The following is a 50,114-nucleotide window of genomic DNA, read 5'->3' as shown; positions in this document are numbered from 1 at the left end:
GAGCCGGGGATGACATCGGTGTGCCGGGCAGACGCCTGCCTGACTCGCGACCTTCGACTTGACGCACGGCCTCTCCCCTCGTCTTCGCCGGGCCCAGTAATAGGAAATGATCCGGCGATCCATGGGCGGTGGCGGCAAGATCAGGCGCTGCCTGGATACGCGGGTCAGGCCCGCGCATGACGAATCGAGGGGGTGGCAGAGAAGCGGCCACTCACTCTGTCATGCCCACGCAGGTGGGCATCCAGTAACCGCCGGGGTTTGAGATTCAGCTACTGAGTCCGGCGGCTACTGGATCCCCGGTCGAGCCGGGGATGACATCCGAGTGCTGGGCAACGCCCGCACCGCCCCTCCGGAAGCGGGAAACAGGCTGAATCGGCTACTTCGGGTCGCAGCGATTCTCCTGTGTGATTCCCTTTGAAGACGCTGCGGAATGCCGATCTGTGACACTCTTTCAACAGCCCGGTTCAGTCGAAAAAGTGCCCGTTTCTGAACGATATCTTAAATTCCGCCCCCCGTTTCGTGGCTTTCGTGCAACACGCAGATTTGAAACGGCCGCCATAAGGCCGAAGCGGGCTATTCGCGGTTGAACCGCAAGTCCGGTTGCGTATGGTCAGTCTTGCGAGCGGCGGAAACGTCGCACCTGAATTGCCCGCCACGGACATCCAACCTCCGAACGGTGGCAATCAGACTTCATTCGCGGGGAAACGGAGACTGGCACTTCAAGGTGCCCCTGCACTGGCCAGGCTCCTCGATTGACTGATTTGGAGGTCAGGAAATGAACATCAAGAGCATTCTGCTCGGCGCTGCGGCTGCTGCCGCTGCTGCTACCGGCGCCCAGGCGGCCGATCTCCCGGTTGCTCCGGAGCCGGTAGACTACGTCCGTATCTGCGACGCTTTCGGTACGGGCTTCTTCTACATTCCGGGCACCGAGACCTGCCTGCGCGTTGGCGGCCGTATCCGTACGGAATTCCGTTTCAACGACTTCGGTGATTCCGACAACTCCTGGGACGAAGACAGCGACATCTCCACGGCCTTCCGTGCTCGTGGCTATATCCGTCTCGACTCCCGCACCAACACCGAGTTCGGCCTGCTGCGCACCTACCTGGACCTGTTCGTGACCAACACGACCGGCTCCTCGTCGAATGACAGCGTCAACCTCGACAAGGCCTTCATCCAGTTCGGCGGCCTGACCGCCGGCCGTACGACGTCGTTCTACGACTTCTACACCGGCAACAACTGGGGTGCGGTGTTCAACCAGGGCTTCTCCGATAACGGCGACCAGAACCTGTTCGGTTACACCTACGCCTTCGGCAACGGTTTCTCGGTTTCGGTCTCGGCCGAAGACGGCACCGACCGTCGTCGTTCGATCCTCGGTGTTGCTGCGATTACTGGGACGACGACGATCGTCACCGGTACTGCTCCGACCGCGCTCCTCACGACCGGTTCTGGATTTGGCACTGCTGCTGCAGCCGATCTCTATGGCGGCCACAAGATCCCCGACTTCGTCGCGAATCTTCGCGTCGACCAGGGCTGGGGTTCGGCCCAGATCATGGGCGCCCTGCACCATGTCTACTATGACAAGACCACCTACGGCCCGCTCGCTACCGCTGCTGGTGGCCTCGGCTACGCTCCGGACTCCGAGCTCGGCTGGGCGATCGGCGCCGGCGTGACCTTCAACGTACCGATGCTTGCTCCGGGCGACTATGTCGGCCTGCAGGCTTCGTACTCGCAGGGTGCCGTCAACTATGCTGGCAACGTCAACGGCTCGGCTGCGGACGGTGTTGTCGACTTCTCGAACGGCGACCTCGACCTGACCGACGCATGGCAGATCGGCGCGGGCTTCACCCACTTCTGGACCCCGACCCTGAACTCGTCCATCACGGCGAGCTACATCAGCATCGACCATCCGAATGGCGTGCAGGACCTCGACGAGTGGAACGTCCAGGGCAACATCGTGTGGAACCCGGTTTCCGGCCTCGATATCGGTGCTGAAGTCGAGTACTACAACGACGACTACAGCTCGGGCATCGGCGGTCTGTCCGACAAGGACGCTGTCAACGTCGTGCTGCGCGTCCAGCGCACCTTCTAATCCAGTCCTCCCGGACTGCGATAGCTGGCCCGGCGGGAAACCGCCGGGCTTTGCTTTTTTGATTTTCGTTTGATTATTCGTGTCGCAAACCGTCGTTTCAGGTCGCGATCTTCCTGTTCAGGAAGGAGGCGACTGCATCCTGCTCCGTCGCGGTCCACAGCAACGGCGCATGGCCTTGCCCCTCGACGGTCAGTACCTCCAGCTCCGGCTTCAGGCTCCGCGCCTGTTCCAGCGTTGCATTGCTCAGGATGTCGGAGTTCTCGGCCCTGATCAGCATCTGAGGAATGTTCTTCAAGCTACTGAAAAGAGGCCATAAATCCGGAACGCTATCCGGTGCGAGATCCGCCAGCCCGTTGCCGAGCGCCGGGTCATAGTCCAGCACGACGCCTTGGTCCGTCTCTACATAGAGCTGGCGGGCGAAGCGGTGCCAGTCGCCCTCCGAAAGCCCGGTGAAGCTATCCGCGTAAAGCGAGCGCAGCCTTGCCGCCGCCGCCTCCCAGGACGGGGCGGTCATTTCCCTGCCGATGATTTCCGATAGCCGTTTCAGGCCCTCGAACTCGATCTTGGGGCCGATATCGTTCAGCACGATCGCCCTGACCAGATCCGGTTTCTGCGCGGCCAGCGCCATGGCGTGAATGCCGCCGCGCGATGTGCCGACGACCGCGCAGGCGGCGATGCCGAAAGCTTCCAGGCCGAGCTGGATATCGTCGCCTTCCGTCGGGATCGAATAGTTCTGCCAGTCCGGATCGCGGTCGGAGGCGCCCCGGCCGCGATAGTCCATGGCGATCACCCGGTATCCTTCTCCTGCCAGCCTGGCGGCGAGGGGGGCGAAGTCGCGGGCGTTCCTGGAGAGCCCGGCGAGACAGAGCACGGGCACCGGTTTCGCTGACGCGCCCTGTGCCGGGAACCACTCGCGAGCGCTCAATCGTAAACCGTTTCGCGACCGCCATTGGCGCGCTGTCCAGGCCGGCTCCTCGCCCTCGCATGCAGTGTCGGTCAAGGTCATCGGGTGTTCCTCTTGTTCCCAATCCGCAAATGCAGGGGCCTCACTGTACTGTCATTCCCGCGCAGGCGGGTACCACGCATTCTGTCATCTCCGCGCAGGCGGAGATCCAGTACACGGCTGATTCAGTGATAAAATCGCGGATATCGGCGGCTACTGGATGCCCACCTGCGTGGGCATGACAGAGCTTGTAGCGGCCTCTTTGCCCAAACCTCTCGGGTCGTCCTTGCCGGGCTTGACCCGCGTATCCAAATGACACCCGCAGCCTTCGCCGCCGCTTCATGGATCGCCGGGTCAGGCCCGGCGAAGACGCGGGGAGAGGCAGAGCCCCATCCGACGGCAGAGTTGGCATGACGGCCGAGGAAGGGCTGCGGTTGCCCTGCAATAGCACCCGAAAAACTCCCGTTCCTTGTTGCCCGGCACTTGTTCGCCGACTATTGTGCCGGTCCCGGTAATATCGGGCCAGTTTAACCACCAAATGCCAAAAGGAATGTCCCAATGTTCAAGGGATCGATGCCCGCTCTCGTCACTCCTTTCAGGAACGGCGCGGTCGACGAGAAAGCTTTCCAGGACCTGGTGGACTGGCAGATAAAAGAGGGCTCGCACGGGCTGGTGCCGGTGGGAACGACCGGCGAAAGCCCGACGTTGACCCATGATGAGCACAAGCGTGTCATCGAGCTCTGCATCGAGGCGGCGGGCGGCCGCGTGCCGGTGATGGCGGGCGCCGGCTCCAACAACACGCTCGAAGCGATCGATTTCGCCCGCCACGCGGAAAAGGCCGGCGCCAACGGGTTGCTGGTCGTAACACCCTATTACAACAAGCCGAACCAGGCGGGCCTTATCGCCCACTACAAGGCGATCGACGCCGAGGTCGGCATTCCGATCTACATCTACAACATTCCCGGCCGCTCGGTGATCGACATGACCCCGGCGACCATGGCGGAACTGTTCCGGACCTGCCGCAACATCAAGGGCGTCAAGGACGCGACCGCCAATATGGCCCGCGTCAGCCTGCAGCGGGAGGCCTGCGGGCCGGACTTCGTCCAGCTTTCGGGCGAGGACATCACCGCGCTCGGCTTCAACGCCCATGGCGGCAAGGGCTGCATCTCGGTGACGGCGAATATCGCACCGAGGCTGTGCGCGCAGTTCCAGACTGCCTGCCTCGCCGGCGACTATGCCACCGCGCTGGAGATCCAGGACCGGCTGGCGCCGCTGCACGAGGCGCTGTTCATCGAGCCGAACCCGACGGGTGCGAAATATGCCCTGTCGCTGCTTGGCAAGATGGAGAACGAACTGCGCCTGCCGCTGGTGCCGGTTTCCGCGCCGACGCAGGAGCGCATCAAGGCGGCCATGACCCATGCCGGCCTGCTGAACTGAGCGGTCCGGAGATACGCATGAAGGCAGCCAGCCGATGAGCGCCAAAAAGGGAGGCGACGACCGCAAGGTCGTCGCCGACAATCGCAAGGCCCGGTTCAACTATGAAATCGAGCAGGTGTTCGAGGCGGGGATCGAACTCAAGGGCACCGAGGTGAAGTCGCTGCGCGAAGGGCGCTCGAACATCGCCGAATCCTATGCCGCCGAAAGGGGCGGCCAGCTCTGGCTCTACAACGCCTATATCCCGGAATACCTGCAGGCCAACCGCTTCAATCACGAGACGCGCCGCCCGCGCCGCCTGCTGATGCACCGCCGCGAGATCGGCAAGCTTGCCAGCGCCGTGCAGAAGGATGGCAAGACGCTCATTCCGCTGCGCCTTTATTTCAACGAGCAGGGGCGGGCGAAGCTGGAACTGGCGCTGGCGCGCGGCAAGAAGCTGCACGACAAGCGCGAGACGGAAAAGAAGCGCGACTGGGACCGCGAGAAGGGCCGGCTGTTGAAAACGGCCGGATAAACCGGTTCAAAACCTGTTTCCAACCTGTGGATAACCTTGGGGAAGGTGGTGGGCTCTTGTCGCCCCAACCTCTGTCATGCCCACGCAGGTGGGCATCCAGTAACCACAGGCACCCGAGATTTGATCACTGGTTCAGTCGGTTACTGGATCCCCGGTCGAGCCGGGGATGACACCGCGGTGCGAGGCGGGTGCTTGCGCTACTCCCGGCCACCGGATGGGCGCACTGCCTCTCCCCGCGTCTTCGCCGGGCTCGACCCGGCGATCCATGGTAAAGCAGCGGCGGGCGGCAATGCGGCATAGATGCCCGGGTCGAGCCCGGGCATGACGCAGGAGAAGCTGCGGCAAGGGGCGCCCGCCTCACGCCGTGACCAGAATGCTCTCCAGCAGCGTCCGCCTTGCGCCTTCGATCGCGGCGGGGCGGCGGCTGTCGCGCTCCACCAGCACATGCACGAAGCGGCCCTGGGCGGCGGCCTGCGGATCGTCATTACGAAACAGAGCTATATCATAGGTGACCGACGAACGGCCGAGCCGCGCCACCCGTACGCCGGCGTGGATCAGGTCGGGAAACGTCACCTCGCTGAAATAGCTGCAGGTGGTTTCCACCACCAGGAAGACCTCTTCGGAGGCGGTCAGCGACAGCACGCCGTTCTCGATCAGCCAGCCGTTCACCGCCGTGTCGAAATAGCTGAGATAGGTGACGTTGTTGACGTGGCCGTAGGTGTCGTTGTCCATCCAGCGCGTCGGGATCGGCCGGAACAGACGAAAGGCGTCCCGGCTGAACGGCTCGGCTCGTTCGCTCATGACCGACCGTCCCGTCAATAGGCCGCGCGGTAGATGGCGAAGGCGTCTTCCTCGCTCACCTCGCGCGGGTTATTGACGAGAAGGCGCGTCTGCTTCATCGCATCATGCGCCATCATGGCAAGGTCGTTCTCGCTGATGCCGACCTGGCGCAAGCGCGTCTCAAGCCCGAGCCTAGCGGTGAGGGCGGCAAGTTCCTCGATGAATCGCGCCGCGACGTCCTGCGTGCCGCCGCCCGTGCCAAGCGCCGGGAAGGCATGCGGGGCAAGCTCCGCATAGGCGGAAGCAGCCTCCGGCGCGTTGAAGCGCAGCACATGCGGCAGCACCAGCGCGTTCGAAAGCCCGTGCGGCACGTGGAAGCGGCCGCCGATCGGATAGGCAAGCGCGTGAACGGCCGCGACCGGAGAATTGGCGAAAGCCTGTCCGGCAAGCATCGAACCGAGCAGCATGGCCGAGCGGGCTTCCATGTCGCCGCCATCCGAAACGGCGCGCTCGATATGGCCGCCCAGCAGCCGCAGCGCTTCCGTCGCGAGGTTGCGCGACAGCGGATTGTTGTTGGCCGATTTCGACGTATAGGCCTCGATGGCGTGCACCATGGCGTCGACGCCGGTCGCCGCCGTCACATGCGCGGGCAGGCCGACCGTCAGGCGCGGGTCGAGCACGGCGAGATCGGGCAGGATGACGGGCGAGACGACGCCGCGCTTTTCGTCGTCCTCCACGGTGACGATGGAGATGGGCGTTACTTCCGAGCCTGTGCCGGCGGTGGTCGGCACCAGGGCGAGCGGCAGGCGCGGGCCTTTCGCATTTCCGACACCGAAGGCGGCGTCGAGGCTCTCGGTGCCGGGAGCGAGCAGGGCGGCGAGCTTGGCAACGTCGAGCGACGAGCCGCCGCCAAGACCGAGCACGCCGGTTGCATCCATGTGGCGGGCCTGGGCCGCCGCCGCCATGACGATCGCCCGTGGCGGGTCGGCCAGCACGTCGTCGAAGATCTCGACCGTCCGGCCGGCCTTGCGCAGCGCGTCGGCTATAGGTGCGACGAGTCCGGTGCCGATCATGCCCTTGTCGGTGACCAGCAGCACGCGGTTGCCGAGAAATGCGGCGTGTTCGTCAAGCTTCTCGGCCGCGCCCTCGGCAAAGACGATCCGCGCCGTGGTGTTGAACGTGAAGGGCATGATCATCGCCCGGACCTCCCGATCTCGAACCCGTCATTGCGGGACCATGTTCTCTGTTGCGGGAAGACTTGCATGATCGAAAGCGGCAAGTCGAGGCCGGTCTTGCCGGGAAAGCGGCGGCGCCGGCCAGGGGTCAGCGTTGCGGCGGGAATTCCGCCTCGCAGAAGGCGACGGCGCGTGCGCGGAACGTGTCGTATTGCGCCGGCGTGACGATGCCTTCCTCGCGCATCTTGTCGACCGCGCCGACGCGTTCCGACAGGCAGGCGTCAAGCCGGGGATTGGCAGGCGCGCTGTCGACCGCGGAACCGGCAACGGGCGTTCCTCCGCCGCTGAAGGCGAGTGTGCCGCGACTCAACTCGTCGCGCCCGAGCCAGCCCATCAGCGCAAGGCCCGCAACCGCGATCAGAACGGCTGCGATCCTTGCCGGCCAGCGATCGAGCGGCGAGGCGGGCGCCATGGTTCAGCCGCCCGTAACGCTCATATGGCGGGAAACGGCCGGCCGCTTGGTGCGCCGGTCGATGATGAAATCGTGCCCCTTCGGCTTGCGGCCGATCGCCTCGTCGATGGCGGCAAACAGCAGCTCGTCGCCTTCGGAAGCGCGCAGCGGCGCGCGCAGGTCGGCGCTGTCGTCCTGGCCGAGGCACATGTAGAGCATGCCGGTGCAGGTGATGCGCACGCGGTTACAGCTCTCGCAGAAATTATGGGTCATCGGCGTGATGAAGCCGAGCCGCCCGCCGGTTTCCTCAACCTCGACATAGCGCGCCGGGCCGCCGGTCTTGTAGGGGATGTCGGTAAGCGTAAATTCCTCCGCGATGCGGGCGCGCACCAGCGACAGCGGCAGATACTGGTCGGTGCGGTCGCCGTCGATCTCGCCGAGCGGCATCGTCTCGATCAGCGTCAGGTCGTAGCCGTGCTCGTGGCACCAGCGGGTCATCGGCAGGATTTCATGCTCGTTGACGCCCTTCAGCGCCACCATGTTGATCTTCACCTTGAGGCCGGCGTCGGTGGCCGCGCGGATGCCGTCCATCACCTTGCCGAGGTCGCCCCAGCGGGTAATGGCGCGGAAACGATCCTTTTCCAGCGTGTCCAGCGACACGTTGATCCGGCGCACGCCGCAGTCGTAGAGCTCGCCCGAGAAGCGATGCAGCTGTGAGCCGTTGGTGGTCAGCGTCAGTTCTTCCAGCGCGCCGCTTTCAAGATGGCGCGACAGGCCGCGGATCATGCTCATGATGTTCCGCCGCACCAGCGGCTCGCCGCCGGTCAGCCGAAGCTTGCGCACGCCCTTGGCGATGAAGGCGGAGCAGAGCCGGTCAAGTTCCTCAAGCGTCAGCACCTCGCGCTTCGGCAGGAAGGTCATGTCCTCGGCCATGCAATAGACGCAGCGAAAGTCGCAGCGGTCCGTGACCGACACCCGTAAATAGGTGACGGCGCGGCCGAACGTGTCGATCATCGGCTGACCCGTTACGGGAGAAGTTGCCGCCGAACCGGCCCGAACGCTACCGTTTTCCGTATCCGCTACCAAAACCCGCTCCCCGGCCCGGCGCCTCGCGCGCAACGGCAAGATACCTTACCGTCCCGTCGCGCCTGCCTTTTCAATCGCTTCAGGTCTTCGAAGGTAGCGTTTTGCACCGGCGCGTCAATTGATCTTCGGCAAAAGCGTGACACTCCGGCTCAGGATTTCGGAGGATTTATCGGATGTCTGCACGGCGCGGGCTTGCCAGATCGCCGCGAAGGACTATCGTCTCGGCCAATCAGGAAAGGACACCCGCTCGTGAGCGAAGAGAAGAAAGCCTGGCCGACCGAGATCCGCCTGAGCAAGGATCGCCGCATCCTCACCGTCAGCTTTGACAATGGCGAGGCGCATGAGCTTTCCGCCGAATACCTGCGCGTCTGTTCGCCCTCGGCCGAGGTGCAGGGCCATTCGCCCTCCCAGCGCAAGACGGTGACCGGCAAGCGCGGCGTGACGATCATCGAGATTGAGCCGGTCGGCAACTACGCGGTGAAGCTCCATTTCGACGACCTGCACAATTCCGGCATCTACTCCTGGGACTATTTCCTGAAGCTCGGCCACGAGCGCGAGGTGCTGTGGGGTGGCTATCTCAAGGAGCTTGAGGAAAAGGGATTGAGCCGGGATCGCTGATCCGGCCAGCAGGGTCCGCCTAGTGGCCGTCCTCGGCTGCCAGCTTCTCCGCATAGGCGACGATCGCGTCGATGTCCTCGACCTTGAGAATGACTTCTTTCGTGGTCGCGGGGAGATCCTCGGGACGCGGGGCATCGTCCTCGAAGCGCACATGCGCGGGATGAGGCAGGCGAGCGTAAAAGCTCGCGAAACGCTCGTGCCAGTCGGGCAGGGCTGAAATCAGGATCATGAAGGAGGGGGTCGAGGAAATGCCCGTCATGCGGTTTTCAGGGCTGACCACATGGCAGCGCGAGCAATGCAACTCGGCGATCTCTTCGCCGCGCGCCGCTAGATCGTCCGCCGCCAGGACGGGATGGGCCGAAAGCGCCGCCAGCATCGCCAGCAAGCTCCTTCTCCTTTCCGCCGGATTGCACCGCATGAGGCAATGGCCCTCCGCATGACCGAAGGGCCAGTTTAGGCGGGATCGGTTCGACCGCAACCCTTGACGGAGAAGGCCAGCCGGAGGCGAGGCCCGCCTCCGGCCTGCAGGGTCAGCGGCGGACAACCACCCTCGTTCCCACATCGACCAGGTTGTAGAGGTGGATCACGTCCTCATTGGCCATACGAATGCAGCCGGACGAGACGGCGGTGCCGATCGTCCATGGCTCGTTGGAGCCGTGGATGCGGTAGTAGGAACTGCCGAGATAGAGGGCGCGCGCGCCAAGCGGATTGTTGGGGCCGCCCGGCATGTAGGCCGGCAGCTTGCGGCCCTTGCGCGCCTCGCGAACGCGCATTTGCGGCGGCGGCGTCCAGCCCGGCCACTCCGCCTTGCGCGAGATGCGCTGCGTGCCGGCCCACTGGAAGCCCTCGCGGCCGACGCCGATGCCGTATTTCATCGCCTTGCCGCCCGGCATTACGTAATAGAGGCGCCGCTCGTCGGTCTCGATGATGATCGTACCGGGGCTATAGGCGCCGGCGTATTTCACCACCTCGCGCTTGATCGGCGACTTGCCGCCGTAACGGGCGGTCGGACCGTAGGTAATCCATTTCTTGGTGTTGGGATCGAAGAACTGATTGCCGCTTTGTGCAAAGGCCGATGTAGCGCCCAGGGCGGCGGCGAGTAATGCTACGCATGCGAGAAGCTTACGCATCTCATACCCCACTCTTTACTCAACTATACCTGGCCCAGATGCAGCATCAGGAAATCCGGCAGCCGGTTGCCCGCCCCGATCCCGTCCTGGAAAGCACTTTACGACTGCCTATGCAGGTGTTCGAACAAGAACATCCGCATTGCTGCCGCGGTATATCAATAGCTTCTGCCGCTTGCGATCTCGTTAACGTAGAGATGTTCCGGCTACCTTGGTAAGAAACGGTTGAATTGCGCGTATTCCCTGGCGGCGAAGCGGACTGCAATCCCACGTTTCATTTTATGCCCAAAAAGGGTACCTGAAAGAGACGCGTTCAACAATTCAATATGCGAAATAAAAGCGCCGGAACCTTGGGTTCCGGCGCAATTTTGTGTCCAGATTACCTTGGGCTGATTGGGTCTGATCAGCCGAGGTTGAGTTCCTGGAAGAAATCGTTGCCCTTGTCGTCGACAACGATGAAGGCGGGGAAGTCCTCAACCTCGATGCGCCAGACCGCTTCCATGCCGAGTTCCTCGAATTCGACCACCTCGACCTTCTTGATGCAGTCCTGCGCTAGACGGGCGGCGGGCCCACCGATCGAGCCGAGATAGAAGCCGCCATGGGCCTGGCAGGCGCGGCGCACCTGCGGCGAGCGGTTGCCCTTGGCCAGCATCACCATCGAGCCGCCGGCGGCCTGGAACTGGTCCACATAGGCATCCATGCGGCCCGCCGTGGTCGGGCCGAAGGCGCCCGAGGCATAGCCCTCCGGCGTCTTGGCCGGGCCGGCGTAATAGACCGGGTGGTTCTTGATGTAGTCGGGCAGCGGTTCGCCGCGCTCCAGCCGCTCGCGCAGCTTGGCGTGGGCGAGGTCGCGCGCGACGATCAGCGGTCCGGTGAGCGAGAGCCGGGTCTTGATCGGATGGCGGGTCAGTTCGCCCAGGATCTCGGGCATCGGGCGGGTAAGATCGATCTTCACGACCTTGTCCGACAGGTGACCTTCCTCGACCTCGGGGAGATACTTGTGCGGGTCGCGCTCAAGCTCCTCCAGAAAGATGCCGTCCTTCGTGATCTTGGCGGTCGCCTGGCGGTCGGCCGAGCAGGAAACGCCGATGCCGATCGGCAGCGAGGCGCCGTGTCGCGGCAGGCGGATGACGCGCACGTCATGGCAGAAATACTTGCCGCCGAACTGCGCGCCGACGCCGGTCGCCTGCGTCAGCTTGTGGATCGCCGCCTCCATCTCGACATCGCGGAAGGCGTTGCCGGCCTCCGAACCCTCGGTCGGCAGGGCGTCGAGGTAGCGCGCGGAGGCAAGCTTGACCGTCTTCAGGTTCATTTCGGCGCTGGTGCCGCCGATGACGATCGCCAGGTGATAGGGCGGGCAGGCGGCGGTGCCGAGCGTCAGGATCTTCTCCTTGATGAAGTCCATCAGCCGCTCCGGCGTCAGCAGCGACGGCGTGCCCTGGTAGAGGAAGGTCTTGTTGGCCGAGCCGCCGCCCTTGGCGATGAAGAGGAACTTGTAGGCGTCCTCGCCCTCGGAATAGATCTCCACCTGCGCCGGCATGTTGTTGGCGGTGTTCTTTTCCTCGAACATCGACAGCGGCGCGAGCTGGGAATAGCGCAGGTTCTTCTTGAAATAGGCGTCGCGCGAGCCTTCCGCCAATGCGGCCTCGTCGCCGCCCTTCGTCCAGACGCGGCGGCCCTTCTTGCCCATGATGATCGCCGTGCCGGTGTCCTGGCACATGGGCAGGACGCCGTGCGAGGAGATATTGGCGTTCTTCAGGAGGTCGAAGGCGACGAACTTGTCGTTTTCCGTCGCCTCCGGATCGTCAAGGATCGCGCGAAGCTGGGCCAGGTGGCCGGGACGCAGGAAATGGTTGATGTCGGCGAAGGCTTCCTCGGCCAGAAGGCGCAGACCCTCCGGCTCCACGACGAGCACTTCCTCGCCGTTGAAGGTCGAGGTCGATACGTGGTCCGACGTGATCTTGCGATAGGGCGTTTCGTCCTTGCCCAGCGGAAAGAGCGGCGTGTGCTGGTAGGGCGGCGGCTTGAGCTCGGACATATTCCTTCCTCTCCCTCAGGCGCACGGAGCGGCAGGCCTCTCGGCCCGGCTCGCATGCGGGCGGTCCATGTGTCGTTGGCCGCCTTTTACGCCATTCGGGAGACGCTCGCCAAGCGCGGTCTGGTTATCTTTTCGGACGAAACCGGGCGCTATCTCGTCGCGGTGATCCGGAACGATACGCTGACGGCGGTTGCCACCGTGCCTTCGGGAATGCCGGCGCCGATCTTCCAGGCATCGCGCGAAAGCTCCAGTTTGCCGGCGGCGGTGGCCGTGTCGCCGTCGATCTCCAGGGCAAAAGGCAGGGAAACGGGAACCGATACGCCCTTGATCGTCAGAGTTCCGGCAGCCTCATAGCTGCCTTCGCCGGTGACCGTCGCACCCCTTGCCTCGAAAACGGCTTCGGGAAACGCCGGTGCGTCGAACCAGGTGTCGGACGGCAGCGTACCGTCGATCTGTGCCTGGCCGGTGCGGGCGGAGGCGACATTGACCGTCGTGCGGATCCGGGCGGTTTCCGGCGCGGCCGGGTCGAACGAGATTTCCGCCGTCCAGTCTTCGAAGCGGCCCTCGACAGGCGCGCCCGCCTGTACCGCCGTGAAGGCGAGCTCGCTGCTTGCCCTGTCGACCTTCCAGACAGGCGCGCCGGCCATTGCCGGGAACGCGGCGAGGACGAATGCCAGGGGAGCGGCAAGGCGAAGTACGGCGAAGGACATTTGTGAAGGCCTCTTGTCGAAGATCGATCGGGCGGGATCGCCTGTCGCGTCAGGTGGTTTGACGGGCGGGCTTCAGCGATGTCATGCGGGTCAGCACAGCGTCCCGCGTGATGAAGTGATGCTTGAGGGCGGCGGCGACATGCAATGCGACGAGGGCAAGCATGAACCAGCCAAGCAGTTCGTGAACCGTCTTCAGCGTCGCTTCGGCTTCCGCCTTGCCGCCGAGCACCTCCGGCACAGGCAGATGCGGCACCGGCAGCACATTGAAGACGATGGTCGGAATGCCCCACGGCGAAGCGGACACCATCAGCCAGCCGGACAGGGGGATGGCGAGCATCAGGGCGTAAAGGCCGGCATGGCCGAGATGGGCGGCCAGACGCTCGAGACGCGGCATCGTGGCGGGAAGGCGCGGCGATGGATTGACGGCGCGCCAGGCCAGCCGGCCAACGGCAAGCGCCAGGAAGGTCATGCCGAGCGACTTGTGCAACTGGTAGAGGGCGAAGGTGAATGGATCGGTCTGCGGCAGCCCGGTCATGACGAGGCCGAGCGCGAACAGCACGAAGACCAGCGCGGCCATCGTCCAGTGAAAGGCAATGGCGATCGCCCCGTATCCTGTCCTTGTATTGCGCAGCATGGCCGGGCTCCTGCTTGCGGGAGAAGAGGCGCGCGCGGGGCTCGCGCGCGCCCGGGTCGTTCGGGTCAGTCCTGCGCCTTGAGCGCTTCGGCGCTGAAGGTGACGGTCACTTCGTCGCCGACGTAGGGGACGTAGAGGTCCATGCCGAAGTCCGACCGCTTGATCACGGTGGATGCGTTGAGGCCGACGGCGGGAACCTTGGCCAACGGATGCTCGCCGATCGTGTTGACCACCACGTCAAGGGTCACCGGCTTGGTGATACCCTTGATCGTCAGGTCGCCCGATACGGCAAGCTGCTTCTCGCCCACCTTTTCCACCTTGGTGGAGACGAAGCTGGCAGTCGGGTTCTTGCCGACGTCGAAGAAGTCGCCGCTCTTGAAATGGGTGTCGCGCTCGCCCCAGAAAGTATCCAGGCTGGCGACGTCGATCGTCATCTTCACCGTGGAATTGGCCGGGTTCTCTTCGTCGATCAGCAGTTCGGCGTTCCAGTCCGCAAAACGGCCGCTCGTCGTCGAATAGCCGAGGTGGTTGTAGGAGAAGGCGAGATTGGAATGCGACTTGTCGAGCGTGTAGGCGATGGGTTCGGCGAGAACTGGGGAAACGGCCAGGGCGCTCAGGAGGGCGGCGGTGGCGAAGCGGATCATGGATGCGGACTCCGGCTTGATGTTGGGCATGCGGCCGCTGGTTCGATGCTGCGGTGCGATGATGCCGATGTTGTGCGTTTTTGCGGATGGTTCAATTTGACTGACTGTTTCCGCAGACCGAACAGTGACTTCAGCCGGAGCGGGTAGCCTGCGGGAGATATTGTGCGCGTCCCGGGCTTCGGGCAATGTGACGAAGCCGGATCACGCGGCCGGTTTGCGGCTTTCGTGTGAGAATTGGGCCGGGTTTCAGGGATTTGGATGAAGCGCGATGATCGATCTTTACACGTGGAGCACGCCGAACGGGCGCAAGGTTTCCATCATGCTCCACGAATGCGAGCTGGAATATACGGTCTACCCGATCGATATCGGCAAGGACGAGCAGTTCCGTCCCGCGTTCCTGAAGATTTCGCCGAACAACAAGATCCCCGCCATCGTCGACCGCGAAGCCGGCGTCAGCCTGATGGAATCCGGCGCGATCCTGCTTTACCTCGCAGAGAAGACCGGCAAGTTCCTGCCATCGCCCCTGCCGGAGCGGCTGCGCGTGATCGAATGGCTGATGTGGCAGATGGGCGGCTTCGGCCCGATGCTCGGTCAAGCGCACCACTTCCTGAAATACAATTCCGGCAAGGCGCCCTATGCCGAGGAGCGCTATTTCAATGAGACGCAGCGGCTCTATTCCGTGCTCGACCGGCAACTGGCCAGCCATGAATACGTGGCCGGCGACTATTCGATTGCCGATATCGCGATCTTCCCCTGGGCGGCACGCTTCGAATGGCAGCAGATCGACCTGACCGCCTATCCGAACGTGCTGCGCTGGTACAGGACGGTTGCCGCGCGCCCCGCGGTGATTGCCGGCTATGGCGTGCCTGTCGATGTCGGCCCCATCCCCATGCCTCACTAGGCAAGCTATCCGGTAAAGCGCCCGACGAGGGCCTGGCGAAGACGGCGGTCCTCGCCATTGACGTCATGGCCGAAGCGGATATCGCCCCGCTCGTCGATCCAGGCGGACTGGAACAGGGCAATCGCCATCGCGTTCTGGCGGGCGGGAAAGGTCACCGCGCTACCGCGTGCGATCAACTCCTTCAGGCCTGTCACCGGCAGCAGCCTTGGATCGATCAGCTCCGCAACAAAATCGAGACCGCCGACGATGCCGAATGCGGTCGAGGGCAGCGCCATGTCGCAGCGGCTGCCGTCTTGCGGGGCTTCGGCGAGCGCGTGGATGAACATGTCGGACGTACCCTCGAAACGAATGAGGAAGGTGCCGAGCGGATTGGCGGGTCCGGGGGCCAGGGACAGACGGATATCGTCTTGCCGGATGGAAATCTCCCGCTCCGAAATGTCCTTCCAGGGCAGAGAGGCGAGCGGCACTTCGGCGCCCTTCCATGAGAGCCTGAAGCCCTGTTTAGCCAATGCGGCAGGGTCTTTCTTGAGCAATGGCAGCAAGGTTTCGCCAAGGTAGCCGGCGGGCACGTTCCATGCCGGATTGAGCGCGATTTCCTTCAGCGCCGCAGCGCGAATGACGCCAAGGCGATCCGGGCAGTTCGGGAAAACCTCCAACGTCTTGCGCAGGCGGCCATTCTCGATGAGCTGCAGCTTGCCCTGTTCCTTATCGATCAGCAGCGTGATGCCCTGGATCAGCTCCGGCAGCCAGCGCTGACGCTCCATGGCGAGTTCTATCTGTTCGATCCGCCGCTCGATCGGGATGTTGAGCGCTATGACCGTCGCTGCATCGAGCTTGCCCGTTTCGGCCAGGCCGTAGCGGTGCTGGGCCTTGCGCAACGCCGTGACAAGGCCGTCGTCGAGCACCGCGTCGCCCGTCGTCGATCCGATCAGGCCTTCCGCGGCAAGACGCCGGCGCAACAGCGGAATTCGACTGTCGGTCTCGCCGGTTTCGACATCTCTGCCCGGCGGCAGCTGAACGAAACCTCCCGTGACGGCCATGTCCTGAAACGCTGCGAGGTGTTCGCGAAGCCTTCGATAGGTCGGATTGTAGGGCTCCCACGCATTGAAGAAGACCGAGACATCGCCCAGCTGCTGCAGAGCGGTCAGGACATTGACGCCGATGATGGCCTTGCGGGGCATATAGGCATCCGGGTGCACCATGCGCGGTACGACGCGGCCGGTCTTCAGGTCCTCCGCGTAGCGCAGGAAATGCGCGGTGTACCAGAGTTCGATCTCCGCCAGCCGGGGAGCGGGCGCGGTCCGGGCTTCGTCCGACAGATCTTCGAGGAATTCGAGCGGATAGCTTTCCGGGTTCAATCCATCCAGCGACGCGCGTCCGAGACGGTCCAGCAATTTCGCCATATTGCCGGTGCCGATCCACAGCGGCATCGAACTGTCGTCGCCGTAATAGGCGAGCAGGTCATCGCGGCGGGCCTGAACGGGCAGGGGGAGCTTGGGTTCCTCGGCCAGGACTTCGCGCACCTGCAGGATCAAGGGCTCCTGCGGGCGTTCCGCAAGGGTGGACGAAACCGGCATCAGTCCGACCAGGGCGCATAGTGAATAAAGCGCCGGATAAGCGATATATTGCCTGATAAAATACAAAGCGTCCGTGCTCCCTCGCGGACTAATGCCATGAGCCATTATTCTCTAAAAAGGGCGAGAATATAAAGTCAAACTTAGATAATATATCCATATTTGATGCATATATACCTAAGGGGTGTTGTTATGATTGGTATAATTATCAGGGTTTGTGGATTTGAGATGCGGAATATTTATATGCCCCTTCTCTTCAGTAGCGGTAGTTTGATGGGCATTCCCCACGCCTTTCTGTCGATGCCCCTCCGCCGGCTGCGGTTGGATATGTGAACGTCACCATCCGGTACGGCGTCACCATACCGGATCGGTGGGCGGTTGATTTTGATCGGAGAATTTCAGGTCGCGCGATTTCTCGCTGTCGCGGCATTCGCGCAGCTACCCGTATTTCTTCCTCCCAAGACACGGGTCCACGCCCGCCTTTTTTTAATCATAAGGTGCGGCTCGGTGCGGATACAACCAATTTCAACGGCGCCGAATGCAATTATTTCGTTACGGAACCTGAAAGGCCCATCTCGCATGGCAGCACCGGCGCGCTCTGACCGAAACGTGTTCCTCCAGGCCAATTTGGCTGGTTTGCATGCGAGCGAGCCGGCCTTATGTTCTGCGCATCATCAAGGTTCGGCGGCGGGGACTGCCGGGCCGGACCGCGGAGTTTTAGCCCATGCTCAGGAAATTGATGGCGGCCGCCGTCGCATTCGTTCTTTCCGCCCCAGCCTTTGCGCAGGAAGTGCAGATCCGGGAGATCGTCATCGGCACCGGCGAGGAGGCGGTCGTCGGCGCGGAAGTGACGGTGCATTACACGGGCTGGCTGGAAGACGGCACGAAATTCGATTCCAGCCTCGACCGTCAGCAGCCGTTTTCATTCACGCCCGGCGTCGGGCGCGTCATTCGCGGCTGGGAGCAGGGCGTGATCGGCATGAAGGTGGGCGGCAAGCGGGAACTCATCATTCCGCCGGAACTGGCCTATGGCAGCCGGGGCGCCGGCGGCGTCATTCCGCCCGACGCAACGCTCCGCTTCGAGATCGAGTTGCTGAAGGTGACGGGCTCCAAGTTCTCCAACCTCGACAATGACGGCCTGAAGGAGAAGCTATCGCAAGGCGCAACGGTGGTCGACATCCGCCGGCCCGACGAATGGAAGGCAACCGGCGTGATCGAAGGCAGCAAGCTGCTCACCTTTTTCGACGCGCAGGGTCAGGTAAACCCGACCTTCTTCGACGACCTTTCAGCTCTTGCCGGCAAGGACGACGAGATCGTGCTGATCTGCCAGCAGGGAGCCCGCTCGCTCGTCGTCTCGCGTTTCCTGTCGGAAAGGGCGGGTTACAGCAAGATCCGCAACGTCTCGGCCGGCATCGGCAAGTGGATCGCGGACGGCAATCCGGTGACGCAGGCGCAAGCGCCCGACGGATGCTGGCTCTGCTGAGGCCGATAAACGCGGGGCCGGCATTGGCCGGGCGGTCAGTATTCCCGCTCGAAGAAGATGCCGGTCTTCGATTCTCCGTCGGCACCGATTTCGCCGCGTAGTTTCAGGTTTTTAGAGACATCGATATCGACGGTAACCCGGCTCGAGGCACCCGACGTGCCCTGAGTGAAGCCGAGATAGATATTGTCGTTGATATATTTTCCGACCGCGACAGACGGACCGTCCTTGCCGCCGTCGGTGACGTCGATGGTGTCGAGTCCCAGGCTCTCCCGCAGCTTGCCGAGCGGACCGCCGCCCCGACCGCCAGTGAGCGTGGCGACCGAGGCGGCCAGCTGCGCGATCTGCCCCGGCGACAGATTAGAGATGCTCTGGTCGAACAGCAGGTTCGCCAGGATTTCGTCCTGCGGCAGGGAGGGGGAGGAGGACAGCGTCACTTCCGGCGCCTCGGCCTCGCCCCGGACGGCGATGACGACGCTTGCCTGCGACGTGGTCGTCGTCGCCTCGAAATCGATGCGCGGCATCAGCGAACCGGTAAAGGTGACGACGCCCTTCGAGAAGTCCAGCGTGCGGCTCAATATCCGCATCCGGCCGCGGATCAGGTTGAAGCCGCCGATCGCCTGGGGGTCGTTCGTCGTGCCGACGAGACGCAGCGTGCCGCCAAGTTCCGCATCGAGACCGCGGCCGCGCACGAAGATCTTGCCGGGAGCACTGACGGTCACGTCGAGTGCGATCGGCGCGGTGCCGCCGCCGCCCGCGCCGTCGCCCTCGTCGCGGCGCAGTGCTGCGACCTGCCGGGCGACCCTGGGCGGTGCATTGACGTGGCGAACCGCAACGGGGCTGATCGCGCCCGGCAGCCTTTCGGGAATGTTGATATCTGCCCGTTCGATCGATACGGAGCCCGCGAGCCTTGCGCCGCGCGCGGGATCGGCCAGCGGGCCGGTAAGATCGAGCGCCGCGTTCAGCACGGCCGATATCGTGCTCCCGTCCATGTAGTGGCCGTCGTCCAGGGTGACGCTGATCGCGGCCGGCATGCCGCCGGTCAGGCCGACTGTGCCGCTGGCGGCGAGCGTCCCGCCGCCGGCGAGGCGGGCGCGGATCTGTCGAAGCTCGATGCCGTCGTTGGTGATGGCGATGTTGCCGGTGAAATCGGTGACCGTCAGGCCGGACGACAGGACCGTGACCTGCAGGCCTTCGGGTGTAACGGTGCCGGAGAACCTGAGCCCGGTGAGCGGGCCGTTGACCCTGGCGTCCACGATTGCCGCGCCGCTGCCCGACAGCCCCGACAGGGTGAGCTTCTCGCGCGCGATCTCGGCCGGAACGCGGCCCTTGACGGTCATGTCCACGCTGATGGGAGAGCCGAGGTTCGCCGTGCCGGCGGCGGTGAGCTGCATTCCGCCGGGACCGCTGACGACAGTCGTCTGATCGACCGTCTTGCCTTTCAACGTTCCCTTCGAACTGACGGAAAGCGGCGGAATGCCGTTGGATCGCAGGGGCGCTGCCGATACGCTTGCAAGCTCGATCTGCCAGTCGGCGGCGGGGTTTGAGGCGGCGCCGGTTGCCCGCGCCCGGCCCGATGCCGTGCCGGAAAGATCGAGATTGCCGGCAAAGGGATTGGCGATCGCCAGCGGTACGGCATTGACGGTGGCGTTGAGGTCCAGCGTCTCGCCGGCAGTGCCGGAGACTGCGACCGTGCCGCTGCCAAGCTGCAGAGAAAAGGCCTCGAAGGTTGCGCTGCCCCCGCTGACGCGTATGCGGGCCGGCTCGGCGAGGCCGGTCTTCAGCCCCTGCCAGGTGCCGTCCAGCGCATCGAGGGAAATGTCGATCCGGTCCGCGCCCGAGACGATCGCGCCGGCGGCCGAAATGCCGTCCTTGCCGGCCGATCCGGCAAGCCGTGCGTCGAGCGTGATATCCGTACGCGGCCCTTGGTTCTTCGCGGTCAGGGCAAGGGTCTCGACCGTGGTCCCGCCGCTCGCGATGTCTTTCGCCGAAACCGCCCCCTCGGCGCGAAGCTCGCCCAGCGGATCGAAAACCGTTGCCTGCACCCTGGCCGATCCGATCGTGACGCCCTTGGCGGCTATCGCCTCGCCGTCGACGTCGCTGCGGATGACGGGAATGCCGTTTTCCGGCGCGATCGATACCGTGCCCTTCAGCGAGCCGGAAATCTCCGTCAGGAGAAGAGGGCCGATATCGGCAAGGTCCGGAGCATCGATCTTCAGGTTGCCGGTCAGCCCCGCGGGCAACGCGGTGATGTCCTGCGCCAGCAGGTTGCCGTCGATGCGATTGGCACCGACGGCAAGCGACAGGGCATCGGCGGTGAACCCGTCGCCTTCCGACTTGAGCTTCACGCTGCCAACAAGCGGCTTGCCGTCCATCGTGCCCGCAAGTTCGACATCGGCGGAAGGGGCGGAACGGTCCGCCACGAGATCGGCACTGACCTCCAGGTCCTTCAGCGCCTTCCCCTCAAGTTCCAGTTCGTCGGATGTGATATCGGCCTTGATGGCAAGTGCGTTGATGGCGCCGGAAAGCGAGGCGGTGGCGGAAATGCTCCCTTTCACCCGTGGATCGAGGCGCGACAGCGCGCCAAGGGTGAGGTCGGCCATGCCGTCCAGAGTCTCGAAATCCGTGTTGCCGTTTGCGGTAAGCGACAGGTCTGTTCCGGTCACCCCGAGCCGCTCGATCGCGACGCCGCTCGCGGGTGCGTAGGAGCCGGCGGCGCTGAGCCGGGTCGTGCCCGCCAGCAGCCGGTCCGCCTGTGCGACGCCGGTCTTCAGGGCGGAAGCGGAGAGATCGGCCGAGCCGGACACGGACAACGCTTTCGGGTCGCCTGAGAGCGAGAACGTGCCTTCGACGGCGCCGCCGAGCGGCTGCCGCGCGATTTGCGCAAAGCGGGATAGATCGGGCAGGCTGACGGCGCCGTTCGCGGTCACTGCATCGGGCGTCAGCCTGGCCTGCGAAAGTGTGAGCCGTTCGCGCGCCAGCGAGAGGGTTGTCTGCCCAAGTTCGACAAGCATTTCCGAACTGTCGAGCCTGCCCGTCGTCGTCAGGTCGAGATTGCCGTCGAGCGGCTGCAGCGGCTCGAGCCGCGTGGCGATGTCGGTGGCCCTCAACGCCAGGTCGAAGGGGCTTTTCACGTCGGCCCCGTCAAGGCTTGCGCCCTTGCCCGAGGCCTGCAGCGTCAGGGCTGCGAGCGAGGCTTCCGCGGTGCCCGGGTTTCGCGCATCGAGGTCGAGCGTCCAGTCGGCCGCTTCCAGGGTGCCGGAAAGCGTAGCCTTCAGCGTGGTGTCGCCGATGGTGACGCGGCGGTCGGCAAGGTCGAGCGCGATCAGCGCATTGTCGCCGGCCGACAATTTCAGATCGACATCTGCCGATACGCGGCCGCTCGGCAGATCGCCTTCGCCTTCGGCATCAAGGTCGAGTGTGGCGGTCGACAGGGAAAGCTTCCCCGATTTCGGCGCGAAGGCCTGATCGAGATCGGCAAGCAAGGACAGGGAGGTGCGGCCTGCAAGGAACGCCTCCATCAGCGGAGGGGCGAGCGGGCTCAATTCGCCGTCGAGGCTGGCGGCCAGACGATAACCATCCGCCTCGCTGGCAAGCCTTGCATCGCCCGACACCGTCTGGCGGCCGTCAAGCGACAGTGCGAGCTGCGCGGCCCAGTTGTCGAGCGGGCCGTCTCCGGTGAGCTTGAAATCGATTGCCGGCAGGTCCTCGATCTCAAGAAGCCTCGCCGCGAGGCCGCCGCGCGGCTCTTCGAGGGCAAGGTCGAATGCGAGCCGTCCCTCCTGAGGCAGGAAGCGCCCCTCCGCGGAGAGACTTCCAGCCTCGCCGTCGGTGCGAGTGACGGCAAGGGAGCCATCGATGGCCGCAGGCTTCTTCGTCATCGCAAACGAACCGGATGCAGTGAGCTGCAAGGGCGCACCGACGACTGGCGTTTGCAGGATGATGTCGCGAATGGCGAGTTCGCCAACCTCCAGTGGAATCAGCGTGATGCCGCCGCTTTCTGAAGCTTCGCTTTCGACCTCGTTCGGGGCAGGTTGCGGGCGACGCTTGACGTCGAGTGTTTCGAGCCGGACAGCCTTGATCCTGACCATGCGGTTGAGGAGGGCTGCCGGCTCCCAGTCCACGGACAGGTTGTCAGCTTCCAGCCAGACGCCGCCGGCGTCGCTGAGCGCCAGGGCTCCAACCGACGCATTGAGATCCCAGCCGATCCGCACATCCCGAACCGTGATGCCCGCCGATGGCGTGGAGCCGAAATGATTGATTGCTGCGGCAAGAAGGTTGCGGCCCGGGTCGGTCTGCAGGGAGGCGAACAGGGCCAGCGCAAGCGTGGCGATGCCGAGCAGCGCAATGCTTGTTCCCTTCAGGAGGCGACGCAGGATTCGCATAGATGCCGTTCGTGTTTCTGGAACGAGGGTTGGCGATCAGAAGGCCTGGCTCAGGCCGATATAGACCGCAAAGCTGGGATCATCCTTGTCGGGCGAAAGCGGTACGGCGACATCGACGCGCAAGGGTCCGACGGGGGTAAAATAGCGCACGCCGGCGCCAAGGCCCACCTTCAGGGGCTCGGAAAAGTCCGGATACATGGCGTCGAAAGCGTTGCCGGCATCGGCAAAGGCGGCGAGGCCAATGGTTTCGGTAACCCTTACCCGCACCTCGCCGGAGACCAGGACGAAGCTGCGGCCGCCCGTGACTTCGCCGTTCAGCCGCGGCCCCACGTTTCGATAGGCATAGCCGCGTATGGTGCCGCCACCGCCGAGAAAATAGCGGCGCGAAGCCGGTATGTCTTCCAGCGAAGGGCCGAGGATGCTGCCGGTGGCGGCTCTGCCCGCCAGCACGAAGCGACTGGCGTCGTCCAGCGCGGCATAGGTGGAAACGTCGCCCTGCAGGAAGACCATCGCCTGCGAATTGCGGATGTCGTAGGCCGGCTCGCCGAAGAGGATCGCATTGACGCCCCTGGTCGGGTTCAGCTTGTCGTCGCGATTGTCAAAATGCAGGTCCGCCGGGATTCCGACCAGGAAATAGTCGTGGTCGCCGAAGACGTCCTGCTCGTCGGCGAAGAAGGCCTCCGCGCCGACACGGCCGGTCAGCGTCTCGCTGAATTCGTGCACGAGGAAAGCGTCCGCCGTGATGCTGCGGCTGCGGTAGGCGTCGGGATGTTCCTGCTTGGCGCCGAGGCTGGTGGTGAATTTCGTCATCGGGCCGAAAGCGCCGGGCTTCTCGAAGGCGATACGGGCGGCGTATTCGAGCTCGGTCAGGGATTCCTCGCCGAGGCGACCGACGGACCCTTCGATGCTCAGCGTTTCTCCCTTGCCGAAGAGGTTGCGCCGCCGCCAGTAGCTCTCGACGCCAAAGCCTTCGGAGCTTGACCAGTTTGCGCCCACTCCAATGACATTTCGCTTCCGTTCAAGCACCTGAATGGTGATCGGCAGCATCCCGTCCGGCGTCAGCGTGTCGCCTTCCACCAGGCGTACGCTGGAGAAGATGCCCAGATCGTTCAGCCGCTTTTCCGCCGTGCGGAGGGCTTCCGGGTCGTAGCGCCGGCCGGTCGGGATGATGGAATAGGTGCGCACGAATTCCGGATCCGTGCGTTCCGTGCCCTCGACGGAAACCGTGCCGAAGGCCGCTTCCCTGCCGGGGTCGGCCCTCAGCGTCACGTCGATCTTGCGCGTCTTGTGATCCGCAACAATTTCGCGCTCGTCGATACGCGCAAGCGGATAACCGAGCGCCCGAAGCGCGCTCACGACCTCTTTCTCGGCGGCGAGGATCTTGCCGGAGCCCGCGGTCTCCCCCGGTTTCAGGTTATATCGCGAAGCATCCGACACATTGCCTGGCAAGGGCTTCCCGTCAGACGAGACGATGCGGATGTCACCGAAAGAAAAGACCGGCCCGGCCGCGACGGCAATCGTCACGGGGACGGGGCGGGTGTCTGGAATGTCACCGCTTTCCAGTGCCTGCTGCAATGGTACGCCGCCCAGACGAATGTCCACGGTACCGCCGTAGTAGCCATCCAGATAGAGCCTCCCGACAAGGCGCTCGAAGTCGGTGATGGCACGGGCGATCAGGCCGGCCTCGCCCGATGGCGGCTGATCCTGATTCGACACAAGCTCGGAAGCCGACTGCAATCCTTCCTCAAGTTCGCTGCCGTCGCCGGTTACCGTCATCGTCGCGGTATAGGGCAGGGGGTCCGGAACCGAGACGGACGGCTCCTCTTTCTTTTCGCCAAATAGCGTGAAGCCGAAAATCTCGAACGAATACGCCTTCTCGACCTGGAAAACCGAGGTGCCGAGAAGGGCGCATACAAAAGCAACCGCAGGGGGCGGCACGATCCAGCCTTTGCTCTTGGCGACTCGGTTACTCGGCACTATCGGTTTCGCGTCTTTCAAGTCTCGTTCACGGGCAAGGCGCGATGCCCGGGAGCCAAGGTTTACCGGTCTTTGGCGCAAGGCCGCAAGGCGTGGAACTTCCCGTGCCTGACCACGCCCGGCGCATGCGCCAAGTTCCCAACAAATCCTATCATGTTTTCAGCATCCTATGAGCATGGAAACGCGGCGTTAATTCCGCCCGGCAGAATCGGTGTGGCCCGATTGTCGATATTACGTATCGTAAGTTGACGCCGGCGCCGAGAAATGCGGGTGAAGTTCCCTTCTACGCAGTCGATTCCATGACGTCACGTTTGCGCGGGTTTGGGTGAGCCATCGATGATGGAAGACGCGCAATGCGCTGTTTTCACTAAATTTTTATGTTGATCGTATTTCGTCGGGTCGCGCAGGCGATGCGTGTGACCCGCGGGTCACGCCGACAGATGAACATTCGCAACGAAGCCATAGCAGCTTTGACAATGCAATCTATGGTGATAACAGAAGCGTCCGGGTTGGAGACTGTTTGAATTGCCGAACCGAACGATATTTGCTCCGTTATTGGCACTATTGCTGGCTGGTTGCGCCGCCCTGCCCGGGCAGGGGCCGTCCGCCATATCCATTACTGCCGACGAGATTGAGTCGGGCACCACGGAGGCGAACTATGCCACCGTGACGCTGGACAGGAATTCTGCGCGTTCCATCCAAAGCTACCGGCCGGTCACGTTCGCACAGAGATTCGGCGAGATCGGCAGTCGGGGCAGGAACAGCGTGCTGGGCGTCGGCGACGGCCTGGTCATCGGCATCTGGGAAGCGGCGCCGGACGGGTTGTTCTCGACGGCAACCGGCAAATCGGTGCAGGTGCCGACGGTCATCGATCAGAGCGGGTTCATATTCATCCCCTATGCGGGCCGGATACACGCGGACGGCCTGACCGTCGAAGGCCTAAGGACCGCCATCGAGGACAAGCTCAAGGGCAAGGCGATCGAACCTCAGGTCTCCGTTACCGTCCAGAACAATGCCAGCAACAGTGTTGTCGTGGTCGGCGATGTGGCGAAGCCCGGGCAGTACCCGCTGTCGATTCGCGGCTCGCGACTCCTGGAGCTCGTTGCGCAGGCGGGCGGCGCGCGGGAAGCGGTCTATGAAACGGTGGTTACGCTGAAGCGCGGCCATCGTTCGGGTACGGCCCGGTTCGAGGATCTCATCGATTATCCCGAAAACAATATTCCGCTGGTTTCCGGCGACAACATTCTCCTGTCGCACAAGCCGCGCACCTATTCCGCCTTCGGTGCCGTTGGGCAAACGACTCTGGTGCCCTTCAAGACGCAGACGGTGACGCTGGCCGAAGCGCTTGCCCAGGTCGGCGGGCTCAAGGATTTCTTCGCCGATGCCGGCGGCGTCTTCCTATTCCGCTACGAAGATGCGGCGCTCGTGCGGCTGCTGCGACCGGATCTGGCGAGCAGTGTCTCGGGCGAAACCTTTCCGGTGGTCTACAGGCTGAATTTCCGCGAGCCGCAAGCCTTCTTCACCGCGCGGGCGATGGAGATGCGGGACAAGGACGTCATCTACGTGGCGAACCACCCGACGGCCGAATTCGGCAAGTTCCTGCAGCTGATCGGGCCATTGCTGTCGAATGTGAACACGGTCAACGCAATTTCAAACTAGGACGGTTCTTCGGATTCGGCAATTCCGCCGACCTGACGAGGGACCAGGCGAAGAAAGACAAGCAGCGGTGTCGGATTTCCGGACTGTCCTCTTCCTGCAGGGACCACCCGGCTACTTCTTTCGCACGGTCGCCGACGAAGTCGAAGCGCAGGGGCATCGCGCCCTGCGCATCAATTTCGGCCCGGCCGACTGGTTCTTCTGGCACGACGCACGGTGCACGCAATATCGCGGCCGCCTGAAGGACTGGCCCGTATTCCTGGAGCGCTTCGTTCGGGAAAATGCGGTTACGGATATACTCTATTATCAGGATCGCCTGCCGTACCACGCGGCTGCGAGGGACCTGTCGCAGCGGATGAATGTGCAGGCCATCGCCTGCGAGTTCGGGTATCTCAGACCCGACTGGATCACCCTGGAACGGGGTGGAATGTCCGCGCTCTCCCACTTTCCGGAAGATCCGGCTTCCATTATCGAGGCGGCGCGGAACCTCCCGCCGATCGACCGCAGACCTCTCTACAACCACCCCTTCCATCTCGAAGCGTTTTACGAAGTCGTCTTCAATCTTATCAATGTGTTTTTCTGGTTCCTGTTTCCGTTTTTCTCGCAGGACAAATACTACCACCCGATCCCCGAATACCTCTGGATGATCCCGCGGCTTTTCCTGTCGCGACATCGAAACAGGCACGCGAACTATCTGATCGACGATGTGGTGGATGCGGGCTTGCCCTATTTCGTCTTCCCGCTTCAGCTGCAGAGCGACTACCAGCTGCGTTACAACGCGCCATTCGATCATCTGCTGGAAGCGGCGGAAGTGGCGATGACCTCATTTGCCCGCCACGCGCCCCGCCAGGCGCGGCTGGTCTTCAAGGTCCATCCGCTCGATCAGGGGATCGAGCCCTGGCGCAGCCGGCTCAGGGCACTTGCCCGCAAATACGGTCTGAAGCGCCGGGTCTATGTGATCGACGGCGGAAATCTCGACACACTGCTGAGAAACGCCGCCGGCATGCTGACGGTCAACAGCACGACGGCGCTGCATGCGGCGCGGGTGGGATGCCCGACAAAGGTCCTGGGAATCGCGGTCTACGATATCGAGGGCATCGCCTCGCAGCGTCCGCTGGACGAATTCTGGCGCGCGCCTCCCAAGCCCGATCCGGATCTGGTAATCGCACTGGAGCGGCTCATGGCGACCGGGATCCAGGTCAAGGGCAACTTCTACGTTCGCGAAGGGCAGCGGGTCGCAGCCCGTGAAATCGTGTCCCGGATCATCGGCGATCGGGTCAATTGCCCACAGGTCCTCAGAGGCTTGCAGCCGCGCGTCGCCAAGGCCAGGGCGCATGGCCTGCCGGTGGACTTCGACGAGATCCTTGCAAGCGGCCAGCGCACGAATCGCTGGTATCATGCCGCCGGCGACCGGTTTTCCCGATAGCTGGCGGGAGAGAGCCGTGCCCCCCGAAACCTCGCGCCGCTTTCTGTTTCTGCAGGGGCCGCTGTCGCCGCTCTACCGGAGGCTGGGCCGGCGCCTTGCCGAAGAAGGGCACGAGGTCGCGCGCGTCAATTTCTGCCTGGGCGATTGGATCCATTGGCATGGGCGCGGCACAAGATCCTATCGCGGTCGCCCTGAGGACTGGGCGCGCAACGTCGGCGACCTCCTCGATCGCCTCCGGATTACGGATCTCGTCGTTCATGGCGACCGCCGGTTCTATCACCGCGTCGCCATCGAAGCGGCGGCCATGCGCGGCGTGCGTGTCATTGCGACCGAACTCGGATACCTGCGTCCCGGCTGGATGACGATCGAACGGGGCGGTTACTCGGTCCTCAGCCATTTTCCCGACGATCCGGCAGCCATCCGGCGCATTGCGTCCGACGTCGGCGAAATCGACCTTTCCCCGCGCTACCCCGGAAGTTTCGTGCTGGAAGCGTGGCAAGACGTTTCCTATCATCTGGCGAGCCTGCTTGGCCGGCCGGCCTATCCGTTCTACAGGCGCCATACGCCGCTGCATCCTCTCCTCGACTATGGCGCATGGGCGCTGCGGCTTGCGACGAGATCCGCCCGCGCAAGGGGTGCCGCTAAGGCCCAGCAGCGTTTGCTCTCCGCCGACGCGCCGTTTTTTCTGGTGCCGTTGCAGATTGAAGGCGATTACCAGCTGACTGCGCATTCGCCTTTCAACACGATGGCGGCCGCGCTCGAGGTGGTGCTGCGTTCCTTCGCTGCCCACGCGCCGAACGAGGCGCTTCTGGTCGTGAAGTCGCATCCCAACGACAACGGTCTCGGCCGTTGGCGGCGGCGGTTGGACGAGATGGCGCTGAAGCAAAGGATAGCCGGACGGGTCGTGTTTGTGGATGGAGGCTCGCTGAAAGACCTGGCGCGGACAGCGAAGGGGCTGGTCACCGTCAACTCCACTGCAGGCCTGGATGCGCTGATGGAGGATTGTCCGGTCAAGACGCTTTCTCCGGCGCTCTACGACATGCCGGGACTGACCCATCAAGGTAGCCTCGACGACTTCTGGAAGGCATCAAAGAAACCGGATGCCGCTCTGCTTCTCGATTTCCGCAAGGCGGTGGCCGCAACCTTGCTGGCGCGGGGCTCCATCCATAACGCCGATGGTCTGGAGGCCGCGGTCGAGGCCATGAGTTCCCGTATGCTTCGCGGGGATCTCAACGAGCCGGGCGGCTATGTGGACCCGCCGCCGCGGCTGGCTCGGGCACGTGCGATCGGAGTGCCGCTATGACCCTTCGGGTAAGGATCGCCGATCCGGCGCTCAAGCCTTATCGCCGACTGATCAAAAGGTTGGCCGCCAGTACTCGTTGCTCCGGCTTGAAGGGAATGTCGCAACGGCGTGCGCTGGCCGTGACCCTGGCGCCGCAGCCGTTCAAACAGGCGAAGGAAGCTTGCCTTGCGGGAAAGCGGCGCCTTTTCCTTGCCGCGCCGGGCCCGCTCTCGGGCAAGGTCGACAAGGCCTTCGTCGATCCGGCAAGCTTTCTCTTTATCGAAATCCCGCGAGAAATATTGATGCGGACGGCGGTGCCGGCCGAAGCGTTGCGCGAAGCCATTGCCTTCATGGCCGCGGGGGAGGAGGGCGTCCCGGACCGCGATCAAATGACGGCATTGATCCGTTCGATCGATCCCGGATTGCGTGATGCGGACGGTGATCCGCATAGAACATCGGCCGGTCCCGCATTCTTGCTCGAGGCCGTGGGGACGAATGCAATCCGGTTCCCGAGCCCCTACAGGCGACGCGAAGTCCTGCCGCCGGCAGATGCGCTGCAAGCGCTGGAAGCGGCGGCCCGACAGCGGCGGGAAAACGTCAGGCCGTCGTTTTGTGTCGGTGTGAAAGCCTGGAACCGCACAGCAATCGAGGCCGCGTTCGGCAGTTCCGATCACCCCGTGACCTTCTGCGCCAGCGTCGAGGACGCAATCGACCGGGCGGCCGGCCGCGGCGGGCGCGTGCTGTGCTGGGCTGGCGCCTCCAGCCGGTCGGCGGAGGCGATCGCAGCGGCGAGGCAGGTCCCCTTCCTTCGCATCGAAGACGGTTTTCTTCGTTCGGTGGGGCTGGGCGCGGGATTGGTGCGGGGCGCCTCCTTCGCCGTCGACGACCTGGGCATCTATTTTGACGCGACGCGCCCGAGCCGCATGGAGGAGCGCCTGAACAATGCGTCACTGGGGGAAGGAGAGATCGCTCGCGGCGCCCTGCTTCGAGAGATGATCGTTGCCGGCCGCGTGACCAAATACAATGTCGGATCGCGCGGACATTCGCTGGAACTGCCGCAGGAGCGGGAGATCCTCCTGGTTCCCGGGCAGGTGGGCGACGACGCCGGGATCCGCAAGTCCATCTCCCCGCTCATAGATTGCGAGCGAACCGAGAATGCGAACCTCGATCTGTTGCGGCTCGTGCGTGCGCGAAATCCCGGGGCCCATATTCTCTTCAAGCCGCATCCCGACGTGCAGGCGGGATTGCGGCGGGGAAAGGTCGAGGATGCGGACCTGCGCGGTCTCGCCGATCAGGTCGTGACCGATATTGATATCCTGGAACTGCTGGACGTCTGCGACAGGGTGGAAACGATCTCGTCGCTTTCCGGTTTCGAGGCTCTCATGCGGTCGAAACCGGTCACCGTCTACGGCATGCCGTTCTATGCCGGCTGGGGCTTGACCGACGACATCGGCTTGTCAGCTCACCGCAATGCCAGGCGAACGATCGACGAACTCGTCTATATCGCCTTCGTCGACTACATCCGCTGCATAGACCCCGTCACGCTGAAGCCCTGCTCTCCCGAATTCCTGATCGGGCAGCTTGCCCGGTTGCGGGGCAACCGCCTGCATGGCCTGAAGGCACGTGCGCTGCGCGAACTCTCTTGGCTCGGGCGCAAGCTCGGCCTGTGACCGGCCGATCACGATTTCAGGACCTGGCGGAAATGCTCGCGAATGGCGAAGCGGACGTTTTGACAGCCGCCAATTCCTCGGCAACGATCTCTACCGTCCGTTCGATCTGCTCCAGCGAGTGCTCGCTCGTGACGAAGAACCGCAGCCGCGCGGAGCGTTCGGCGACGGCGGGAAAAATGATGGGCAGGGCGTTGATGCCGCGCTCCAGGAGTCGATTGGAGAGCGAAACCGCACCGATGGAACTGCCGACCATCACCGGCACGATCGCAAGCCCCGCGCTCGGTCCCGTATCGAGACCGGCTTCCCGGGCCTTCTCCAGGAAATGGCGGCCGTTGCGATGCAGGCGCTCCACGCGTTCGGGCTCGTCGTTGAGCAGCTTGCAGGAAGCAAGGGTCGCTGCGGCAAGCGCCGGCGACAGCCCGACGGAGAAGACGAAACCGGGAGCGCTGAGACGGAGATAGTCGCAAAGGGCTTTCGACCCGGCAATGTAACCGCCGCAGGCCGAAAAGGTCTTCGATAGCGTACCCATCCACATCTCGACGCAACGAGGGTCAATGCCGAAATGCTCGGCAATGCCGTGGCCGGTATTGCCCATCACACCGATGGAATGCGCCTCGTCGACGAGCAGCCATGCATCGAAAGACTGCTTCAGGCGGATCAGCGCCGGAAGATCCGGATAATCGCCGTCCATCGAATAAAGTCCTTCAACGATGATCAGGACGCGATCGTGTTTGTGGCGGTGCTCCTCGAGCAGCCTTTCCAAGGCCTCCAGGTCGTTGTGCGGAAAGTTCAGCCGTGTCGCGCCCGACAGCTTGCAGCCTTCCGCAATCGAGTTGTGAACGAGGCTGTCGGTCAGGACCAGATCGGACGGCTTCATCAGGTGGCCGATCGTCGTGACGTTGGTCGCATGCCCGCTGACCATCACGATCGCGTCCTCGACGCCATGAACAGCAGCCAGCGCGGATTCCACCTCTGCGTGGAACGGGCGCTGGCCGGCGACAAGCCGGCTTGCCGAGACGCTTGTGCCATAACGCTCGATAGCGTCTTTCGCGGCTTTGTTGACAGCCGGATGGCCGTTCAGTCCGAGATAGTTGTAGGAGGCGTAATTGTCGTAGTCGCGCCCTCCGATCGTCGTCGTGGCGGACGCCAGCGCGTCATGGGCGCGAAAGAACGGGTTTTCGATCCCCATCACTTCCGCCGCCGCGCGTTGCACGGCGAATTGGTGGACTTCCGGCAGGGAAGAGAAGTCGAACGCGCTGACCTTGCCCGCGGTCCGGGGCTTCGCCGGCGCCGGCGAATCCTCGTGGGCGGCGCCATTTGAGGAACGATCCCGCGATCGCCGCCGGCTGCCACGCATTTCGCCCAACAACCTAGCGCGCGTACTATCGTCCATTCCGCCTGCTCCCGCGTGATCCATCCATGCCTAAACGATCGACCGCATCTCGTTGGCCTTGGCCTCCGCAGCGCGGGCCATGTTCGCGAGATCGGATTCCTCGATGCCGTCCATGTCCAGATGCTGCGCAGCGAGCGTCTGAACCGGGGCAGAGATCGTCGAGGCGGAAGCTTCACCCAAGACGCGGGCAGCAATGCGGCCGGCCATGTCGTTCAACGATGCGCCATTCGCCAGCGCCATCAGCGGAATGTCCACACCAAGCAGGCGTTCGGCGTTCATGCGCAGTTCCAGAGCCATCAGCGAATCCATGCCGACATCGGCAAGCGGACGCTGCGGGTCGATTTCCTCGCTGGAAATGCGCAGTATCTTGCCGATCTCTCGTGCGAGGATGTCGGCGACGGTCTTGGTCGCGCGCGTCCGGTCCAGCCCTTTCAGCATGGCGGCAAGGTCGAGGGCGTCGCCCGAAACTTCCGTGGCTTCGCCGTTGCCTCCGCCAAGCCCGGCCGCGAGCGGCGTGCCGACGATCTTCAGGTCGCGACTCGCGCCCTGCCAGTCGATGCGCGCATAGCCGATGGCAGCGTTCTCGACGCCCGCGGGGGCGGCCTCGAGAAGGGAGACGAGACCGTCCAGGGCATCACGGGCGCTAAGGCCCTGGCCGCCCAGGCGCTTCGACAGGATATCGTTCACATCCGTGTTGCGCGCCAGATAACCGGCATCCGAGATCGCACCCCAGGCAATTGCCAGGCCCGGCTTGCCGTTTGTCCGGCGACGACGGGCAAGTGCCTCCAGATAGCCGTTGGCGGCGACATAATTCGCCTGGCCCGGATTGCCCACGAGCGTCGTGGCCGACGAATAGAGTACGAAATGCTCGATCGGGTCTTCCGCGGTCAGCCTGTCCAACAGTTCGGCACCGCGCACCTTCGGCAGCAGCACACGTGAAATGCCGTCCTCGTCCAGATTGGCGATCAACGTGTCGTTCAGCACCATCGCGGTGTGGAAAACGCCCACTATCGGCGGCAGCGTCTTGCGTGCTTCCTTGAGGACGCGGCGCAACTGGATTTCGTCAGCAATGTCGCAGGCACGCGCCTCGACGCGCACGCCGCGGGCGCCAAGGCGCTCGATCACCGCTTTCGCATCGTCGCTCTCCCCGCCGCGCCGCGAGAGGACCAGCAAGGTGCGCGCGCCCCTATCGGCCAACCGGGAGAGCAATTCGGCGCCGAAGCCCCCGAAGCCGCCGGCTATGAGATAGGTCGCCTCGCTATCGAGGTTGAGATTGCGCGGTTGTTCAGCGGTCGCGGAAACGGCCGGTGCTTCAAGCACGATCTTGCCGATGTGTCCCGCCTGCTGCATCAGCCGGAAAGCCTGCACGACGTCCGCTGCCGCAAAACGTCGATGGGGCAGGGCTTTGAAGGTGCCCTTCTCGAAGTGCCCGACGATTTCGCGGAAGAGCTGCTCGGCCAGCGGCTTTTGACGCGTAAGCAATTGATCCGCGTCGATGCCGAAATAGGACAGGTTCTGGCGGAACGGCCTGAGGCCGATATGCGTGTTCGCGTAGAAATCGCGCTTGCCGAGTTCCAGGAAGCGGCCGAACGGCTTCAGCACGTCGATGCTTCTTTGCATCGCCTCGCCAAAGAGCGAGTTCAATACCGCGTCGACACCCTCGCCGCCGGTCAGGTCCATCACTTCCTCGACGAAATCGAGGCTTCTGGAATCAAGCACTTGATCGGCGCCCGCCAGACGGAGCATCGCCCGCTTTTCCGGCGAACCGGCCGTGGCGATAACCACGGCGCCGCGCCACTTGGCGATCTGAAGGGCGGCAAGGCCGATGCCGCCGGCGCCGCCGTGGATAAGCACCGTTTCGCCGCGCTCGATATGGGCGAGGTGGACGAGGGCGTAATAGGCGGTCAGGAAGGTGACGGGCACCGTGGCAGCCGCCGCGGAGGGCATCGCGTCCGGTACGGCGGCGCAGGCGCTTTCGTCGACCGTCACGTGGCTTGCAAGGCAGGCCGGCGCGAAAGTCATAACCCGGTCCCCAACCTTGAACCTGGAGACTGCCCCTCCGGTACGCACCACACGGCCCGCGCATTCCATGCCGAGCGTAGGGCCGGCGAAGCCATCTTCGAGGGCCTCTTCCGGCAGCAGGCCGAGCGCCCACATCACGTCGCGGAAATTAAGGCCGCTCGCCTCGACCGCGATTTCCACCTCGCTTCCCTCCGGGGCGGGGCGGACGACCGGTTGCCAACGCAACTCGTCGAGCGAACCCTGTCGACGGATGTCGAGCCGCAAGGCGACATCGCCCGTGAGGTTTTCGGGCGTTTCGGACAGCAGCGCGCCGCGCTGGATACGGAGGCCGTAGCGGTTGCCATCCGAAGCTATCACCACCTCGCGCTCTTCGCCGGGAGCGGCGATTTCCGCAGCGAGACGCAACGCGGCATCCTTCGGGGCGAGGTCCGGCGACACGTCGACAAGGCGCAGATCGACGTCGCTGTATTCGTTCATGGCCACGCGGCCATAGGCCCAGGCGGCCGCCTGGCGGGGCGAGCCTTCGACGTCGTCGCGCGCGAAATCCTGCGCGGCGCCGGGTGCTACGACCCACAAACGGGCAGTGTCGCCGCCGATCGCTTTCAGCAGTCTTGTCAGCGACCAAAGCCGCGTATCAACCGCATCCTGGTCGTTGCCATCTTCATTGTAGGCGCCGTCGAGGTGAATGATCCCGGACGCGCATTGGCCGATCAGCGCCTTGAGCCTGTCCCTGTCGCCGATCGGGTCGATCGTTCCGTTCCCGGCGGTATCGAGCCTCGTTTGTTCCCCAAAGGAAATCCGGATCGCACCGATACCTTCGGCCTCAAGGGCAGGCAGCAGGTGTTCGAGGTGACGCCGGGTCTGGAGCAGGTCGTCGGCGATAACGAGCAGCGACGGCGAGATCGCCGGTTGTGCCGCGGCAACATTTTCCGCCTGCGTTTCCCGCCCGCCTGCTCGCGCAGTCAATACGCTCGCTTCGACCGTCGATGAAGCGAAAGGAAAGGTGGTGCAGTTGTCGAAGCCCGAACGCTCCAGTTCGCTCTGCCATTCGTCCTCGAACTTCAGGCAGGAGAGGGCGAATTCGCCACCCGCGCCCTTCGTCCACCAATCCCGTCCTACGCCGCGCACCAGATCGCTCGCCAGCGAGGGTAGCGGCTCGATTGCCATCAACAGGCCGCCGGTGCGTAATTGTCCTCGAAGCAGGGCCAGATCCTCTTGCGAGCAATCCGAAAGGCCGGAGGAAGACAGTACCATGTCGAACGGACCTTCTGCCTCCAGCGCTTCCTCGTCGAAATCGACGAAGCGGATGGCGTCGTCTTTCTGCTGCTGGGACTTTGCCCGCTGAAGGGTTGCCTCGTGCGTGTCGGTGACGGCGAGAGCCGCATAGTGAGGATCGAGCTTTGCCTGCAGGGCTCGCGCAAGGTTTTGCCGGGTCGCGCCGACAAGGAGAATGGAAAGGGTTTTCCCTTCCGGCCACCCATCGATCAGGGTCGTCGCGAAGGCTTCCACCCCATTATCCGAGGCGCGCGCTTCGGGCGAGGCAATCAGCGTGGCTTCGAGCAGGCTTGAGGAGAACAGGGACGATGCGCTTTCGGAAAGGCCGGTGCGCAAGATCCCGGGCAGTTCTTCCGCAAGGCGTGCGAGCAGCGAGGCAACGGCGATATGTTCCGGTGCCTGCTCCATGACCGCCGACAGGATCGCCGCCGGCGAGGGCTGTTCATTCGGATCGGTTACTTTCCAGCCCGACTCCGTCTCCTCAACGAAATCCGCGTCCAATAGCCAGTTCAGCAGCGCACCGACGAGTGGCCTTGCGGATTCGTGCAGGCCGCCGGTGGACATCGCCCTGTCCGGATCGAACTCGCCCGCATCGGCGAGCGTTGCGATTGTCTGATGAGCAACCGACCGGGCAAGGGCCTCGATCAGGAGCGCGGCATCCTCGGGCTCCGCTTCGTCGGCGGAAATCACACCGCTCTTCAGGGCGAGGCTCGCGACGTCGTTGCCAAGGACAGCATCGACGGCCGATGGCGCCTGGCGGTCGGGAAGGAGGCGCGCATATGTGCGGTAGACGAGGCTGTCGCGTTGCAGCGGGACGGAAAGCTGAACAGCCTTGAACCTTGCGCCGGTAAGGCGCGCGACGAGAGCACCGTCGGCATCCAGAAGGTCAAAGCTCGCTTCCACCGAACGCGGTGAGGCCTTGGTGATGCGGATGTCGACGAATGCGGGGTCTTTTCCGGTCGCAGCGAGTTGCAGCCGTCCGATGCGTACGGGCAGGAAGCTGCGCTTGCCGTTATCGCCGGATTTGTCGCCGAGCAGGGCGAACAGGCCATGGAAGCCGGAATCGAGCAGCGTCGGACAAAGCGAAAAGCGCGTGCTTCCGATATCGGCGTGACGGGGTTCGAGCGCCACGCGCGCGGTGCGCTCGTCGATGCGCTCCACCGATTTCGCGCGGCGGAATGCCGGGCCGTAGTTCAGGCCGTGTTCGCGGGTCAGGCGGTAGAGTTCCTCGGCATCAATCGTCACGGAGGAGGCCGACGCGCCGGCATCCAATGCCTCGCGCTGCCTGATCTTCGAGGGCGTGATGAAGTGGCCGCGCACATTGAGAGACCAATCGGCGCCTTTCAGCCTTGGGCGGCTGAAGATCTCCACTACCCTGTCGTCAGCCGATACCCGGACCATCGTTTCCTGGATATCGGAGCCATCCAGCACGAGCGGACGCAGGATTTCGACATCCCGCAGTTCGACGGCATCACAATCCGTCCATTCCGATACGGCGCGAAGCGCCATCTCCGCAAAGCCGGCCGCCGGGAAGACGACGGAATCCTCAACCCGATGGTCGCCGAGGAAGGGATTGAGCTTCGCATCACAATGATTGAACCATTCGCTGCTGCTCGCGCTCAGGCGGTTTCCAAGCAGCGGCCATGAGCGGGCGAACATTGCCTGCGTATTTTCGTCCGTTTCTTCAGGACGGAAGTCCTGCATCTGCCATGGATAGGCCGGCAGGTCCGGGAGCGGCCTGCCGACGGACCCGACAAAGCGCGCGATATCGACGGCGCCGCCATTCGCGACGATGGTCGCGGCAATCGCGGCTACCGGATTGTCGGAACGCTGGTGCGATTTGCTGTTGTCGAGGCTGGCCAGCACAAGACCGCTGCCGGAATTCTCCCGCACCATGTCGGATGCATAGGTGGTGAGCACCGGCCGCGGCCCGATTTCCACGAAAACGGTAGAGCCAAGCTCGATGAGCTTCGCCACCGCGTCGGCGAACCGCACCGGTTGGCGAACATTGCGCCACCAATATGTCCCGTCGGCGATGATCGCATCCTGCTCCGGATCAACCGACGACACGAAGGGAATCGCCGGTGCTGCCGGCGTCAGGTCGCTGAGAGCCTGCTTCAGCGGCAACTCGATCGGGTCGATGAGCTGCGAATGGAAGGGGTAGGCAATGCCGAGCTTGCGCAGCGCCCAGCGTTTGGAGCGTGCAAACTTCGCAAAGGCGTCGATGCTGGCGGTCGGGCCGGAAATCGTGACACTGCGGCGGCTGTTCACCGCCGCAATCTCGATGCCGTCGAGACCGGATTCCTGTATCGCTGCTTGGCTCTCTTCCTCTGAAAGCAGCAGGGCGGCCATGGTACCCTGGCCACGCACCTGCTCCTGGTAGCGCGAGCGGGCGTAAATCACCTGCACGGCCTGGGTGAGCGTCAGCGCGTCGGCCGCCCAGGCGGCGGCGACCTCGCCAACGCTGTGGCCCGCAACCGCCTGCGGGGCGATACCCTTTTCCCGCAGCGACTGCGTCAGCGCGGCCTGAACGCCGAAGAGCAGGGGCTGGCTGATTTCGGCCCTCTCGATTTCCTGCTCAAGAGAGGGAGAAAACAGCATTTCCTCGAGCGACCAGCCGGAGATGGCGCTGAACGCCGCGTCGACCTCGCCGAATGCCTTGCGGAAGGCTTCGTCCTGCTCGAACGCCTGTCGGCCCATGCCGGCCCATTGCGATCCGTTGCCGGAAAACAGGAAGGCGAGTTTGCCGCCGCCTGCCGGTGCACGCCCAGTGATGATGTCTTCGTGCGGCTCATTGGCAAGATAGGCACCAAGGGCGGCTGCCTTCTGCTCCGGGGTTTCGCCCAATACGACAAGCCGGTGATCCAGCCAGTCGCGCCTGTGCGCCGCGGCGGAAAGAACGGCGGCGGCAGGCTCATCGCCTTTCGCTTCCGAAAGGCGCTGGCGATAGGCGCCGGCAAGGCGGACGAGGGAATCCGCGCTCCTGGCGGAAAGGACGAGAGGAGCGTTGGCCGGCGCATCGCTGTCGGGCGCGGTCGTCGTCTCTCCGTCAGCAATCACGACATGGGCGTTGGTGCCACCGAAACCGAAGGAATTGATGCCGGCAAGCCGCGGCCTGTCACTTTTTTCGAGCTTCACCGCCTCGCCGGCGACCTTGAGATTGAGGTCGCCGAAGTCGATATCCGGGTTCGGCGTATCGAAGTGGAGCGAGCGCGGGAAGAAATCCTTTTTCAGCGACAGCAACGCCTTCAGAAGGCCCACAGCGCCGGAGGCGGATTCGAGATGGCCGACATTGGTCTTCACAGAGCCGATCGGCAGCGGTGCGGTGCGCCTGCGGGCCACGATCGAGCCGAGAGCGCCTGCTTCCGCCGGATCGCCAACCCGCGTGCCGGTACCGTGCGCCTCGACGAAAGCCAGGTCGGCAGGATCGATCCCAAGCCCTTCGTAGATGTCGCGCAGAAGTTGTCCCTGGGCATCGGACGAGGGTAGCGACATGCCGACCGTCCGCCCGTCCGCGTTGAGGCCGGATGCCAGGATGCGGGCGTGGATCGTGTCTCCCTTCGCGCGGGCGATGTCGCTGCGGCGAAGCACGAAGGCAACCGCACCCTCGGAACGCACATAGCCGTCGCCGTCGGCGTCGAAGGCGCGGCAAAGCCCTTGTTTCGAAAGCATCGAGGCGCGCGAGAAGCCGAGATAGGACAGCGGACTCAACAGCATGTTGACGCCGGCGACGATCGCGGTTTCCACCTGGCCGCTCTCAACGGCATTGATCGCCTCGTGCAGGGCAACGAGCGAAGACGAACAGGCAGTGTCGACGGTGAAGCTCGGACCGCGAAGATCGTAGATGTAGGAAATGCGGTTTGAGATGATCGACAGCGTATTGCCGGTCATCATCTGCATGTCCAGGGCCGACGGATCGAAGACGAAGCGGTGGTGATAATCGAGCGACGAAGCGCCGACGAACACGCCCGCATCAGTGCCGGCAAGTTCGGACGGCCGGATGCCGGCATGCTCGAGCGCTTCCCAGACGACCTCGAGCAGGATGCGCTGCTGCGGATCCATCTGCACGGCTTCGCGCGGGGAAATGCCGAAGAATGTGGGATCGAAGCTCCACACGTTATCGATTACCCCTGCCGCCCACGTGTAGCTCTTGCCACTGACGTTGCGGTCGGGATGGCCGTATCTGGAAAGCGGGAAACGGTCCTCGGTGATTGAGGTGACGCTGCAGACTTCGTTGGTAAGGTTTGACCAGAACTGTTCGGCGGAATTTGCCCCAGGCACCCTGGAAGCATAGCCGGAAATAGAAATGTCACAGTGCCTGGTCGCCATTACCCTATTCCATCAAATTTCGTTTTGCTCGCTGAATTCGACTGCAATTCCTGATTGCCCAGCTCGTCAGCTGAATGCGGCAAACGGGTATCGCGGATCAGGTACTTACATGCAATACCACAATCTCTTTCGGAGCGAGATTTTCATCGACGACCCACCCGATTTCGTCGGGTGGCGAGATCTGGATGGAGTGAACCTTGCGGAAATTGGAAGAGCCCTTTCTTCACTTTCTGTTATCCGCATAGGTTTCAAGGCCTCCCCCGCGCGCCCGGATCGGGCAAACCAGACCGTCGTCCTGTGCCTTTTATTTTGGCGGCTTGCCATATTAGCGTCTTAGCCATACTGGCAGGACACTGCAAATACGAAATGGCGTCGGCCGGCTTCGAGCGAGGTCATCGTAACATTTGGGTTTCGCGGACCGCATTGAAATCGATTGTCTTTTCATTGTCGGCACCTTTGCTCGCGATTATGGTGTCACGGTTTGTGAATGGATTTTCGCGTCTGTCCCGATCCTGTATTCGCCCGAGTCCGGGTGCATTTGGAAAAAGATGCTCATGTTGCGACCGCAATTGGGGTTCAGTTTCCTTGCATTGCCGGGGCGGTATCTTTACCTCCTGCCTCAGTTCCCGCGCAGGAGGTGCCCTTGACCGACTTGAATACGATCCGGATCCTGAATGCGATCGCCTGGGCTGCCGGGCGCGTTACGCTTTCGCATTACCGGAACGGAACTTCAGTCCAGTCCAAGGCCGACGATTCTCCGGTGACGCTGGCCGACCAGCAGGCCGAAGACCTCATCCTGGCGCAACTGAAGCAATTCTTTCCGGACGTCCCGGTAGTCGCGGAAGAGGCGGTGAGTGCCGGGAATGTTCCGCCGTCCGCCGGGCGTTTCTTCCTTGTCGATCCGCTTGACGGAACCAGGGAGTTCATTTCCGGACGGCCCGACTACACAGTCAATATCGCGCTGATCGAAAACGGCGTTCCGGTCGCCGGCGTCGTGCTTGCACCCGCGCGTGGCGAAGCTTTTGCCGGGTCGCTTGCAGCGGGAGCGTACCGCCTCGAGGCCGACAATGCCGAAATGAATGCCGAAACCCGCATTCAGGTGCGCCGGGCGCCGACGGAAGCGCTGGTCGCTGTCGCGAGCCGTTCGCACAATTCTCCCGAGACCGAAGCCTTTCTCGATCGTCTTGGCGTGACGGATCGCGTTTCGGTCGGCTCGTCGCTGAAATTCTGTCTGCTTGCCTGTGGTGAGGCGGACGTCTATCCGCGTTTCGGGCGGACGATGGAATGGGATACGGCCGCGGGTCAGGCCGTACTTGCTGCAGCGGGAGGTGCCGTGATCAGGACGGACGGCACTCCTCTTGCCTATGACAAACGCGGTCAGGCGACGGATACGGATTTCGCGAACCCCGATTTCATCGCCTTTGGCGATCAAGCCCTGGAAAGCAGGGTGAGGCAGGCGATCGGCGAGACTGCCGCCGCGCCGGCCTGAGAAACTTTGAGACGGCGGGCAATTGAAGCGGGCCGTCGGTTTTGCGTCCGTATTGCGACGGACGAGATGCTGGAGATTGATATCGTGCCTGAGAGGCGTAGCCATCTGAAACGGCTTGAAGCGGAGTCGATCCGGATCATCCGGGAAGTCGCCGCGGAGATGAAGAAGCCGGTCATGCTCTATTCGATCGGCAAGGATTCGAGCGTCATGCTCCACCTTGCCCGCAAGGCATTCTATCCTGCGCCGCCACCCTTTCCGCTGATGCACATCGACACCACGTGGAAGTTTCGGGAGATGATCGCGTTCCGCGACCGGATGGCGGCGGAAGCGGGCATGGAATTGATCGTGCATACCAATCCGCAAGGGCAGGCGGAGAACGTCAATCCGTTCGATCACGGCTCTTCCTACTACACGCAGGTCATGAAGACCGACGCGCTGAAGCAGGCGCTCAGCCTGCACCAGTTCGACGCGGCCTTCGGCGGCGCGCGGCGCGACGAGGAAAAGTCGCGCGCGAAGGAACGCATCTTCTCGTTCCGCAATTCCGCCCACAGCTGGGATCCGAAGAACCAGCGTCCCGAACTCTGGTCGCTCTACAACACGCGCGTGAAGGCGGGGGAGTCGATCCGCGTCTTCCCGCTCTCCAACTGGACCGAGCTCGATATCTGGCAATACATCCTGGCCGAGGATATTCCGATCGTGCCCCTCTACTTCGCCGACAAGCGTCCGGTGGTGGAGCGCGACGGTACAATCATCATGGTCGATGATGAGCGCATGCCGCTCAGGGATGGCGAAGTGCCGGAAATGCGCACCGTGCGCTTCCGCACGCTCGGCTGCTACCCGCTGACGGGCGCGGTTGAATCCGGTGCGACGACGCTCGAGGATATCGTGCAGGAGATGCTGGTAGCCCGGACGTCCGAACGTTCGGGCCGCATGATCGACCACGACGACAGCGCGTCGATGGAAAAGAAGAAGCGCGAAGGCTATTTCTAAGGGGCTGTCATGAACGAGATGTCCGGGGTTTCCGGCGCGGTCACCGCATATCTGGCCGAACAGGAGCAAAAAGGCTTCCTGCGCTTCATCACCTGCGGCAGCGTGGACGACGGCAAGTCGACGCTGATCGGCAGGCTGCTCTATGACACCAAGCTGATCTTCGAGGATCAGCTGGCCGCGTTGAAGCGCGATTCCAAGAAGCACGGCACCGTGGGCGGCGATATCGACTTCGCCCTGCTCGTCGATGGGCTGGAGGCGGAAAGGGAGCAGGGCATCACCATTGATGTAGCCTACCGCTTCTTCGCCACAGACCGGCGCAAGTTCATCGTCGCCGATACGCCGGGGCACGAGCAATATACCCGCAACATGGCGACAGGCGCTTCGACGGCCGACCTGGCGGTGATCCTGATCGACGCGCGCAAGGGCGTGCTGACGCAGACGCGGCGGCATTCCTTCATCGTCTCGCTGCTCGGCATCCGCCACGTCGTGGTGGCCGTTAACAAGATGGACCTCGTTGACTACAGCGAGGAGCGCTTCCGCGAGATCGAGGCCGAATACAAGGCCTTCGGCGGCACTTTCGATTTCGAGACCCTGGAAATCGTGCCGGTTTCGGCGCTGAAGGGCGACAATATCATCGACCGGTCTCCGGCCATGCCCTGGTATGAGGGGCCGACCTTGCTCGACCACCTCAACACGATCGAGATTGACGGAGACGAGAGCAAACGGCCATTCCGCATGCCGGTTCAGTGGGTCAACAGGCCCAATCTCGACTTCCGCGGCTATTGCGGCACGATCGTCAGCGGTAGCGTGCGGCCCGGCGACAGCGTGGCTATCGCGAAGTCCGGCCGGACGTCGCAAGTGGCGCGCATCGTCACCATGGATGGTGACAAGGATCTTGCGGTCAGCGGCGATTCCGTGACGCTGGTGCTGGAGGACGAGGTCGATATCTCACGCGGCGACGTCATCAGTGCGCCTGACTCGCGCCCCGATGTGACCGACCAGTTCTCAGCCCATGTCATCTGGATGAACGACGAGGCGCTCTTTCCGGGCCGTCCCTATCTGCTGAAGGCCGGATCCCAGACGGTCACCGCGACGGTCACCGAGCTCAAGCACAAGATCGACGTCAATTCCTTCGAGCATCTTGCGGCCAAGGAAATGCACCTCAACGAGGTCGCCTTCTGCAACCTCTCGCTGTCCTCGCCGATTGCCTTCGATCCCTACGAAACCAATCGCGAGATGGGGTCGTTCATTCTCATCGACCGGTTCACCAACCAGACTGTCGGTGCGGGCGTGATCTGGTATGCGCTCCGGCGCGCTTCGAACATCCATCTGCAGGCGCTCGACGTCGACAAGAAGGCGCATTCGGAGCTGAAGGGCCAGAAGCCGGCGGTATTGTGGTTCACCGGCCTGTCGGGTGCCGGTAAGTCGACCATCGCCAACCTGGTGGAGAAGAAGCTCCACGCGTTGGGGCGGCATACCTATCTGCTCGACGGCGACAACGTGCGCCACGGCCTCAACCGCGACCTCGGTTTCACCGAAGCCGACCGGGTGGAGAACATTCGCCGGGTGGGCGAAGTCGCGAAGCTCTTCGTGGATGCGGGCCTGATCACGCTGGTCTCCTTCATCTCGCCGTTCCGCGCCGAGCGGCAGATGGCGAGAAACCTAGTGGAAGAGGGCGAGTTCATTGAGATCTATGTCTCGACGCCACTGGAACTAGCCGAGCAGCGCGACCCCAAGGGCCTCTATCGCAAGGCGCGCGAAGGCAAGCTGAAGAATTTTACCGGCATCGACAGCCCCTATGAGGTGCCGGAGAACGCCCAGATCACACTCGACACTTCGGCGAGCGATGCCGAGAGCCTTGCGGATGACGTGGTGCGGTATCTAGTGCAACACGGCTTCATCAACGGTTGATGTCAGCCCTGTACTGCCTTGAAAGCCCGGCGCATTCGCGCCGGGCTTATTCTTTTTCCAGACCCTGGTCAGGGAACAGGAGCGCCGTTCGAGGCTTCCCAGATGCGAAACCATTGCTGACGGTCGAGGGCAATCGTGTCGGCCCTGGCCATGGATTGCAGCCGCTCGAACTTGCCCGAGCCGAGGACGGGCACGGGTCGGGAAGGATGGCGCAGGATGAATGCCAGGGCGACCTGCGCGATATCGGCGGCGTCGGTTTGACCGGCGATCTCTTCCAGGACCTTGCGTAGCCGCTCATGGCGTTCGCCCGTTTCGCCGAAGAGGGCGGCGCGGCCAAGCGGCGACCAGACCATCGGCGATACCCGGTGCTGCTGGCAATGGTCGAAGGTGCCGTCATGCAGGGGCGCCAGATGAAGGACGGAATGCTCGACCTGGTTGGTGACCAGCGGAAAGGAGAGGCGGGACTGCAGCAAGTCGAACTGGAAGGGCGTGAAGTTCGAGACGCCCGCGGATTTGATCTTACCGTCGTCGCGCAGTTTCGTCAGCGCCTCCGCCGCCTCATCGGCATCCATCAGCGGGTCGGGCCGGTGGATCAGATAGAGATCCACCGCATCGACGCCAAGGTTCGTCAGGCTCCGCTCGCAGGATGCGACCAGATGCGCCTTCGAGGTGTTGTAATGCTTGACGACATGGTTGGGTCTTGCCGGTTTGACCAGGGCGACGCCGGCCTTGGTGACGAGTTCGATGCGCGATTTCAGCCCGGGCCTGGCCTTCAGCGCTGCGCCGAAAATCGCTTCGCAGGCGTAGCCGCCGTAGATATCGGCGTGGTCGATCGTGGTGATGCCAAGCTCGATGAGCGCTTCGAGCTTGTCCGCGAGCTTTGCAGGATCCGCTGCATCGGGGTCGGATTCAAGGCGCCAGGCACCCCAGGCAAGGCGTGAGAATTCAGGTCCGTCTTCGTGAATCTTCTGTCTTGAAACAGTCACTATCTGTCGCTCCGGGGAAATATTCGGGCGCAAAAGATCGGCTGCGGGCAGGATAAATGTCAATCGCTACACCGGCGGAGGCAAGTCGGCCGTAGATTGCCGCACATCAGTTCCGGGCACGCCACTCCCACGGCTTTTCGAACGTCCCTTGCCAGATCCCGGTACGATCCGTTTTTGCCGTTCGCTGGTCTGCCGCATATCTTCCGCGGCTATAGCGCGGCCAGTCCAGTGCATGACCGTTGCGCACCAGCCACGCCGCAACGCTCGATCCGTCCGCGCGATAGCAGTCCGCCACGACGCGTCCGTAGCGGTCCCGGTCGACATACTCGCATCGGGTCGGGCTTGACCGAGCCAGGAAGGTGGCGAGCGCGTTTGCCGCTGCGGTCCCGCATCGATAATTGTGTCCGTTCGCATCCTGGCAAAGCTGGCGCGATTCAGGCGCATCTATGCCGTTGAAGCGGATACGCTCGCCACGGATTTCGATCGTATCGCCATCGATCACGGACGCGCGGCCTATGAGGGCCGGGTGCGAGCTTCCGGACTGGGCTGGCGTCGCAAAACGGGGGCTGCCCCCGTTTAGCGCGGCGACGAGGGCACTAATGGCCACCAGAGCGATCAGCGGCAGCCAGGGCGGCGGTTTTCGTGAGGTGTGCCTGCTGGCCCTGCGGTTTCGATTGGGCCTAAACCGGTAGATATTGGACACTGCGCTAACTCTACGGAATTACCGTAGAGTTAGCATAATTTTCCTACCGGTTCGATTGGTGGAATCGCACGTCGCTCAAGTGACGGGGATGAACCCCTGTGAGGATTCAGCGGGCATCAAGCGTGCAGGCTCGCATCGTCTTCGTGTCGAGGGAATCCTTACCCGGCGGATTTGCCGGCGGACTCCAGTGTAAACGCGGCTTTCAATACCACCTGGTAGTGGTCCGTCCGGCCCCCCTCCACATGTCCGCGAATTTGCGTGACTTCGTACCATCGAAGATTGCGTATCGTTTCATTCGCCCGGGAGATCGCGTTGTTGATGGCGTCCTCGATGCTGTTTGGGGACGTTCCCACCAGATCGACCAGCTTGTAGACATGATCCGACATTTGACCACTCCTCTCGGGGACAATGGATCATGCTACATGCGGCAGCCATCGCGGTCCAACTGGCGCACGCCCGATGTATCGGATTGCGAAGCGGGAAGAGTCGAAGCGGCAGGCCATGCGAATTGATCCGCAAATGCGCGGAAGGGACAGTGCGCAGAAAGCAAGCCGTCCAGGTCGGCGATGGTGTCGCTCTGCGAGTGGTCATTTCGGCGGGGAGTCGTCGCACGCTGCACTGGCAACACAGGTGCCAAAAGAAATGGCACGCCCAAGGGGAATCGAACCCCTGTTTCCGCCGTGAAAGGGCGGCGTCCTAGACCGCTAGACGATGGGCGCGCTTGCGTCGCGTCGACGTGGGCGGGTTATAGGCAGGTTTTTCGGGAGGGGCAAGGGGGTAATCGGGGGATAATCCACAGGCTGATGAGTGCGTTGCAAAAAGGGCGGCAAAAGCGCCGCCCTCCTGCATTCGAAGGCTCGGCGCTCCTTACCAGACACCGGTATTGGCCATCGAGGCCCAGGGTTCCTGCGCCGGCAGCGAGTCGCCTTTTTGAAGGAGTTCTATGGAGATGCCGTCCGGCGAGCGGATGAAGGCCATGCGGCCGTCGCGCGGCGGGCGGTTGATCGTCACGCCCGCCTTCCGCAGCTTCTCGCAGGTGGCATAGATATCGTCGACCTCATAGGCGAGGTGGCCGAAATTGCGGCCGCCCTGGTAGTCTTCGGGATCCCAATTGTAGGTGAGTTCGACCAGCGGCGCCTTGGTCTCGGCGGCGGTCGCCTTGTCCTCTGGCGCGGCCAGGAAGATCAGCGTGAAGCGACCGCCCTCGTTGTCGATGCGGCGGACTTCCTCGAGCCCCAGCTTGTTGCAGTAGAAATCGAGCGACTGGTCGATATCCTTCACCCGGACCATTGTGTGCAGATAGCGCATGGGAGAACCTCTTGTTGCTTTGGCAATGATGGAAGGCGTTCAGCGGGTCACAATATGGCGGTCGTCTCAGACATCAACATCGCGCGGGAGGAATTGCGGGCCCGTCTGGCGGAATGTCGCCGCGGCGTGGGCTTTACCGGGGCCGGTATTTCCACAGAATCCGGCATTCCCGACTTCCGCTCGCCGGGCGGAATCTGGAGCCGCTTCCGCCCGATCGAGTACGACGAGTTCCTGGCGTCCGAGGATGCCAGGCTCGAAGACTGGGATCGCCGCTACAAGATGATCGCCGAAATCAGGCGCGCGGAGCCGAATGCCGGGCACGGCCTGCTGGCGAAGCTCGTGCGGGGCGGGCGCTTTTCCTGCGTGATCACGCAGAACATCGACGGTTTGCACCAGCGCTCGGGCCTGATCGACCGTCAACTGGTGGAACTGCACGGCAACGGCACTTATGCGAGTTGCCTCTCCTGCCAGAAAAGGCATGAACTCGACGATCTGAAGGTCGAGGTGGATGAGGGGCGGGCGCCGCGCTGCAAGGCTTGCGGCGGGCTTCTGAAGGCGGCGGTCGTCAGTTTCGGGCAGGCCATGCCCGAGATTGGCCTGACGCGTGCCGCGGAAGAGACAGATTCTTGTGATCTGTTCCTCGTCATGGGGTCGTCGCTGCAAGTGCAGCCGGCGGCCAGTCTGCCGCTTATGGCAAAAAGAGCGGGCGCAAGTCTCGTCATCATGAACAGGGAGGAAACCCATCTTGATGATCTTGCCGATCTCGTGATCCGCGCCCCCATCGCAAAGGTTTGCGAATCACTCATTTGACGACAAACTGCGTTGTGAAGACGAATTGCTGTGGCTATTCGAATAAATTTAACTGGAGCATCGGCCGAGCAGTGGTATCCTTTTCCCGGGGAATCGGTTTCTCGAAGTCGTCCCCTTGAAAAGTAACGGCAGCGTATCGGCCAAGACGACGGAGACAGGTGAGCATGGGGGCGAAAACCGCAACGCATTCGCGTCCCGTAGAGTTCGTGAGCGACGACGCGCCGCTCGAGGTCTCCGTAATCGCGGGTGCCATCAAGTGGTTCGATGTCGCGAAGGGCTACGGCTTCGTGGTCCCGGATAATGGCGGACCGGACATTCTACTTCACGTGACATGCCTGAGGCAGGACGGCTACCAGACGGCCTATGAAGGGGCCCGGGTGGTTTGCGAGGTCGTCGAACGCTCGCGCGGCCTGCAGGCATTCCGCATTCTCTCGATGGACGAGACGACGGCGGTCCATCCCTCGCAGCTTCCCCCTTCCCGCACCCACGTGCAGGTCGTGCCGGAAAGCGGGTTGGAGCGGGCCGAGGTCAAGTGGTTCAACCGCGTCAAGGGCTTCGGGTTCCTGACCCAGGGCGAGGGGACGGAGGATATCTTCGTTCACATGGAAACGCTGCGCCGCTTCGGCATTACCGAATTGCGACCGGGCCAGACGGTGCTGGTGCGCTTCGGTCGTGGCCCCAAGGGGCGGATGGCGGCCGAAATCCGGCCTGACGGAGCGGGCACCCATATTCCGTCATCGCACTGAGGCGCAGGTTCAGGTCACTCAGGTCGAAGAAGTTGGACGCCGTCCGGATCGGTCCGGGCGGCGTTTTTCGTTGCCCGATCGTGGATCGCCGGGTCTGGGCCCGGCGATGACGGCCCATGTTTTCGGATGGGCGTTGCCCCAAACTCTGATGTCATCCCGGCCCGCATGCGCGCAAGCGCATTGCGAGAGCCGGGATCCAGACATCAACCGCGCGAAGCGCTTCACCTCTTAAATAGAGAGCGGGCCATGCCCGCAGCATGTCATCTGGATACCGGATCGGCGGTCAGCTTCGCTCACCTTGTCCGGTATGACGGCGGAGGGTGTAGCAGGCCGCGTGCCCCAAATCCCGTGTCATCCCCGTGAAAACGGGGATCCAGTAAACACATGCGCCTAAGGCAAGACCTCCGGCGTTGGCGATTACTGGATGCCCACCTTCGTGGGCATGACAAAGTGTGTGACCAGCGCCCGCCCCATACTCTCCCGTCACCCCGGCCCGCATGCGCACCAACGCATTGCGAGAGGCGGGATCCAGATATCAGCCGCGCAAAGCGCGTCGCCCGATTTCCCAACACATGCCGCGGAATGAATGTGGGCACCAACCGGGAATTGCACTTTTCTCCGTATATTTCTCAGGATAGAATTCATGCAGGGCCGGCGAAAAGGGCTGGCCTTGGGGTTTCACAGCCCCTACCACAGCGGCTGGCATCAGCCGCAATTGATGCCTCCTCGACCTCAGGGGTCCAAACCCTTATGGCCGGGGAGGCGATGGCGCATGTCCAAGGGCTTGCCCTAAAGGCCATCGCAGCCGTCTGTGGTCGGCTTGTGAACTCCCCGGCCGCCAGAGGTCTTCCTCTGGCGGTTCACCATTTCATTCGGGGAGGCATGAATGGCGGACGGCTATAATTTCGCTGCGGATTTACTCACCACCTGGCGCTCGACGGCGGACTGGGTGAAGGCCGTCGCGCTCGTCACCTTTGCAACGATGCCAATTGTGGCCTTCATGATTTATTTGAAATACCGCCTCGCAAAAGCGCATCTCGCCCGCGAGAGCGAGCTGCTGAGCTTCCTCCCACCCGCCGATTTTTCCGAACCGCGCATTCCGCATGCGCCGGGCATCCGCCTCGTCTCGCGCCCAGCCAGGGACGAGGCGTGATCCGGCTCCGCAATCGTCATGTCCGGGCCTTGCCGGACACCCGCTCGCATGACGCGCCACCCGCACCTCAACCAGGCGCGGCGGGCGGGTCGCCGGTCAATGGCCCGGCGATGACGACCCTTGGTTTCGGGCGGGCTACGCCCGCGCTGATTTCTGGATACCGGATCAGCGGTCCGCTGCGCTTCCCTTGTCCGGCATGACGGCGGAGTGTGGGGCAATCTCCTTGCCGCAACCCCTCGGCTCGTCATACGCGGGCTCGACCCGCATATCCATGCGGCCTGCCCCACACTCCGGTGTCATCCCCGTGAAAGCGGGGAGGTGGGTTCACGTTTGAAGTGCAACACGGTTGAGGAGTTCCGAGAAGACCTCATTCGGCGTCCTGAAGGCAAGGCATTTGCGCGGGGT

Annotated in this window: 36 protein-coding genes and 1 tRNA gene; 16 read left to right on the top strand and 21 right to left on the bottom strand. The window is 63.3% G+C overall.

Features of this window, described 5'->3' with window-relative positions:
• Positions 1-775: 775 nt before the first annotated feature.
• Positions 776-2,089, top strand: a complete 1,314-nt coding sequence (locus H2509_RS01685) for a porin (protein WP_182161653.1) — start codon at positions 776-778, stop codon at positions 2,087-2,089.
• Between the two features lie 97 nt (positions 2,090-2,186).
• Here H2509_RS01685 and H2509_RS01680 read toward each other — a convergent pair whose 3' ends face one another.
• On the bottom strand, positions 2,187-3,095 hold the full coding sequence (locus H2509_RS01680) for an alpha/beta fold hydrolase (RefSeq protein ID WP_182161651.1): 909 nt from the start codon (positions 3,093-3,095) through the stop codon (positions 2,187-2,189).
• 495 nt (positions 3,096-3,590) lie between these two features.
• Between H2509_RS01680 and dapA the strand changes: the two genes are divergently transcribed.
• Both dapA and smpB read left to right on the top strand, forming a co-directional pair.
• Complete coding sequence (gene dapA, locus H2509_RS01675) at positions 3,591-4,469, top strand: 4-hydroxy-tetrahydrodipicolinate synthase (RefSeq protein WP_182161649.1); 879 nt, start codon at positions 3,591-3,593, stop codon at positions 4,467-4,469.
• Positions 4,470-4,503: 34 nt separating this feature from the next.
• The gene (gene smpB / locus H2509_RS01670) at positions 4,504-4,980 is read left to right on the top strand and encodes an SsrA-binding protein SmpB (protein WP_182161647.1); all 477 of its coding nucleotides are present in this window, start codon (positions 4,504-4,506) and stop codon (positions 4,978-4,980) included.
• A gap of 357 nt (positions 4,981-5,337) precedes the next feature.
• On the opposite strand, the gene H2509_RS01665 is transcribed toward smpB, so the two are convergent.
• From H2509_RS01665 to moaA, 4 genes are all read right to left on the bottom strand, one after another.
• Positions 5,338-5,781: an acyl-CoA thioesterase gene (locus tag H2509_RS01665; RefSeq protein ID WP_182161645.1), complete on the bottom strand. Its 444-nt coding sequence runs from the start codon at positions 5,779-5,781 to the stop codon at positions 5,338-5,340.
• A gap of 14 nt (positions 5,782-5,795) precedes the next feature.
• Positions 5,796-6,956 (bottom strand): iron-containing alcohol dehydrogenase, encoded by a 1,161-nt coding sequence (locus tag H2509_RS01660; RefSeq protein WP_182161643.1) that lies wholly within the window; start codon positions 6,954-6,956, stop codon positions 5,796-5,798.
• 127 nt (positions 6,957-7,083) lie between these two features.
• On the bottom strand, positions 7,084-7,407 hold the full coding sequence (locus tag H2509_RS01655; protein ID WP_182161641.1) for a hypothetical protein: 324 nt from the start codon (positions 7,405-7,407) through the stop codon (positions 7,084-7,086).
• 3 nt (positions 7,408-7,410) lie between these two features.
• On the bottom strand, positions 7,411-8,400 hold the full coding sequence (moaA, locus tag H2509_RS01650) for a GTP 3',8-cyclase MoaA (protein ID WP_182161639.1): 990 nt from the start codon (positions 8,398-8,400) through the stop codon (positions 7,411-7,413).
• Between the two features lie 321 nt (positions 8,401-8,721).
• Between moaA and H2509_RS01645 the strand changes: the two genes are divergently transcribed.
• The gene (locus tag H2509_RS01645) at positions 8,722-9,090 is read left to right on the top strand and encodes a gamma-butyrobetaine hydroxylase-like domain-containing protein (RefSeq protein WP_182161638.1); all 369 of its coding nucleotides are present in this window, start codon (positions 8,722-8,724) and stop codon (positions 9,088-9,090) included.
• Positions 9,091-9,109: 19 nt separating this feature from the next.
• On the opposite strand, the gene H2509_RS01640 is transcribed toward H2509_RS01645, so the two are convergent.
• The 6 genes from H2509_RS01640 to H2509_RS01615 all read right to left on the bottom strand — a co-directional run bounded on the left by H2509_RS01640 (position 9,110) and on the right by H2509_RS01615 (position 14,243).
• A complete protein-coding gene (locus H2509_RS01640; RefSeq protein ID WP_182161637.1) occupies positions 9,110-9,475 on the bottom strand; it encodes a cytochrome c family protein in 366 nt (121 codons plus the stop codon).
• 145 nt (positions 9,476-9,620) lie between these two features.
• Entirely contained in the window at positions 9,621-10,220 is a 600-nt protein-coding gene (locus H2509_RS01635) for a L,D-transpeptidase (protein ID WP_182161636.1), read from the bottom strand.
• 400 nt (positions 10,221-10,620) lie between these two features.
• Entirely contained in the window at positions 10,621-12,255 is a 1,635-nt protein-coding gene (locus H2509_RS01630) for a fumarate hydratase (RefSeq protein WP_182161635.1), read from the bottom strand.
• 149 nt (positions 12,256-12,404) lie between these two features.
• Positions 12,405-12,965, bottom strand: coding sequence for a YceI family protein (locus H2509_RS01625; protein WP_182161634.1), 561 nt, complete (start codon positions 12,963-12,965; stop codon positions 12,405-12,407).
• Positions 12,966-13,014: 49 nt separating this feature from the next.
• Positions 13,015-13,599 carry a cytochrome b gene (locus H2509_RS01620; protein WP_182161633.1) on the bottom strand — a complete coding sequence of 195 codons (585 nt, stop codon included), beginning with the start codon at positions 13,597-13,599 and terminating at the stop codon, positions 13,015-13,017.
• Between the two features lie 65 nt (positions 13,600-13,664).
• Complete coding sequence (locus H2509_RS01615) at positions 13,665-14,243, bottom strand: YceI family protein (protein WP_182161632.1); 579 nt, start codon at positions 14,241-14,243, stop codon at positions 13,665-13,667.
• Between the two features lie 268 nt (positions 14,244-14,511).
• Between H2509_RS01615 and H2509_RS01610 the strand changes: the two genes are divergently transcribed.
• Positions 14,512-15,144, top strand: a complete 633-nt coding sequence (locus H2509_RS01610; protein WP_182161631.1) for a glutathione S-transferase N-terminal domain-containing protein — start codon at positions 14,512-14,514, stop codon at positions 15,142-15,144.
• A 5-nt stretch (positions 15,145-15,149) separates the two neighbouring features.
• Here the strand turns inward: H2509_RS01610 and H2509_RS01605 are convergent, their stop codons facing one another.
• A complete protein-coding gene (locus H2509_RS01605; protein ID WP_182161630.1) occupies positions 15,150-16,721 on the bottom strand; it encodes a L,D-transpeptidase scaffold domain-containing protein in 1,572 nt (523 codons plus the stop codon).
• A 721-nt stretch (positions 16,722-17,442) separates the two neighbouring features.
• Here H2509_RS01605 and H2509_RS21235 point away from each other — a divergent pair.
• Positions 17,443-18,201, top strand: coding sequence for an FKBP-type peptidyl-prolyl cis-trans isomerase (locus H2509_RS21235; RefSeq protein ID WP_182161629.1), 759 nt, complete (start codon positions 17,443-17,445; stop codon positions 18,199-18,201).
• A 35-nt stretch (positions 18,202-18,236) separates the two neighbouring features.
• Here the strand turns inward: H2509_RS21235 and H2509_RS01595 are convergent, their stop codons facing one another.
• A complete protein-coding gene (locus tag H2509_RS01595) occupies positions 18,237-22,583 on the bottom strand; it encodes a translocation/assembly module TamB domain-containing protein (RefSeq protein ID WP_182161628.1) in 4,347 nt (1,448 codons plus the stop codon).
• Positions 22,584-22,619: 36 nt separating this feature from the next.
• On the bottom strand, positions 22,620-24,560 hold the full coding sequence (locus H2509_RS01590; protein ID WP_209001738.1) for an autotransporter assembly complex protein TamA: 1,941 nt from the start codon (positions 24,558-24,560) through the stop codon (positions 22,620-22,622).
• Between the two features lie 525 nt (positions 24,561-25,085).
• On the opposite strand from H2509_RS01590, the gene H2509_RS01585 reads away from it, so the two are divergent.
• The 4 genes from H2509_RS01585 to H2509_RS01570 all read left to right on the top strand — a co-directional run bounded on the left by H2509_RS01585 (position 25,086) and on the right by H2509_RS01570 (position 30,594).
• Entirely contained in the window at positions 25,086-26,219 is a 1,134-nt protein-coding gene (locus tag H2509_RS01585) for a polysaccharide biosynthesis/export family protein (RefSeq protein ID WP_213085635.1), read from the top strand.
• 67 nt (positions 26,220-26,286) lie between these two features.
• Positions 26,287-27,642: a capsule biosynthesis protein gene (locus H2509_RS01580; RefSeq protein WP_182161627.1), complete on the top strand. Its 1,356-nt coding sequence runs from the start codon at positions 26,287-26,289 to the stop codon at positions 27,640-27,642.
• 16 nt (positions 27,643-27,658) lie between these two features.
• Entirely contained in the window at positions 27,659-28,945 is a 1,287-nt protein-coding gene (locus tag H2509_RS01575; RefSeq protein ID WP_209001737.1) for a capsule biosynthesis protein, read from the top strand.
• Positions 28,946-29,040: 95 nt separating this feature from the next.
• Positions 29,041-30,594: a capsular polysaccharide export protein, LipB/KpsS family gene (locus H2509_RS01570; protein ID WP_182161624.1), complete on the top strand. Its 1,554-nt coding sequence runs from the start codon at positions 29,041-29,043 to the stop codon at positions 30,592-30,594.
• Between the two features lie 16 nt (positions 30,595-30,610).
• On the opposite strand, the gene H2509_RS01565 is transcribed toward H2509_RS01570, so the two are convergent.
• Together H2509_RS01565 and H2509_RS01560 are read right to left on the bottom strand one after the other, a co-directional pair.
• Positions 30,611-31,987 carry an aminotransferase class I/II-fold pyridoxal phosphate-dependent enzyme gene (locus H2509_RS01565; RefSeq protein WP_235974592.1) on the bottom strand — a complete coding sequence of 459 codons (1,377 nt, stop codon included), beginning with the start codon at positions 31,985-31,987 and terminating at the stop codon, positions 30,611-30,613.
• A 30-nt stretch (positions 31,988-32,017) separates the two neighbouring features.
• Positions 32,018-39,613 (bottom strand): type I polyketide synthase, encoded by a 7,596-nt coding sequence (locus tag H2509_RS01560; protein ID WP_182161622.1) that lies wholly within the window; start codon positions 39,611-39,613, stop codon positions 32,018-32,020.
• 643 nt (positions 39,614-40,256) lie between these two features.
• On the opposite strand from H2509_RS01560, the gene cysQ reads away from it, so the two are divergent.
• From cysQ to cysN, 3 genes are all read left to right on the top strand, one after another.
• Positions 40,257-41,102: a 3'(2'),5'-bisphosphate nucleotidase CysQ gene (cysQ, locus tag H2509_RS01555; protein WP_235974590.1), complete on the top strand. Its 846-nt coding sequence runs from the start codon at positions 40,257-40,259 to the stop codon at positions 41,100-41,102.
• Positions 41,103-41,168: 66 nt separating this feature from the next.
• On the top strand, positions 41,169-42,092 hold the full coding sequence (gene cysD, locus H2509_RS01550) for a sulfate adenylyltransferase subunit CysD (protein WP_182161618.1): 924 nt from the start codon (positions 41,169-41,171) through the stop codon (positions 42,090-42,092).
• 9 nt (positions 42,093-42,101) lie between these two features.
• Positions 42,102-44,003, top strand: coding sequence for a sulfate adenylyltransferase subunit CysN (cysN, locus tag H2509_RS01545; protein WP_182161616.1), 1,902 nt, complete (start codon positions 42,102-42,104; stop codon positions 44,001-44,003).
• A 68-nt stretch (positions 44,004-44,071) separates the two neighbouring features.
• Here cysN and H2509_RS01540 read toward each other — a convergent pair whose 3' ends face one another.
• The 5 genes from H2509_RS01540 to gloA all read right to left on the bottom strand — a co-directional run bounded on the left by H2509_RS01540 (position 44,072) and on the right by gloA (position 47,000).
• Positions 44,072-44,989, bottom strand: a complete 918-nt coding sequence (locus H2509_RS01540) for an aldo/keto reductase (RefSeq protein WP_182161614.1) — start codon at positions 44,987-44,989, stop codon at positions 44,072-44,074.
• Between the two features lie 106 nt (positions 44,990-45,095).
• Positions 45,096-45,692, bottom strand: coding sequence for a thermonuclease family protein (locus H2509_RS01535; RefSeq protein WP_328804943.1), 597 nt, complete (start codon positions 45,690-45,692; stop codon positions 45,096-45,098).
• Between the two features lie 158 nt (positions 45,693-45,850).
• Positions 45,851-46,078 (bottom strand): dodecin, encoded by a 228-nt coding sequence (locus tag H2509_RS01530; RefSeq protein ID WP_182161612.1) that lies wholly within the window; start codon positions 46,076-46,078, stop codon positions 45,851-45,853.
• Positions 46,079-46,335: 257 nt separating this feature from the next.
• Positions 46,336-46,411, bottom strand: a tRNA-Glu gene (locus H2509_RS01525).
• Positions 46,412-46,559: 148 nt separating this feature from the next.
• On the bottom strand, positions 46,560-47,000 hold the full coding sequence (gene gloA, locus H2509_RS01520) for a lactoylglutathione lyase (protein WP_182161610.1): 441 nt from the start codon (positions 46,998-47,000) through the stop codon (positions 46,560-46,562).
• Between the two features lie 54 nt (positions 47,001-47,054).
• On the opposite strand from gloA, the gene H2509_RS01515 reads away from it, so the two are divergent.
• The 3 genes from H2509_RS01515 to H2509_RS01505 all read left to right on the top strand — a co-directional run bounded on the left by H2509_RS01515 (position 47,055) and on the right by H2509_RS01505 (position 49,709).
• Positions 47,055-47,810 carry an SIR2 family NAD-dependent protein deacylase gene (locus H2509_RS01515; protein WP_182161609.1) on the top strand — a complete coding sequence of 252 codons (756 nt, stop codon included), beginning with the start codon at positions 47,055-47,057 and terminating at the stop codon, positions 47,808-47,810.
• Positions 47,811-47,974: 164 nt separating this feature from the next.
• A complete protein-coding gene (locus H2509_RS01510; RefSeq protein WP_182161607.1) occupies positions 47,975-48,556 on the top strand; it encodes a cold-shock protein in 582 nt (193 codons plus the stop codon).
• Positions 48,557-49,442: 886 nt separating this feature from the next.
• Positions 49,443-49,709, top strand: coding sequence for a hypothetical protein (locus H2509_RS01505; protein ID WP_182161605.1), 267 nt, complete (start codon positions 49,443-49,445; stop codon positions 49,707-49,709).
• The last annotated feature ends 405 nt before the right edge of the window (positions 49,710-50,114 follow it).

This window comes from Stappia albiluteola, assembly GCF_014050225.1.
Taxonomy (GTDB): Bacteria; Pseudomonadota; Alphaproteobacteria; order Rhizobiales; family Stappiaceae; genus Hongsoonwoonella; species Hongsoonwoonella albiluteola.
Note: the sequence above shows the minus strand (reverse complement) of the source record. Positions and strands in the feature narration are given on the sequence as shown.

Coding starts and splice junctions, on each gene's coding strand:
- H2509_RS01625 (WP_182161634.1), bottom strand. CDS start 12,965: ATGTCCTTCGCCGTACTTCGCCTTGCCGCTCCCCTGGCATTCGTCCTC.
- moaA (WP_182161639.1), bottom strand. CDS start 8,400: ATGATCGACACGTTCGGCCGCGCCGTCACCTATTTACGGGTGTCGGTC.
- H2509_RS01595 (WP_182161628.1), bottom strand. CDS start 22,583: ATGCGAATCCTGCGTCGCCTCCTGAAGGGAACAAGCATTGCGCTGCTC.
- H2509_RS01505 (WP_182161605.1), top strand. CDS start 49,443: ATGGCGGACGGCTATAATTTCGCTGCGGATTTACTCACCACCTGGCGC.
- H2509_RS01610 (WP_182161631.1), top strand. CDS start 14,512: ATGATCGATCTTTACACGTGGAGCACGCCGAACGGGCGCAAGGTTTCC.
- H2509_RS01655 (WP_182161641.1), bottom strand. CDS start 7,407: ATGGCGCCCGCCTCGCCGCTCGATCGCTGGCCGGCAAGGATCGCAGCC.
- H2509_RS21235 (WP_182161629.1), top strand. CDS start 17,443: ATGCTCAGGAAATTGATGGCGGCCGCCGTCGCATTCGTTCTTTCCGCC.
- H2509_RS01565 (WP_235974592.1), bottom strand. CDS start 31,987: ATGGACGATAGTACGCGCGCTAGGTTGTTGGGCGAAATGCGTGGCAGC.
- gloA (WP_182161610.1), bottom strand. CDS start 47,000: ATGCGCTATCTGCACACAATGGTCCGGGTGAAGGATATCGACCAGTCG.
- cysD (WP_182161618.1), top strand. CDS start 41,169: ATGCTGGAGATTGATATCGTGCCTGAGAGGCGTAGCCATCTGAAACGG.
- H2509_RS01635 (WP_182161636.1), bottom strand. CDS start 10,220: ATGCGTAAGCTTCTCGCATGCGTAGCATTACTCGCCGCCGCCCTGGGC.
- H2509_RS01605 (WP_182161630.1), bottom strand. CDS start 16,721: ATGCCGGTTTCGTCCACCCTTGCGGAACGCCCGCAGGAGCCCTTGATC.
- H2509_RS01570 (WP_182161624.1), top strand. CDS start 29,041: ATGTCGCAACGGCGTGCGCTGGCCGTGACCCTGGCGCCGCAGCCGTTC.
- smpB (WP_182161647.1), top strand. CDS start 4,504: ATGAGCGCCAAAAAGGGAGGCGACGACCGCAAGGTCGTCGCCGACAAT.
- H2509_RS01620 (WP_182161633.1), bottom strand. CDS start 13,599: ATGCTGCGCAATACAAGGACAGGATACGGGGCGATCGCCATTGCCTTT.
- H2509_RS01560 (WP_182161622.1), bottom strand. CDS start 39,613: ATGGCGACCAGGCACTGTGACATTTCTATTTCCGGCTATGCTTCCAGG.
- H2509_RS01510 (WP_182161607.1), top strand. CDS start 47,975: ATGGGGGCGAAAACCGCAACGCATTCGCGTCCCGTAGAGTTCGTGAGC.
- H2509_RS01530 (WP_182161612.1), bottom strand. CDS start 46,078: ATGTCGGATCATGTCTACAAGCTGGTCGATCTGGTGGGAACGTCCCCA.
- H2509_RS01515 (WP_182161609.1), top strand. CDS start 47,055: ATGGCGGTCGTCTCAGACATCAACATCGCGCGGGAGGAATTGCGGGCC.
- cysN (WP_182161616.1), top strand. CDS start 42,102: ATGAACGAGATGTCCGGGGTTTCCGGCGCGGTCACCGCATATCTGGCC.
- dapA (WP_182161649.1), top strand. CDS start 3,591: ATGTTCAAGGGATCGATGCCCGCTCTCGTCACTCCTTTCAGGAACGGC.
- H2509_RS01665 (WP_182161645.1), bottom strand. CDS start 5,781: ATGAGCGAACGAGCCGAGCCGTTCAGCCGGGACGCCTTTCGTCTGTTC.
- H2509_RS01685 (WP_182161653.1), top strand. CDS start 776: ATGAACATCAAGAGCATTCTGCTCGGCGCTGCGGCTGCTGCCGCTGCT.
- H2509_RS01660 (WP_182161643.1), bottom strand. CDS start 6,956: ATGATCATGCCCTTCACGTTCAACACCACGGCGCGGATCGTCTTTGCC.
- H2509_RS01680 (WP_182161651.1), bottom strand. CDS start 3,095: ATGACCTTGACCGACACTGCATGCGAGGGCGAGGAGCCGGCCTGGACA.
- H2509_RS01630 (WP_182161635.1), bottom strand. CDS start 12,255: ATGTCCGAGCTCAAGCCGCCGCCCTACCAGCACACGCCGCTCTTTCCG.
- H2509_RS01615 (WP_182161632.1), bottom strand. CDS start 14,243: ATGATCCGCTTCGCCACCGCCGCCCTCCTGAGCGCCCTGGCCGTTTCC.